47 protein-coding genes and 1 tRNA gene (1 of these 48 running past the window's edge) are annotated in these 57,671 nt (G+C 44.0%); 31 read left to right on the forward strand and 17 right to left on the reverse strand.

From position 1 onward, the window contains the following. Nucleotides 1-290: 290 nt before the first annotated feature. A tRNA-Asp gene (locus AC1DCV_RS29090) sits at nucleotides 291-364 on the reverse strand. Nucleotides 365-536: 172 nt separating this feature from the next. On the opposite strand from AC1DCV_RS29090, the gene AC1DCV_RS29095 reads away from it, so the two are divergent. Then, the gene (locus AC1DCV_RS29095) at nucleotides 537-1,490 is read left to right on the forward strand and encodes an acetyl-CoA carboxylase carboxyltransferase subunit alpha (RefSeq protein ID WP_477026470.1); all 954 of its coding nucleotides are present in this window, start codon (nucleotides 537-539) and stop codon (nucleotides 1,488-1,490) included. Between the two features lie 80 nt (nucleotides 1,491-1,570). Further along, a complete protein-coding gene (dapA, locus tag AC1DCV_RS29100; RefSeq protein ID WP_477026471.1) occupies nucleotides 1,571-2,446 on the forward strand; it encodes a 4-hydroxy-tetrahydrodipicolinate synthase in 876 nt (291 codons plus the stop codon). Nucleotides 2,447-2,516: 70 nt separating this feature from the next. Here dapA and AC1DCV_RS29105 read toward each other — a convergent pair whose 3' ends face one another. Together AC1DCV_RS29105 and AC1DCV_RS29110 are read right to left on the reverse strand one after the other, a co-directional pair. Next, the gene (locus AC1DCV_RS29105) at nucleotides 2,517-3,425 is read right to left on the reverse strand and encodes a ribonuclease Z (protein WP_477026472.1); all 909 of its coding nucleotides are present in this window, start codon (nucleotides 3,423-3,425) and stop codon (nucleotides 2,517-2,519) included. An 84-nt stretch (nucleotides 3,426-3,509) separates the two neighbouring features. Beyond that, nucleotides 3,510-3,884: an STAS domain-containing protein gene (locus tag AC1DCV_RS29110; protein WP_477026473.1), complete on the reverse strand. Its 375-nt coding sequence runs from the start codon at nucleotides 3,882-3,884 to the stop codon at nucleotides 3,510-3,512. Between the two features lie 299 nt (nucleotides 3,885-4,183). Here AC1DCV_RS29110 and AC1DCV_RS29115 point away from each other — a divergent pair, with 299 nt between their 5' ends. The 7 genes from AC1DCV_RS29115 to AC1DCV_RS29145 all read left to right on the forward strand — a co-directional run bounded on the left by AC1DCV_RS29115 (nucleotide 4,184) and on the right by AC1DCV_RS29145 (nucleotide 17,243). Next, the gene (locus tag AC1DCV_RS29115) at nucleotides 4,184-6,718 is read left to right on the forward strand and encodes an ATP-dependent Clp protease ATP-binding subunit (protein WP_331958085.1); all 2,535 of its coding nucleotides are present in this window, start codon (nucleotides 4,184-4,186) and stop codon (nucleotides 6,716-6,718) included. A gap of 483 nt (nucleotides 6,719-7,201) precedes the next feature. After that, nucleotides 7,202-9,001 carry a hypothetical protein gene (locus AC1DCV_RS29120; protein ID WP_477026474.1) on the forward strand — a complete coding sequence of 600 codons (1,800 nt, stop codon included), beginning with the start codon at nucleotides 7,202-7,204 and terminating at the stop codon, nucleotides 8,999-9,001. A gap of 77 nt (nucleotides 9,002-9,078) precedes the next feature. Continuing rightward, a complete protein-coding gene (locus AC1DCV_RS29125) occupies nucleotides 9,079-11,361 on the forward strand; it encodes a hypothetical protein (protein ID WP_477026475.1) in 2,283 nt (760 codons plus the stop codon). A gap of 21 nt (nucleotides 11,362-11,382) precedes the next feature. Beyond that, nucleotides 11,383-12,954: a T9SS type A sorting domain-containing protein gene (locus tag AC1DCV_RS29130; protein WP_477026476.1), complete on the forward strand. Its 1,572-nt coding sequence runs from the start codon at nucleotides 11,383-11,385 to the stop codon at nucleotides 12,952-12,954. Between the two features lie 160 nt (nucleotides 12,955-13,114). Then, a complete protein-coding gene (cmk, locus tag AC1DCV_RS29135; RefSeq protein ID WP_477026477.1) occupies nucleotides 13,115-13,804 on the forward strand; it encodes a (d)CMP kinase in 690 nt (229 codons plus the stop codon). A 638-nt stretch (nucleotides 13,805-14,442) separates the two neighbouring features. Continuing rightward, nucleotides 14,443-16,395 (forward strand): tetratricopeptide repeat protein, encoded by a 1,953-nt coding sequence (locus tag AC1DCV_RS29140; protein ID WP_477026478.1) that lies wholly within the window; start codon nucleotides 14,443-14,445, stop codon nucleotides 16,393-16,395. Nucleotides 16,396-16,478: 83 nt separating this feature from the next. After that, nucleotides 16,479-17,243, forward strand: coding sequence for a LytR/AlgR family response regulator transcription factor (locus AC1DCV_RS29145; RefSeq protein WP_477026479.1), 765 nt, complete (start codon nucleotides 16,479-16,481; stop codon nucleotides 17,241-17,243). A gap of 255 nt (nucleotides 17,244-17,498) precedes the next feature. On the opposite strand, the gene AC1DCV_RS29150 is transcribed toward AC1DCV_RS29145, so the two are convergent. Next, nucleotides 17,499-18,722, reverse strand: a complete 1,224-nt coding sequence (locus AC1DCV_RS29150; RefSeq protein ID WP_477026480.1) for a 4-hydroxy-3-methylbut-2-enyl diphosphate reductase — start codon at nucleotides 18,720-18,722, stop codon at nucleotides 17,499-17,501. A 35-nt stretch (nucleotides 18,723-18,757) separates the two neighbouring features. Next, nucleotides 18,758-19,636, reverse strand: a complete 879-nt coding sequence (locus AC1DCV_RS29155; protein WP_477026481.1) for a rhomboid family intramembrane serine protease — start codon at nucleotides 19,634-19,636, stop codon at nucleotides 18,758-18,760. 356 nt (nucleotides 19,637-19,992) lie between these two features. On the opposite strand from AC1DCV_RS29155, the gene rpsA reads away from it, so the two are divergent. Beyond that, nucleotides 19,993-21,894: a 30S ribosomal protein S1 gene (gene rpsA, locus AC1DCV_RS29160; protein ID WP_477026482.1), complete on the forward strand. Its 1,902-nt coding sequence runs from the start codon at nucleotides 19,993-19,995 to the stop codon at nucleotides 21,892-21,894. A gap of 150 nt (nucleotides 21,895-22,044) precedes the next feature. Here the strand turns inward: rpsA and AC1DCV_RS29165 are convergent, their stop codons facing one another. Further along, complete coding sequence (locus AC1DCV_RS29165) at nucleotides 22,045-22,809, reverse strand: cyclase family protein (RefSeq protein WP_477026483.1); 765 nt, start codon at nucleotides 22,807-22,809, stop codon at nucleotides 22,045-22,047. An 86-nt stretch (nucleotides 22,810-22,895) separates the two neighbouring features. Beyond that, nucleotides 22,896-23,555, reverse strand: coding sequence for a hexitol phosphatase HxpB (hxpB, locus tag AC1DCV_RS29170; RefSeq protein ID WP_477026484.1), 660 nt, complete (start codon nucleotides 23,553-23,555; stop codon nucleotides 22,896-22,898). Nucleotides 23,556-24,164: 609 nt separating this feature from the next. On the opposite strand from hxpB, the gene AC1DCV_RS29175 reads away from it, so the two are divergent. Genes AC1DCV_RS29175 through AC1DCV_RS29185 form a run of 3 tightly spaced genes read left to right on the forward strand, consistent with a single transcriptional unit; the run spans nucleotide 24,165 to nucleotide 27,675 of the window. Further along, entirely contained in the window at nucleotides 24,165-26,276 is a 2,112-nt protein-coding gene (locus tag AC1DCV_RS29175; RefSeq protein ID WP_477026485.1) for a nitrite reductase, read from the forward strand. A gap of 29 nt (nucleotides 26,277-26,305) precedes the next feature. Continuing rightward, nucleotides 26,306-27,082, forward strand: coding sequence for a uroporphyrinogen-III C-methyltransferase (cobA, locus tag AC1DCV_RS29180; protein WP_477026486.1), 777 nt, complete (start codon nucleotides 26,306-26,308; stop codon nucleotides 27,080-27,082). After that, on the forward strand, nucleotides 27,082-27,675 hold the full coding sequence (locus tag AC1DCV_RS29185; protein ID WP_441577438.1) for a precorrin-2 dehydrogenase/sirohydrochlorin ferrochelatase family protein: 594 nt from the start codon (nucleotides 27,082-27,084) through the stop codon (nucleotides 27,673-27,675). The genes cobA and AC1DCV_RS29185 overlap by 1 nt, the downstream gene beginning before the upstream one ends. Here the strand turns inward: AC1DCV_RS29185 and AC1DCV_RS29190 are convergent, their stop codons facing one another. After that, complete coding sequence (locus AC1DCV_RS29190; RefSeq protein WP_477026487.1) at nucleotides 27,676-28,017, reverse strand: DUF488 domain-containing protein; 342 nt, start codon at nucleotides 28,015-28,017, stop codon at nucleotides 27,676-27,678. Between the two features lie 79 nt (nucleotides 28,018-28,096). Here AC1DCV_RS29190 and AC1DCV_RS29195 point away from each other — a divergent pair, with 79 nt between their 5' ends. Then, the gene (locus tag AC1DCV_RS29195; protein ID WP_477026488.1) at nucleotides 28,097-28,753 is read left to right on the forward strand and encodes an HD domain-containing protein; all 657 of its coding nucleotides are present in this window, start codon (nucleotides 28,097-28,099) and stop codon (nucleotides 28,751-28,753) included. A 38-nt stretch (nucleotides 28,754-28,791) separates the two neighbouring features. Here the strand turns inward: AC1DCV_RS29195 and AC1DCV_RS29200 are convergent, their stop codons facing one another. Further along, a complete protein-coding gene (locus tag AC1DCV_RS29200) occupies nucleotides 28,792-29,316 on the reverse strand; it encodes an acyl-CoA thioesterase (protein WP_441577435.1) in 525 nt (174 codons plus the stop codon). 335 nt (nucleotides 29,317-29,651) lie between these two features. Here AC1DCV_RS29200 and AC1DCV_RS29205 point away from each other — a divergent pair, with 335 nt between their 5' ends. From AC1DCV_RS29205 to AC1DCV_RS29215, 3 genes are all read left to right on the forward strand, one after another. Beyond that, a complete protein-coding gene (locus AC1DCV_RS29205) occupies nucleotides 29,652-31,298 on the forward strand; it encodes a CTP synthase (protein ID WP_441577434.1) in 1,647 nt (548 codons plus the stop codon). Between the two features lie 251 nt (nucleotides 31,299-31,549). Next, nucleotides 31,550-33,409, forward strand: a complete 1,860-nt coding sequence (gene yidC, locus AC1DCV_RS29210; protein WP_441577433.1) for a membrane protein insertase YidC — start codon at nucleotides 31,550-31,552, stop codon at nucleotides 33,407-33,409. An 83-nt stretch (nucleotides 33,410-33,492) separates the two neighbouring features. Then, on the forward strand, nucleotides 33,493-34,425 hold the full coding sequence (locus AC1DCV_RS29215) for a M20/M25/M40 family metallo-hydrolase (protein WP_477026489.1): 933 nt from the start codon (nucleotides 33,493-33,495) through the stop codon (nucleotides 34,423-34,425). Here AC1DCV_RS29215 and AC1DCV_RS29220 read toward each other — a convergent pair. From AC1DCV_RS29220 to AC1DCV_RS29240, 5 genes are all read right to left on the reverse strand, one after another. After that, entirely contained in the window at nucleotides 34,422-35,042 is a 621-nt protein-coding gene (locus tag AC1DCV_RS29220; protein WP_477026490.1) for a SprT-like domain-containing protein, read from the reverse strand. The genes AC1DCV_RS29215 and AC1DCV_RS29220 overlap by 4 nt on opposite strands. A 5-nt stretch (nucleotides 35,043-35,047) precedes the next feature. Continuing rightward, nucleotides 35,048-35,434, reverse strand: coding sequence for a hypothetical protein (locus AC1DCV_RS29225; protein WP_477026491.1), 387 nt, complete (start codon nucleotides 35,432-35,434; stop codon nucleotides 35,048-35,050). Further along, on the reverse strand, nucleotides 35,427-35,699 hold the full coding sequence (locus AC1DCV_RS29230; RefSeq protein ID WP_477026492.1) for an AtpZ/AtpI family protein: 273 nt from the start codon (nucleotides 35,697-35,699) through the stop codon (nucleotides 35,427-35,429). Before AC1DCV_RS29230 ends, AC1DCV_RS29225 begins: the two co-directional genes overlap by 8 nt. Further along, nucleotides 35,620-36,042 (reverse strand): bactofilin family protein, encoded by a 423-nt coding sequence (locus tag AC1DCV_RS29235; protein WP_441577428.1) that lies wholly within the window; start codon nucleotides 36,040-36,042, stop codon nucleotides 35,620-35,622. The genes AC1DCV_RS29230 and AC1DCV_RS29235 overlap by 80 nt, the downstream gene beginning before the upstream one ends. A 132-nt stretch (nucleotides 36,043-36,174) precedes the next feature. Next, complete coding sequence (locus AC1DCV_RS29240; RefSeq protein ID WP_441577427.1) at nucleotides 36,175-36,579, reverse strand: hypothetical protein; 405 nt, start codon at nucleotides 36,577-36,579, stop codon at nucleotides 36,175-36,177. A gap of 266 nt (nucleotides 36,580-36,845) precedes the next feature. Here AC1DCV_RS29240 and porW point away from each other — a divergent pair, with 266 nt between their 5' ends. From porW to AC1DCV_RS29260, 4 genes are all read left to right on the forward strand, one after another. Beyond that, a complete protein-coding gene (porW, locus tag AC1DCV_RS29245; protein ID WP_477026493.1) occupies nucleotides 36,846-39,926 on the forward strand; it encodes a type IX secretion system periplasmic lipoprotein PorW/SprE in 3,081 nt (1,026 codons plus the stop codon). A gap of 169 nt (nucleotides 39,927-40,095) precedes the next feature. After that, on the forward strand, nucleotides 40,096-42,468 hold the full coding sequence (locus AC1DCV_RS29250) for a transglycosylase domain-containing protein (protein ID WP_477026494.1): 2,373 nt from the start codon (nucleotides 40,096-40,098) through the stop codon (nucleotides 42,466-42,468). 239 nt (nucleotides 42,469-42,707) lie between these two features. After that, complete coding sequence (locus tag AC1DCV_RS29255) at nucleotides 42,708-43,364, forward strand: thioredoxin family protein (RefSeq protein WP_477026495.1); 657 nt, start codon at nucleotides 42,708-42,710, stop codon at nucleotides 43,362-43,364. 60 nt (nucleotides 43,365-43,424) lie between these two features. Beyond that, nucleotides 43,425-43,874 (forward strand): hypothetical protein, encoded by a 450-nt coding sequence (locus AC1DCV_RS29260; protein WP_477026496.1) that lies wholly within the window; start codon nucleotides 43,425-43,427, stop codon nucleotides 43,872-43,874. Between the two features lie 105 nt (nucleotides 43,875-43,979). Here AC1DCV_RS29260 and sucC read toward each other — a convergent pair whose 3' ends face one another. Continuing rightward, nucleotides 43,980-45,191: an ADP-forming succinate--CoA ligase subunit beta gene (gene sucC / locus AC1DCV_RS29265; RefSeq protein ID WP_441577423.1), complete on the reverse strand. Its 1,212-nt coding sequence runs from the start codon at nucleotides 45,189-45,191 to the stop codon at nucleotides 43,980-43,982. Nucleotides 45,192-45,319: 128 nt separating this feature from the next. Between sucC and AC1DCV_RS29270 the strand changes: the two genes are divergently transcribed. The 7 genes from AC1DCV_RS29270 (at nucleotide 45,320) to AC1DCV_RS29300 (ending at nucleotide 52,667) form a co-directional block, all read left to right on the forward strand. Continuing rightward, entirely contained in the window at nucleotides 45,320-46,141 is an 822-nt protein-coding gene (locus tag AC1DCV_RS29270; protein ID WP_477026497.1) for a purine-nucleoside phosphorylase, read from the forward strand. 19 nt (nucleotides 46,142-46,160) lie between these two features. Next, nucleotides 46,161-48,140, forward strand: a complete 1,980-nt coding sequence (locus AC1DCV_RS29275) for a putative porin (protein WP_477026498.1) — start codon at nucleotides 46,161-46,163, stop codon at nucleotides 48,138-48,140. Between the two features lie 129 nt (nucleotides 48,141-48,269). Next, the gene (locus AC1DCV_RS29280) at nucleotides 48,270-48,659 is read left to right on the forward strand and encodes an HYC_CC_PP family protein (RefSeq protein ID WP_477026499.1); all 390 of its coding nucleotides are present in this window, start codon (nucleotides 48,270-48,272) and stop codon (nucleotides 48,657-48,659) included. Between the two features lie 83 nt (nucleotides 48,660-48,742). After that, nucleotides 48,743-49,288: a heavy-metal-associated domain-containing protein gene (locus AC1DCV_RS29285; protein WP_477026500.1), complete on the forward strand. Its 546-nt coding sequence runs from the start codon at nucleotides 48,743-48,745 to the stop codon at nucleotides 49,286-49,288. Nucleotides 49,289-49,302: 14 nt separating this feature from the next. Next, entirely contained in the window at nucleotides 49,303-50,166 is an 864-nt protein-coding gene (locus AC1DCV_RS29290) for a hypothetical protein (RefSeq protein WP_477026501.1), read from the forward strand. After that, complete coding sequence (locus AC1DCV_RS29295; protein WP_477026502.1) at nucleotides 50,167-50,742, forward strand: helix-turn-helix domain-containing protein; 576 nt, start codon at nucleotides 50,167-50,169, stop codon at nucleotides 50,740-50,742. It begins immediately after the preceding gene. A gap of 254 nt (nucleotides 50,743-50,996) precedes the next feature. Next, entirely contained in the window at nucleotides 50,997-52,667 is a 1,671-nt protein-coding gene (locus tag AC1DCV_RS29300) for a L,D-transpeptidase family protein (RefSeq protein ID WP_477026503.1), read from the forward strand. A 101-nt stretch (nucleotides 52,668-52,768) separates the two neighbouring features. Here the strand turns inward: AC1DCV_RS29300 and AC1DCV_RS29305 are convergent, their stop codons facing one another. Continuing rightward, a complete protein-coding gene (locus AC1DCV_RS29305; protein WP_441577415.1) occupies nucleotides 52,769-53,998 on the reverse strand; it encodes an NADP-dependent isocitrate dehydrogenase in 1,230 nt (409 codons plus the stop codon). A 258-nt stretch (nucleotides 53,999-54,256) separates the two neighbouring features. Beyond that, a complete protein-coding gene (icd, locus tag AC1DCV_RS29310; RefSeq protein ID WP_477026504.1) occupies nucleotides 54,257-55,525 on the reverse strand; it encodes an NADP-dependent isocitrate dehydrogenase in 1,269 nt (422 codons plus the stop codon). A gap of 189 nt (nucleotides 55,526-55,714) precedes the next feature. Here icd and AC1DCV_RS29315 point away from each other — a divergent pair, with 189 nt between their 5' ends. From AC1DCV_RS29315 to AC1DCV_RS29325, 3 genes are all read left to right on the forward strand, one after another. Beyond that, nucleotides 55,715-56,320, forward strand: coding sequence for an SGNH/GDSL hydrolase family protein (locus AC1DCV_RS29315; RefSeq protein ID WP_477026505.1), 606 nt, complete (start codon nucleotides 55,715-55,717; stop codon nucleotides 56,318-56,320). Between the two features lie 43 nt (nucleotides 56,321-56,363). Further along, entirely contained in the window at nucleotides 56,364-57,032 is a 669-nt protein-coding gene (locus tag AC1DCV_RS29320) for a flavodoxin reductase (RefSeq protein WP_477026506.1), read from the forward strand. Nucleotides 57,033-57,208: 176 nt separating this feature from the next. Further along, a protein-coding gene (locus AC1DCV_RS29325) for a LiaF transmembrane domain-containing protein (RefSeq protein ID WP_477026507.1) crosses the window boundary here: on the forward strand, nucleotides 57,209-57,671 show its 5' portion. Its footprint extends 275 nt past the window's final position; only the first 463 of its 738 coding nucleotides appear in the window; its start codon is at nucleotides 57,209-57,211; its stop codon lies beyond the right edge, outside the window.

A 57,671-nucleotide genomic window follows, 5' to 3' on the forward strand; every position in this document is an offset into this window, starting at 1 on the left:
TTCTTTTCTTCCAGGTATATATCAATACCCTCTTTATTCTGACTTGAATCAATTAAGTCAAAATACTCTAAAACCCCTGCTGGCAACAGCATCTCTACTAGTTTGCGAAAGTTCTGATCCACGTGTTTCGTTGGCTAATCTGATGCAAAACAACTATTTTTTACACGATCCCCCAAATTTTCAACTTGATCCGGTAAGATAAAAAACGAGAGAAAATTAATCGGAACTCGACTAAATACTCGACTTAAAATAGAAAACCCGCGACTAGCGCGGGTTTCTTCGAAATTTTGCGGACYGGACGGGACTCGAACCCGCGACCTCCGCCGTGACAGGGCGGCATTCTAACCAACTGAACTACCGATCCATTCCCGAAAAATAGTACTAAAAACTTCCTATCTTTCTGTCTCCCAATTCGTTGTGTTGTTCCGTTTTGGGATTGCAAAGATAGCAACAAAGTTCCCAATTAAGCAAATCTTTTTTAAAAAATATTTTCAGCATTATCTTTACACCCGATCTTTAACCAATTTAATCAAATTATGCAATTCCTGGATTTCGAGAAACCTATCGCTGACTTATATGAGCAGCTGGAGAAGCTGAAGGAAAATGGTGAAAAATCAGGCGTAGATGTATCTGCTACCGTGAGCGAGTATGAACAGAAAATCGTTGATACCCGTCAGAATATCTATGGTCACCTTACCCCCTTTCAGCGTGTACAGCTGAGCCGTCATCCGGATAGGCCCTATACGCTGGCATACATCGAAAAGATGTGTACCAACTTTACGGAACTGCATGGCGACCGGAATGTAAAAGACGATAAGGCCATGGTAGGCGGTTTTGCCGATCTGGATGGTGAAACAGTCATGTTTATTGGCCAGCAAAAAGGCATAAACACCAAAATGCGTCAGCTTAGAAACTTCGGTATGGCTAACCCGGAAGGTTATCGCAAAGCCCTCCGTCTCATGAAACTGGCCGAAAGATTCAATAAGCCGGTGGTAACCCTCATTGATACTCCCGGTGCCTATCCCGGACTGGAAGCAGAAGAAAGAGGTCAGGCAGAAGCTATTGCCCGGAATCTCTTTGAAATGGTCAAACTCCGCGTACCCGTAATCTGCATTATAATAGGCGAAGGTGCATCCGGTGGCGCATTAGGCATTGGCATCGGCGACAGGGTATTTATGCTGGAAAACAGCTGGTATACCGTTATTTCTCCCGAAAACTGTTCTACAATCCTCTGGCGTAGCTGGAACTTTAAGGAAAAAGCAGCGGAAGAACTGAAACTTACCTCCGATTATATGAGCCAGTTTGGCCTGGTAGACGGAATTGTTCGTGAACCACTCGGTGGAGCGCACGTAAACCCCGATGAAATGGCTCATTTATTAAAAGTGCGTATCAAGGAAACACTGGCGGAATTAAAGAAAATTGATCCCGATACCCGCATTGAACAACGTATTGATAAGTTCTCCCGTATGGGCTTCTACGAAGAGAAATAAAAAAATATTTAGAGATCACAATAAAAATTTCGAATTTCGGCCTTCGGAATTCGAAATTTTTATTTTCCCGTAAACGCAATATGGAACAACTAAAAGGCACCGGGGTGGCATTGGTAACACCCTTTAAAGCAGATGAAAGCATCGATTGGAATGCTTTGGAAAAGTTGATCAACTACGTGATCGATGGAGGCGTTAACTATGTTGTGTCATTAGGCACAACTGGTGAAACACCTACTCTTTCTGCAGATGAAAAGCTGGATTTGATAAAATTCACTTTCGAAAAGGTGTCGAAGCGGGTGCCTGTAGTGATTGGTATTGGCGATTATAATACCCGGGATGTAGTGAAACGGCTGGAAAAATGCCCACTGGACGAAGCTGCTGCAGTACTCAGCGTAGCGCCGTATTACAGCAAACCTACCCAGGAAGGAATATTTCAGCATTATAAAACTATTGCTGCCGCCTCTCCTAAGCCCATTATCCTGTATAATGTGCCCGGACGTACCGGTCGTAACATGACGGCTGAAACTACCCTGCGCCTCGCGCATGAAGTAGAAAATATCATTGCTATGAAGGAAGCTTCCGGCGATATGATGCAGTGCATGCAGATTATCCGCGATAAACCAAAGGATTTCCTGGTGATCAGCGGTGATGATGGTCTCGCACTGGCCCAACTGGCTTGCGGTATGGACGGCGTTATTTCTGTAGCGGCCAATTATTTTGCTACCGACTTCTCCAGCATGGTACACGCCGCGCTGGTAAATGATTACCCGGCAGCACGTATCCTCAATAACAAAATGCTCGAAGGATTTGAACTGATGTTCTCAGAAAATAATCCGGCTGGTATTAAAGCTTTCCTGCATCATGCAGGTATATGCGGCAATAATTTCCGTCTCCCTGTATTGCCTGTTACAGATGAACTGTACAGCAAGATGGCAGCATATCTGAAGAACTACTAGTTTTAAAATAATAAAAAGAGGGAAGATGATATCATATTATCTTCCCTCTTTTTATTATTAAAGCCAATGGCTATATCATATAGGTAACGCCTTCTTCTGCAATGGAGGTATGCTCAAAAACCGGCCTGGACTCATCCAGAAAAGGTTGTAATTCGGTGTATTTGGAAGAAAAATGCCCGATAAGCAATTGCTTTACTTCGGCCGCTGCCGCCAGGGAGGCTGCCTGCACAGAGGTGCTGTGATAACGCTCTGCTGCCCGTTCCTGCAAATCATGCAAATAGGTGGTCTCATGATACATCATATCCGCATCTTTCAGCCATGGTAGCAGGTTTACATCGTAAATAGTATCTGCACAATACACATATCTTTTACCTGGTGGCGGTGGAACGGTCACCCAGTCGTTTTTAACAACAGAGCCATCTTTCCGCTGATAATCAGCACCATCCTGTAATTTACTGAAATAAGCAGCCGGAATTTCGTAGGCCCTTGCCTGTTCCGGAATCAACTTCCGCTTTCTTTTCTGTAACTCAAATGAAAATCCGAAGCAGGAAATCCTGTGCTGGGTAGGGAAACAACTTACACGCAAGTCCTTATCCTCCAGTATGATACCGCTATACCCGGGTTGAAGTGGCACAAAAGACAATTCAAATTTTAAAACAGTGCCAGAACAATCCAGTTGCAACTGGATAATCTGCTCCAGCTCCGGTGGCGCATATACGCTGAGCGGATCAGTACGCCCCATCAGACTGAGGGTGTTCAACAAACCTATTAATCCAAAATAATGATCTCCGTGAAGATGACTGATGAAAATATATCTCAGCTTACTGCGCTTAATCCTGTATTTGGCAATCTGTAATTGTGTTCCCTCCCCGCAATCCACCAGCAGCAACTGTTCGTTCCAGGTAACTACCTGGGCTGTGGGGTGCCTGTCCAGGGTAGGGATAGCTGAATTGTTACCTAATATTGTTACTGCAAACATGTATTTATCGTTTAGCCGTTAGCTTTTAACTCTTAGTCCGCTGCAATGCCTCAAGGCCCAAAGCTAACGTCTAAAAGCATTTCTCTATTCCATTCCTTCCAATAATTCTCTTTCCAGCTCTTCCATCATGATCAGATCTACCGCCTCGGCMATCGTAGGTGCTATATTTAACATATCATTACCAGCTTCTTTCAGCGCAGCTGTTAAGGTGTTGTTAAGACCGGTCAATGCACAGGAAAGTTTATTGTCATACATATACTGGTATACTGTTAAAATGGCTTCTATTCCTTTTTCATCGGTTTTTTCTACTAATGTCATATCCAGTATGAGATTACGCCCGTTTAGTTCTGGTAATGTGGTCGCAGTGGTAATGAAGTCATCTGACAAATTAGCATCCAGGGCGACTTCTTCCGGACAAAAAACGACTATTTTTTCTTTGGTATCAATTTTGAATTTCATGCGTTGGACGTTGTTTTATACTTTAGTAAAAATAAATTTTGAACAGAGGGAACCCGCCTATAAAATATAACCGCAAGAGATTGAAACAAAAACCTCCATTTCTTCGTAGATATTTTTAAACGAACGTACCCGCATCACCGCAAAAATAATTCTTATACTATTAAAGTGTAAGTTGTTTAAGTTTAAAAAAGGAATAACTTCATTCCGACAGATAACGTGGTAATCTTAAGTCAGAATTATTCGTTATTATTGTATAAGCAAGCCCCCGTAAGGGTTTTTGATAATTTAATAATCTCACAATGGACCAGAATTTTTCACCGCAAGTTAAGGAGATCATTTCGTTCAGCAGAGAGGAAGCTTTACGCCTGGGAAATGACTTCATAGGTACTGAACACCTGCTGTTAGGTATTATTCGAGAAGGCGAGGGCACGGCCGTAAAGATTCTGCAGGCTTTGAACGTAGATCTGTATGAGTTACGCAAGGAAGTAGAGCTGGCTGTAAAAGATAAGACCGGAAAGAATATCGCTAATATCAATAGCCTCCCGCTTACCAGACAGGCAGAGAAAGTAATACGTGTTACTGTATTAGAAGCTAAAGCACTGAAAAGCGCTACGGTGGAAACGGAACACCTCATGCTTTCTATACTTAAGAATAAGGAAAACGTTTGTACACAAATCTTACAACAATTTGACGTGGACTACGATACTTTTAAAAACGAACTGGGCTTTGTAAAATCTGCGGACCCTAAATCAGAATTTGATGATCCGGGCGAAGAAGAGTTTGAGGACGAGAGAAAGAGTTACGCATCCAAAGCCAAACAGACAAATACCAAATCCAAGACGCCCGTACTGGATAACTTTGGTAGAGATATTACCAAGCTGGCCGAAAGTGGCAGCTTAGACCCGATTGTTGGCCGCGAGCAGGAAATTGAAAGGGTATCCCAGATACTTTCCCGCCGTAAAAAGAACAATCCGATTCTTATTGGTGAACCCGGTGTGGGTAAAACCGCCATCGTGGAAGGTTTGGCGCTGCGTATTGTGCAGCGTAAAGTTTCCCGCGTGCTTTTCGATAAGCGCGTGGTAAGCCTCGACCTCGCCGCACTGGTGGCCGGTACCAAATACCGTGGCCAGTTCGAAGAAAGAATGAAGGCCATCATGAATGAACTCGAGAAAAACAGAGATGTGATCCTGTTTATCGATGAAATTCATACAATCGTGGGTGCCGGTGGCGCTTCAGGATCTCTTGACGCTTCCAACATCTTTAAACCTGCACTCGCCAGGGGCGAACTCCAATGCATCGGAGCCTCTACCCTCGATGAGTATCGCATGTACATCGAAAAAGATGGCGCACTCGACCGTCGTTTCCAAAAGGTAATGGTAGAACCACCTAGCGTGGATGAAACCATCCTGATCCTCAACAATATCAAGCAACGTTATGAAGAATACCATAATGTAAGCTATACTGATGCAGCCATTGATGCCTGCGTGAAACTGAGCGACCGCTACATGACCGACCGTCTCCTGCCAGACAAGGCGATTGACGTACTCGATGAGGTAGGCGCACGCGTTCACCTGAAAAACATCAATGTTCCGCAAAATATCCTCGATCTCGAAAAACAGATCGAAGACATTAAACAGGAAAAAAATAAAGTAGTTAAAAGCCAACGCTTCGAAGAAGCCGCTGCTTTACGCGATACAGAAAAGAAACTCGGTGAAGATCTGGAACGCGCCAAAGCCATGTGGGAAGAAGAAGTGAAACATAAACGCTACCCGATTGATGAAGAAGCTATCGCGGAAGTTGTCAGCATGATGACCGGTATCCCTGTTAAAAGGATGGTACAGGCCGAAACTGAGAAGTTACGCCGCATGGGTGAAGATCTTAAGGGCGCCGTGGTTGGACAGGACGAAGCTATCAGCAAAGTCACCAAAGCCATACAGCGTAACCGCGTAGGTCTGAAAGATCCTAAAAAACCAATCGGTACTTTCATATTCCTTGGTCCTACCGGGGTAGGTAAAACAGAGCTCGCCAAATCACTGGCCCGCTACATGTTCGACTCTGACGAAGCGCTGATCCGCATCGATATGAGTGAATACATGGAGAAATTCTCTGTAAGCCGCCTCATTGGTGCTCCTCCGGGATATGTAGGCTACGAAGAAGGTGGACAGCTGACCGAAAAGGTTCGCCGTAAGCCATACTCGGTAATCCTCCTGGATGAAATCGAAAAAGCACATCCGGATATTTATAACCTCCTGTTGCAGGTACTGGATGATGGTATCCTCACCGATGGCCTTGGCCGTAAAGTGGATTTCAAAAATACCCTCATCATCATGACCTCCAACATCGGAGCCCGTCAGTTGAAAGATTTCGGCGCAGGTGTTGGTTTCACTACCAGCGCAAGAGCTGTAAATGAAGAAGAGAATACCAAGTCAGTAATCGAAAAAGCACTGAAACGTACCTTCTCTCCTGAATTCCTGAACAGGATCGATGATGTCATCATCTTCAACTCCCTCGCGAAGGAACATATCTACACCATCATTGACATTACAATGAAGAGTGTACTGAAACGCCTGAACAACCTCGGATTCAGCCTGGAGCTGACAGACGAAGCCAAAGGCTTCCTGGCAGACAAAGGCTACGACCAGCAGTTCGGCGCCAGACCACTGCACAGAGCCATCCAGAAATACCTGGAAGATCCTTTGGCAGAGGAAATCCTCAACATGAATATTCATGATGGTGATATACTCGTAGCAGACCTGGATAAGGAAAATCAGAAGCTGATCTTCACTTTAAAGAACAACTCTTCCAAGAGTAAGTCAGAAAAATCAGAAGCGTAAATAGTACGCCGGAAAATAAAACCAGCCCGTCAAGGTAACTTTACCTCTGACGGGCTTTTTGTTTTTTATAACATGAACATGTTAATACCCCCTACAATCTGTAACCATTTGTTCTATACCTCACGTCACCTTATATATCCACTCCTTTAAGTGTCTTTTATGCTATCAGTACTCACCTGGTAATTGGTTAACTCCCTTTTGATTATCACCCAATAATCAATATTAAAAATGGCACTATCATGTCATTTTTTAAAAAGATATAATATGTCACATTTGCAGTATGTATTTTATATAATCTATATAATTTAATATTTTCTAAAAAGAAACAATTTAGTTTTTTTAATATTAATTGAAATAGACTTAGGCAGACTTGACTGGAATCCTAATACCTCGAAATTTTTAGCAATTTATCCTTATATCCTTCACACCGGCTAATGACAGTGCCGGAGGTGTATTTTGAACAAACTATTTATCCTTATATCTATGAGAAAATCTCTACGTAATGTAGCTCGCGTTATGCTAATAGGTGGTGTAGGCCTTGTCGCCACACAGGCAAACGCACAGTTGAAAGTAGGTAAGAATCCTACCTCTATTCAAAAATCCGCTATACTCGAACTGGAATCAGATAAACAAGGTTTACTGTTACCCCGCGTAGCAGATACTACCTTGATGACCTCACTGAATCCTCCGGACGGGATGATCATCTACTGGACAGCTTCCGGAAATGAAGGCTTCTATGTAAGACACAACTACAAATGGGAAAGAATGGCTACCAAGGCCTCTTCCTGGGATTTACTGGGTAACTTCCTGACAAATGCTGCTACACAATTTATAGGAAGTACCAACAATATCCCATTTGTAATGAAGGCTAATAACAAAGAAGGGGTAAGGATTGACGATGGTAATGTGATGCTCAGCAACAAAGTTACATTGAGTGGTGTTACTACTGATGCTACCAACACATTAGTAGAAGCGGTAATCGTTGACCCAACAGGTGTTGTTTACAAGCGTCAACTCACTAAGGCTGCTTTCTCCAACTTCATGATCAATGCTTCTGCTGAACTGAATCATGTTATCAACACCGATAACGGTACAGATTATAAATTCACTGATGTTAACGTAGCTGGTACGAGCAGCACACATACCCTGAGTATTGCTACCCAGGATGGTACCAAGGGAGTGGGTTTACTCACCAAAGCTGACTGGAAAACATTCAGTGATGCCGCTGCCAAGTCACTTCAGGTAGCAGCCTTCAGCAGTACTTCAAATGCCAATGGTTTAACAATAGATAATACCGGTGCCAATCCTACGATTGCCTTAAACGCAGCTGATGCTACACATCCAGGTGGTGTTTCCACAGGACTGCAAACTTTCGGTGGCGATAAAACATTTGCCGGAAAAATTACAGGCAGCAACGGTCTGGTTATTACAACAGGTGGTGCGAATATTACCGGCGTGACAAATATTACCGGCAATACTAACGTTACAGGTGATGCGGACGTAACCGGTACATTCCATGTACTGAACACTACTAAACTGGATAACACTTTAACTATTACAACAGGTGGTGCAAACATCACTGGTGCTACTAAAGTTACAGGTCCTCTGGAAGTAACTGGTATTCCTAAACTGGGTGGCGTAGTTCCAGGCGGTGCCTTAGACAGTACTTTATTGTTACTGAATAGTTCCAATGAGGTAGTAAGCAGAAAACTTCCTGCATCCTTATTCACTGAGATGACCTTTACGCAAAATCACGCTGGTACGGATCTGAAAGTGGATAAGAATAGTACCACGAATGTAGTAACCGTAAGCGTTCCACAGGCAGATCCATCCGTAATAGGTGGTCTTGTAAGCAATGCTTCCCAATCATTCGCCGGCAATAAAAGATTTGCCAATGATGTAGCTGTGAAATCAACCGTAATAATTGGTGACACTACAAATGCAGCCAATTCCACTTTACAGGTAGCTGGTTCTGTATCTATGTCGATTAAAGAAGTAACAGGAACCGCCTACACAATAGATGCAAGTGATTACACCCTGATCGTAAAAAATACCGCTGCAGTAACCCTTACTTTACCGAGTGCTGCTGGCGCAAAAGGACGTATATACACCATCAAGAAAGTAGCCGCTGATGCTACCAATAATCTTAATAACGCTGTAACTGTAAAAGCAACAGCAGGGCAGTTCATTGAAGACGGTAACTCCGTTGACATCTACAATGACTGGACCTTCATCACCGTACAATCGAACGGTGTTGATACCTGGTACATTATTAAGAAATAAGGTTGAACAGTATTTGAAACGGCTACGTATAACCGTAGCCGTTTCACCTCTTTTTGTGCTTACTTAAATGATGATGTATGAAGCTGCAAGGGCTTGTAAAAGTATGTGCTGCCATGTTGTTCTGTTTAAGCAATCAGCAATTGTTGGCACAACAATTAAAGCTGGGCACTAATCCCACCCTGCTCGATAAAAATGCGTTGCTGGAATTAAAAAGTGATAAACAAGGATTTTTGCTCCCCCGTATTATAAAGGCGCAGATCCTTGCCGGCGGTGCTTTGTATAACGCTGCCGAAGGAATGCTGGTATATATAACAGATGATAAAGCGCTCTACCTCAAGAAAACAACCGGTTGGGAAAAAATAGACTTTTCTATTCTTACAGCTGGCACCGGTATTGGCCTTACAGGTAATACCATCAGCAACACCGGCGTAACAAGCTTCAATACACGCACGGGCAATGTGACGCCGGCAACTGGAGATTATGCCATTACCCAGCTTTCTGACGTAGCCATTACTGCACCGGCAGATAAACAACTACTCCAATACCAGTCCGCTACCAGTAAATGGACTAACATAGCGTTATCATATGTGGATCCCAGCAGAACCTTATCCCTCGCGGCCGGAACCGGTATCGCTTCCGTTACGGCAGTTCCCGCTGGAAATGATCTTTCGCAGAACAGAACCTGGACCATTACAGCCAACACTGGCGCTGCACTCTGGAATGCCAATCAGATCCAGGGGAAAAGTATATTAACCACCGCTCCTAATGAAGGCGATCTGCTGACCTTCACTGCTGGTAACTGGACACCAAAGCCAGCTTCAGCTGCCGGAGTTACTTCTGTAGGATTATCCCTGCCATCTATATTCAATGTTACTACACCAACCGTTACTTCTTCAGGAACGTTAACGGCTTCACTGAATACGCAAAATGCGAATCTTGTTTTTGCCGGCCCGGCTACTGGGGCTGCAGCGGTGCCAACTTTTCGCGCTTTAACAGCCGCAGATATACCAACGCTGAGCAACTATATTCAGAATACAACTACTACACAGGCCACTTCAAACTTTAATATATCCGGTAACGGCGTAATTGGTGGAACGCTTACTGTAAAAGGGTTAACACCTGGTTCCATTCCTTATCTGGGAACAGGTGATGTATTTTCCGAAAATAATGCGCAGTTATTTTGGGATGGCACAAAATCATTACTGGGAATCGGTACCAATACACCCGTGAATAAAGTGGAAATTTCAGGACCTCCGTCTACATCAGCACCATTTTCCACTAGTACTTCCGGACTTCGTTTAACAAATTTGGCAACAGCTACGCCAACTGCAGCCACCTCCAAAGTACTTTCCATCAATAGCACCGGTGATGTGATCTTAACAGATAACCCCGCTACCACCAATTGGTTAACAGGTGGTAACGCCGCCACTGCCACACAGTTCCTGGGTACAACGAATGCGGTTGATATGGTAGTGAAATATAATAATAAAGAACTTTTCAGAGGGTCAAGAGGACAAACGGCCGCAGAAAGTGGCGGAACAGATTTTTCCGGGTACACTTTAACTCTATTGAATGGTGCGACTAAATTTAATGGTCACCCATTGATTATACGTGCAAATGGGAATGATGTACTGGCATTCGAAGATGCTGCAGGTACACCTAAATGGCACTGGAATATATTAGGTGGTGGATTGAATTTTGTGGAAACCAATGTAGCGGACTACCGCTTATTTCTCCAGAATGGAGGAAATGTGGGAGTGGGAACGAGTACGCCCGCCAGATTATTACACGTTGCCGGAAGTATGCGCGTAACAGGGAGTGCTGGCACCCCTACCTCGATCCTGGGCCGTGATGGAAACGGCGATATCAATAATGTAGCAGCAGATGCTACCACCCTCACGATGAATTCAGGTTCACTGTCAGCCAACAGCGACGCCAACATCTGGAACGCTGGTGAAATTCAGGGAGTTAATGTGAGTACAGCAACACCAACAGCCAACCAGGTATTGCAATACAATGCTACCACTACTGCCTGGACGCCTGGCATGATAACTTATCCGATAAAAGTATTGAACAGCGGTACTACGTATACCGTGGCTGCAACTGATTATACTGTAGTTATGACGAGGACGGGCGCAGGTACTTTCACCGTAACACTCCCAGCTGCCTCTACTTTGCCCGGAAGAATATTTATTGTGAGAAAAATATCAGGTTACCTGGTGAACATAACATCTTCTGGTGGTTATATTGATGCGGCAGGTACTACTACCATTCCTTTAGCGGCGGCTAATGCAAAAGCTTCGGCAGTTTTACAATCTGATGGTACCAACTGGTACACATTGTCAATCACTAACCTCTAATACGATAAGAACATATTTATTGTGCTGAGATTCTATTTCATATTACTATTGTTATTCACCGGAGTTCAACTCTCCGCCCAGCAGGGTGTCTACATCCCTTCCGGAGCCACGGTATGGCTCTCCGGCAATACCAACGTAGGCATCTTCGCTGATATGACCAACAATGGTATCCTCGGTTCAAATCCTAATACCACGTTTTATTTCCTCAGTAAATTATGGACTAACGGAAACGGATCTACGCTACCGGACGAAAGTGCAGATGGTGTTTCCGGTACCGGTGGCACCTTCAGTTTTTCCGGTACTACTTCAGGTCAACAAAAAGTATTCGGCGGTTACAGCTTCATCACTAAAACAGGTACCAGCTTTCCCAACCTGCAACTGAGCAACACTGCCGGGCTGTTACTGGACGACCTCAGCGATCTTAAAATCAGGAATAACCTGCATTTTAATAGTGGTCGCCTTTATCTCAATGGCTGGAACCTGCAGGTAGGAGAAAAAACACCAGGCACCATTACTGGTTATTCTGATTACCGCTACGTGGTAACAGGCAAAGGAATCGCCGGTGGATTGCTGTACCGCGCAGGCATCAATAATGCCGCCGGTAAAGTGGTATTTCCCATAGGAACAGATGATAATAGTTATGCGCCTGCCGCTGTATTGATGACAGGTGGTATTGATATGATTGGTGCAAGAGTATACGACAGTGTATTTACAGTGGCGGCTGGCGGTCAGTCTTATCCCGACAGCGTGGTGAATAAAACCTGGAATATCCGCCGGGAAGATAATAGTGGGGGAGAAGTAGATGTTATCCTGCAACATATGGATGTAGACGAGTTACCGGCTTATGCCACCTATCGCGATAGCAGCTTCATTACGCGCTTCGTGGCAGGAGTATGGGACAACGTACCGTTTATTCCTAACAAACCATTGGCAGGTACGCTAACGACCAATCCCATGACCAGCCCTGCTACTATGCACCTCCGACATTTTGCCGCGTTGGGCAGCAATGAATTTTTTGCGAAAACAACCCTGTTTGGATCGGCCAAACCAGTCATGTTCCTGAGCTTTGAAGCATACAGGATAGCACCGGCAATGGTGCAGCTGGACTGGACCACCAGCAAGGAAATATATAATGCAGTGTTTGAAGTGGAACGCCGTTATGAAAGGGAAGAATCATTCAGTAAGATCACGACCGTTCCTACAAAAGCACTCAATGGGAATAGCAGTGTACCACTTAGCTATACCTATCAGGATCCGAATGACTATGACGACTGGACCTATTATCGCATTAAGGCAGTAGGACGGAACGGCAAAGTCACCTATTCTGAAGTACGCGCGGTACCTCCATTTGTACAGATAAACGTATTCCCGAACCCGAACAACGGCCACTTCACTGTAAAGATCCGTGGTATTCGCGGGGACATGCAGATGGAATTGCATGACGTATGGAGCCAGGTACTGCGGAAGTATGATGTGAAAGGAGATAAAGATATTAATATCTCTGACCTGCCTTCCGGCGCTTATTTCCTGGTTATCTATCATAAAGACACAATGAAAGTACTCTATACCTGTAAGGTGATCGTCACCCAATAGCATTACGAATGAATTATTAGGAATGACGGGATTTGAGAGGGTTACTACCTTTTAGATCCCGTCATTCGTAATTGATAATTCGTAATTCTTGTTTTTCTCACCGATTTGCCTCAATTTTGTAGGGTTCTTCCCTATAGACGATTCATTTAAACAGATAGTTTTGAAAAAAATAATCATCACGATAGATGGCTACTCTTCATGTGGCAAAAGCACTTTAGCCAAGCAATTGGCTAAAAGACTGGACTATACCTATATAGACAGTGGTGCTATGTATCGTGCTGTAACCCTTTATTTTATTCAAAACCGTATCGACTGGCTTTCTCATGGAGCCGTAGCCACTGCATTGAAAGATGTACACCTGGATTTTGTACCTAATTCCCTGACAGGTTTATGCGAAATGTACCTGAATAATGAGAACGTGGAACACCTGATCCGGGAAATGGTGGTGGCAGAAAAAGTGAGTGAAGTAGCCGCTGTAAAAGAAGTCCGCGACTTTGCAGTAGCACAGCAAAAGAAAATGGGTACCCGCAAAGGTATTGTAATGGATGGCCGTGATATCGGAACTGTAGTATTCCCACACGCAGAACTCAAGATCTTTATGACCGCTGAAATAGCCATTCGCGTACAGCGCCGTTTTAAAGAATTGTACGAAAAAAACAAGAATATTACCGTTGAAGAAGTAAAACAGAACCTAGAATTAAGAGATTATATAGATGCCAACCGCGAAATAAGTCCACTGCGAAAAGCAGAAGATGCTATAATTCTGGATAACAGTCACTTAAACCTGGAAGATCAGTTGCAACTGGTGATGCAATGGGTGGAAGATGCAATAATGGCGCACTCCTCATAAAATATTATTTTCTTTTATTAAAACTCTTTTATACATTTGTTGTGTAGCAGTATGCTACCAACCCAATAATTTTTCCCACATCCTCCCGAATTTCCAGTAGAATTTATTTGCATGCCAATTGATGTCTCTTTGTTGACACTTTTTGCATACCCAACCTTATCCTCCCTGAGAAATGCTGCTTAGGTAATTTTTGTATAGTAAGTCATTCTGTGCCAACGACATTCGTGTTATTGACCCGACTGAATAAGACAATAGAAAATGTGCGTAAGACGCGTTATTATATATCGTGCTTCCGGAAAGGTCTTATCCTAGCTATATCCACAAGGACCCTTTGCTATTAACCGATTATAAATTGCTATTATATAAAATTCAGCCTGTTGTAGTGTCACCACTGCTTTCAGGCATTAAAGGTAATGTGGGATGGCGTGGCACGCCATTGCTGTCCCATATTTTCAGTAGGTGTATTCGGTTAATAGGAAGAAGGGGCGAATTCTTTCGCCCTTTCGCTTTTTTAAAACTTTTGATTGTCAGATGATTAATATCGATGCCCCAATGTGGACAAGTTGTACGGATATCTTTAAATCGCTACACGTTATTCGTAATTCTTTTTTAAATTGTGTTGTCACACAGACCAGCCAATGTCTATAAAAGGTGTATGTTTTTTGTTCCTCTTCCTCCTGGGAGCCAGCGTAGGAACGGTGGCGCAGGATTCTCTGCGGATTTCCAAGTTGCTGGACTCTGTTCGTATGCTCCCTAATGATACCGCTAAAGTATCCTTGTTGCTCAAAAAAGGAGTGGTCAACAACCGCTATTTTGACTCGCATAAGTTGGAAAACGCCTTCCTGCAGGAAGCGCTTAGCTTGTCGCAGCGCCTCAAATACGCAAAAGGAATGTCTTCGGCATATAACGAAATCGGCACCGCTAAAAGGAATAAGTCCCTGTATATCATTGCGGAAGATTTTCATGAAAAAGCCCTTAAAGCAGCAGAAGAAGCAAAAGATACTTTACTCATCGTTTTCTCCCTGAATAATGCCGGGGTAGACTGCCGGCKACAGGACAAGCTGCAGAAGGCTTTTGATTATCACGTCCGGGCGCTGGTATTGGCCGAAAAAATCAATGATATCCGCAATATTTGCGTAGCTACTAACAGCATCGGTAATATTCAGCTCTCTACCGAAAAGTATAATGATGCCATTACCCATTTTAACCACGCATTAGAGCTGGAAGAAAAAAGTCATAATGAACTGGGAATAGCCATTAACCTCGGTAACCTGGGTTTTGCATACCAGGGCTTGAATAAAGTGGACCTGGCCATTCAATACCATAAACGTTCCCTGGCTATTAACCTGAAAATGAACCGGCCAATAGGTATGGCCATCTGTTACAATGCACTTGGCGCTGCCTATAAAGAAAAGAAAGATTATCCCGCGGCTATGGAATACCTGGAAAAGGCGTTGGAGGTAAATGATAAAGTAGATGATAAAGTCCACGTGGCAGAAAGCTACCTCAGTATAGGGAAACTGCTCGGAGCACAGGGAAGACATGACGAGGCCAGGAAATACATGCAACAATCTATTGACATCAGCACGTTCTGGGGTTTCAAATCTATGTTGATGGATGCTTATAAAGCCCTGGCAGTAGATTATAAAGAAAGTGGGGAGTTTGAGAAGTCACTGGCCGCCACCGATAAATCACTGTTGTACAAAGACAGTATCCTCGATGAGAAATCAGCAATGGCACTCACACAAATGCAAACGATCTATGAGGTAGACAGGAAGGATAATCACATCCGTACCCTGGAACATGATAAAATGATAGGAGAGCTGCGTACCAAACGAAATGTAGTCATCACCTTTTTCCTGGCTGCTTTCTTGCTGATGGCTATTGTAGGCGGGTTTTTCTATATCCGTCACCGTAATCTGAAGGCTAACAAGCAAACCTTACAGCTGGAACTAAGGTCACTCCGCTCCCAGATGAATCCCCATTTTATTTTTAACTCCCTCAGCTCTATTCACCGTTATATCTGGAGTAATAATCAGGAAGAAGCATCAGACTACCTTACCAAGTTTTCCCGGCTCATGCGCCTCATCCTCGATAATACACAACATACCTTTGTTACATTAAATAAAGAACTGGAATCATTAAGGTTGTACCTTGACCTGGAATCGCTACGATGTAATGGCATTTTTGAGTACCACTTTAATATCGATCCGGAGATCAATGACGAGGAAGTACTCATTCCTCCCATGATCTTACAACCATATGTGGAAAACGCTATCTGGCATGGACTCGTTCATAAGCTACCGGAAGAAAAGGGATTACTGGATATCGACATCGTTTTAAAGAAACGAAGCCTGGTATGCACCATTACCGATAATGGAATAGGTCGCAAAAGGGCCATGGAAATAAAAGACAGGAAGGGACGTATGCATACTTCTGTAGGTATGAAAGTAACAGAAGGCAGAATAGATCTGATCCGCAAAATCAATAATAAAGAAGCAAAAGTAACAGTGACGGATCTGGAAGATGAAGCAGGGCAGGGGATAGGAACTAAAGTGACGATTGTGTTGCCTGCCGAATTTATATTTTAATGATTGGCCTTTAGCCAGATTCCACTTCACGATTACATTTAATCCTTAAACCATAAACCAGCTATTAGCTAAAAGCTACTTGTATGAGCGAAATCAAAGCTATCATTGTTGATGATGAGCAACATTGCATTGATGCCCTGCAAACGATGTTACAAAAAAAATGTCCTGGTGTAAATGTGATAGGTTCAGCGAAAAGTGTGCGCGAGGCGAAAGAACAGATAGATGAACTGCAGCCGGACCTGGTATTTCTGGATGTGGAAATGCCCTATCAGAATGGTTTTGAGCTGTTGAAATTATTTGAGAAGGTTTTCTTTGATGTCATCTTTACTACAGCATATGAACAGTATGCATTGAAGGCCATTAAATTCAATGCGTTGGACTATCTGCTGAAACCCTTCAGTGTAAAGGAATTGCAGGATGCCTTGGATAAATGCCGGGAGAAAAAAGTGAATCGCGTAAAAGATCCTGGTGTATCTCCGATGGAAGTGTTTTTGCAAAACATGAAAACACTGCAGCAAACACATAAAAAAATTGCGTTGCCCACCATCAATGGGCTCGTCTTCATGCCGGTGCAAAATATTGTCCGTTGCGAATCTACCGGTAACTATACCCGCATTTTTTTTACCGATAAAAAGAATCTCATGGTATCCCGGCCGCTGAAAGAATTCGAAGAACTGTTGTCGGATGTAGACTTCTTCCGGGTGCATAATTCTCACCTGATAAATATGCAACAGATGCAGTCTTATATACAGGGAGAAGGCGGTTTTGCCCTGATGAGCGATGGCACACAGGTGGAAGTTTCCAGGAGACGTAAAGCTGACTTTTTAAAGAAGGCCATGCAGTTCTGAGTAATATTTTAGAAAGTCAATTCCGATTTTATTCGTTTTTATGCCAGTTATAGTTAATAACCTACCATATAATAAATGGCTATTGCAGGCATATTGTAGATAAACTACTTTTGAATTACGATTTCAATATTAACGCGATATAAAGATTTTATACTCTGCATTACTAGCGTGATTAGCCCCAAAGAAAAAAGACACCTTCGTGGTGTCTTTTTTGTTATATCTTAATCTTGGATAAATATTTACATATAATCTATATTACGCTACTGTAGCCAATTCATCTGCTTTATGTTCCAGCTGATAAAAAGACAGCAACCGGCGGATGACTCCTTCAACGAGGGCGTCCGGACAGGAAGCACCACTGGTCAGCAGAATGGTCACCTGTTCTTTTTGTGGTAAAAAGCTATCACTGTTAATTTCCTTTTTATGATGAAAATCCCAGTGATTAATGGCATTCTCAGAAAGCATATGTTCGGGAGATGAGATAAAATAGGTAGGCAGCTTTTCTTCACATAATTCCACCAGGTGCGAAGTATTGGAGCTGTTGTAACCACCCACTACAATAGCCAGATCAGCGGGTTGCAGCAGCATACCGGTAACGGCAGTCTGGTTATCATTGGTCGCATAACAAAGCGTATCCCGGGTATCAGCAAACCTTTCGCCCACAGTTGCATCCGTAAGCTGAAAAGTAGTGATCATCACCTGCCGTATATAATCAGCGATGGCCTGCGTTTCTGTAGCCAGCATGGTAGTTTGGTTAACTACGCCTACCCGCTGAAGGTCAGTAGCGGCATCAAATCCAGGAGAATACTGGCCTTTAAACAGGTCATAAAACTCATTCGGACGTTTTTGCCCGGTAATGAATTCCGCCAGCAGGGCAGCTTCTTTTATATCTTTTACAACTACGGTAGGGGTGCCTGCCTGGCTATGAGAAAAGGTAGCCCTGGTTTCTTCATGCTTAGGTTTGCCATGCACGATTACCGTATAGTTTTTCTTCCCGATCTGTTCTGCCTTGTTCCACACACGTTCCACAAAAGGGCAGGTAGTATTGTATTTCAGTGGTTCAATACCCAGTGATGCCAGTTGCCGTTCTGTTTCCAGGGTAGTGCCAAATGCAGGAATGATCACAATATCATCGGGCTCCAGGCTTTCCCAGGGTACCAGTTGATGGCCGGAAGTATCCATGATAAATTGTACACCCCGGTCCAGTAAATCATTGTTTACATGCGGGTTATGGATCATTTCACTGAGCAGGAAAATACGTTTGCCTGGATTCTCATCTACTGTTTTAAAGGCAATTTCAATAGCATTTTCCACACCATAACAAAATCCGAAATGGCGGGCCAGTAAAATACGGAGCGGACCGAAATTAAGTTCAGTGGGAGTGAAATCCTTCTTCATGCGGTCCTCCTGCTTGCGCTGGTTTTTTATGGCGCTGATCAGCGGACTGCGATATATGACGGGAACGTTAAATGTTTTCATGTGTTAAATGGCGGAAAATTGAAGGACAAAGTTAATCAGTTTTCTTTGCTCACTTTGTCTAACCAGGCTTTTTCTTCTGCACTGAGGCTTTGATAGCCTTTTTCGTTGATTTTATCCAATAGCTGATCCAGCCTGGACTGGCTGTTGTCGTCCGTTTTCTTCACTACTTTCAGCGGTGATTTTTTGGGTTTGAATTTACGGGTCAGCTGCCGGCTTTCCCGTCTGGTATTGGCATCAAACAGCCATATCAGCGGTCGGCAGATATCAGTACCGGCCTGTAAGATGCGGACATAGAAGAAACCCAGCAGGGAGCCGCCCATATGTGAAATCAGTCCTCCTATGTTACCATTAGGGATAGAAATCAAGCCCAGTACCACCAGTGCCAGTGCCAGCCACTTCAGTTTTACGCTGCCGAGGAACATCAGCCCTATTTCATAGTTGGGCATCAGCGTGGCTGCGGCCACCAGGATACACATGATCGCTGCTGAAGCACCCACCATCGTACTACCCATATAAGCGGGAAACAAAGCGCTGCTCAACAGGTACAGCAGGCCGCCGGCAATACCGCCGAGCAGATATAAGGGGAGCACTCGCTTATTACCCAGGAAATCACGGAAAAGGTTACCGAACCAGTAAAGATTGATCATATTAAACAACACGTGAAATATTTCCTCGTGTGTAAACATATAGGTGATCAGCCCCCATGGCTTTAATATAAAGGCACTCAGCGGCACATGCATGGCCAGCTGATCAAATGTCCATATATAAGGAGCGGGTTGTTTGGTCAGAAAAGCAATAAGACGTAGAATATTGATCCCCAGAAAAACAACAATGTTCCAGAATAACAAATAGTTCACTGTATTACCTTGCCTGAGCCAATAGCGAATGTCCGATTGAAAAGAGGTCCCGTTCATATACACAAATTAAAATAAAATCCGGGATTAAATAATAGTAATTAACATTTTGAATGAAGGAAAAATAAGCCTGTTTACTGCAAATAAATGACAGCTCGCTCTTCCTGGTATATCAACAATAAATCTGTCTTCTGGTTGCTTTTACGTCAAAAAAAATGCCTGATTACACAGTTTAATTTTTTATTGTAGTATAAATATTAATAATACATTTAAAAAATATCTGAAAACTGCGCCCAATACGACAGCGGATAGCGTTTTTCTTCAATAAAAATGTGGATAAACAGGTATTTTTTCGTATTTTTGCCGTCCCATAAAACAGGGAGTCCGGGTATTCCGGATTAAATTTTAAATTTTTTATGAGCGAAAACATCATTCCTAACGAACAAAACGCTGAACAACAGGCTCCGCAAGCAGTTGCGGTTGAAACAGCGACACCAAAGGCTCCTGTAGCTGTAGTTGAAACCGCACATGACGATTTCGACTGGAGCGTTGACAAACGTAACGTTTCTTCTTACAGCAAAGAAGAAAAAGAAAAGTACGACCTGACTTATGACAGCACTTTCAAAGTGTTTGAAGAAAACAGCCTGTTGACAGGTACTGTTGTAGGTTTAACCAACACAGACGTAGTTATCAACATCGGTTTCAAATCTGATGGTTTGATTTCTCTGAATGAATTCCGTGATTTACAAGGTCTGAAGATCGGTGATGAAGTGGAAGTGCTGGTAGTAGAAAAAGAAGACCGCGATGGTAACCTGCACCTGAGCCGTAAACAGGCTCGCCAGAAACGTGCATGGGAAAAAATCGTGGAAGTTTACAAAACAGGCGAAGTGGTTACTGGTACCGTTACCAGCAAAACCAAAGGCGGCTTGATCGTAGACGTGTATGGTATGGAAACATTCTTACCAGGTTCACAGATCGATGTGAAACCAGTTACAGATTACGACCAGTTTGTAGGCAAAACTATGGAGTTCAAGGTGGTGAAAGTAAACGAAACCATCCGCAACGCCGTTGTTTCCCACAAAGCGCTCATCGAAAGCGATATCGAACAACAGAGAGTGGATATCATCAGCAAACTGGAGAAAGGCCAGGTGCTGGAAGGTACTATCAAAAATATCACCGACTTCGGTGCATTCATCGACCTGGGTGGTCTGGACGGCTTACTGTATATCACAGATATCAGCTGGGGCCGTATCTCCCATCCGAGCGAAGTACTGCAGATGGATCAGAAAATCAACGTTGTTGTGCTTGACTTCGATGACGAAAAACGTCGCATAAGCCTGGGCTACAAACAACTGACTCCGCATCCATGGGATACTTTACCAGCTACTATCACCGAAGGTGCTAAAGTAAAAGGTAAAGTTGTAAACATCGAAGATTACGGTGCATTCCTGGAAATCATGCCAGGTGTTGAAGGTCTGGTTCACGTTTCTGAAATCTCCTGGGCTTCTACCCCTATCAACGCTAAAGAATTCTTCAAATTAGGAGAAGAATACGAAGCAGTGGTAGTTACCCTGAGCAAAGACGAGCGCAAAATGAGCCTGTCTATCAAACAACTGACAGAAGATCCTTGGTCTACTATCGAAACTAAATTCCCAGTTGAAAGCCGTCACAAAGGAATCGTGAAAAACATCACTCCTTATGGCGTATTCGTTGAACTGGAAACCGGTATCGGTGGTATGATTCACATCTCTGACCTGAGCTGGATCAAACGTTTCAATCACCCATCCGAATACACTAAAGTAGGTAGCGAAATAGATGTAGTAATCCTGGGTATTGATAAAGACAACCGCAAACTGAGCCTCGGTCACAAACAGATCGAAGAAGATCCATGGAACACCTTCGAAACTATCTTCCCAATCAACTCTGTACACGAAGGTACTGTTGTGAAGAAAGATGACAAGGGTGCTACTGTTCAACTGCAGTACGGTCTGGAAGCTTACGCTCCTGCTCGCCACCTGAGAACTGAAGATGAAAAACCAATCAACGTTGAAGACGTGAAAGAATTCATGATTATCGAATTCGATCGCAGCGAAAAACGTATCCTGGTTTCTCATACCAGAGTTTGGGAAAAAGCACAGGCTGAAGAAAAACAGGCTGTAGTGAAAGAGAAGAGAGACGAAGCGGACAAAACCCGTAAAGCAGTGAAAAACATCCAGGGTAAAGTAGAAAAAGCTACTTTAGGTGATCTGGGTGMTTTAGCTGAACTGAGAGAAAAACTGAAACAATCTGAAGGCGGCGAAGAAAAAAGCGCGCAATAAGATCCGGTTTCATTAAATAATAAATCCCGCTCTGAGTAACATCAGAGCGGGATTTTTTTTTGAGCAAAAAGCAGAAAGCTATTGAAGCGAATKATCAAGACGAATATTATTCCGCTTTTTCATTCGCTTCAATAGCTTTTTGCTTTCTGCTTATTCAAATATCGCGACCACCCGTGCCGGTGCGGCACTGGCGCCTTTTATCTTCAATGGAAACACACTCACCTTAAATCCGGAAGCAGGCAACGCCCCCAGGTTTACCAACTGCTCCATATGACAATATTCCTTTTGCTGACCCACCAGGTGTGCCTGCCAGAAGTAATCATCCTTTTTCTGCGCCTTCGCCTGCTCCGCCATGTATTTCAGCGGCAGATCAAAGCCCCATTGATCAATTCCCATCACTTTTACGCCCTGGTCAATCAGCCAGTGTGTGGCGGCGGCACTCATACCCGTGCCACGCATCGGGTACTCCCGGGTGCCAATATATTTATCACGACCAGTATAAATCAAAACAATCGTACCTGGTGAAATCACCGCACCGCTTTTTTCAAGATCCGCACGTATATCCGCTACCGTTATTTCCTCTAAATCGGCTTTATGAGTCATGTTCAGCACAACGCCAGAACCATAACACCATTCAAGTGGTATCTCATCAATTGTTTTTGCCGGTTCGCCATTAACGGTTGGTCCGTAGTGCCAGGGAGCATCTATGTGAGTGGCTGCATGTACGCCCATGCTGAGAATTTTATCATCGGCCCAGCCTTCAAATCCTTTGGGGAAGAGTTTTGCAGGCAGTCCAATAAAAAAGCGGATCAACCCCCTACTTTGTTTATGCGTTTTGTGCTTTATTTTGATCCGCATAAACCAGGGATCCTGTTTGTTGTAGGAGATGGTTTTAGATAGGTCTACTATTTTCATGATGTTAATTGGAAGATGGTATGTGGTGGTTTTTATCTCATAAAGATGACCAACAAAATACCATCTTCCAAAAACTTTTTTATTGTCTATTTCATCAATAATGCTAACCGTGCATCATTAAATTCAAGAAGACTGTTGAGCTGCAAGTTAGCCAGCGCATAGCGCGGATCTTTTCTGTTATGAGCTTCGGGCACCACCACCGTAGCCATACGTGCTGCCTTGGCCGCTGTCATACCAGTCACCGAATCTTCAAAAGCAATACAGTCCAGTGGATCACTGCTCAACGCTTTGGCACAGGCCAGGTACACTGCCGGATGCGGTTTGCCATAGTCTTCAAATTCTGCGGAATACACTGCCTGGAAAGCGTCTTTGATCTGCAAATGTTCCAGTACCGCATTGATCAGGCGCAGGGGCGAAGAGGAAGCCAGCCCTATTTTGAATTCCTTCTCCTTAAAATACTGAAGGATATAGTGCAAACCTTCCATAGCCGCACCTTCGGCGATGATCTTCGCAATCACACTGTCAATAATTTCATTCACTACCTGTTCTGCACCTTTTCCTTCCCACTTATAATAGTTATGCCAGTAACTCACCACTTCCTTGGTCCGCAGCCCGGTGGTTAAATGCGTCAGCTCAGGAGAAAGCTGAACACCTACCGTGGCAAATACTTCCCGTAAAGCAATACCCCACAAAGGTTCTGAGTCTATCAGCAGGCCATCCATATCAAATATTACCGTATCTATCATATACATCCATCTTTTATGCGCGGCAAAGATAAGAAGTTATGCGGGGAGATGGCAGTAAGTAAGGCGCTTCAATTTGCATTTATCCCCTGGCTGGCCAATGCCGGAAAGGGGAGAAGTCAGGCTCTGCCCACCCGAAATGGGGCTCATCATCCTGATCTCCTATAACAAAAAGTTATACCGGATAAAATTTGGTTATCACCCCACTGCATCTTTTTGCAGTCCCGCACCTGCTAATCTCTTTGCAGTAGCCTGTTTCCATCAATTTTTCCATGCGGCACCGCACCACCCGCCAATTTCCCCCTTTTGGGGGCCTTATTATATTCCTAAAAAAGTTTTGGAAAGACGGGCTGCATTTCTATCTTTGTATTACTCTACTAAAATTATAGGGAATATGGGTAATGAATTGAAAATGTGTCGCAGTAATAGTTGTTGTAATACAACACCTGCGAGGCGCGTGTAATAAAGAATACCAGTGATCAGTTTACTGTAAATCATCATTATACGAGGCCTCCGCAAATATCCGGGGGCTTTTGATTTTAAGGGAAAACGACCAACATCCCCAACCAGAAGAACAAAAATTGCTTTTACCACCACCTGAAAATACATTTTATGCAAAGCTTCAGAACAGAACTAGAAAATCCGATAGTAGAACAAGATATTATAGACCTGGAGAAGAAGATTCGCCTGTTCCGCGAAGGCGCCATTTCGGATGAAAAATTCCGTAGCCTCCGTTTGGCAAGAGGGGTGTATGGTCAGCGTCAGCCTGGTGTACAAATGGTGCGCATCAAATTACCATACGGTAAAATGACCCTGCAACAATGGAACCGCATCACTGAAATTTCTGATGAATATGCTACCAGTAATCTGCACCTGACTACCCGCCAGGATGTTCAGATTCACTACGTAAGCCTGGAAAGAACACCCGAAATGTGGTCTAAACTGGAGCTGGATGATATCACCATCCGCGAAGCCTGTGGTAATACCGTACGTAACGTAACCGCTTCAGACCGCGCCGGTATTGATCCGGAAGAACCATTTGATGTAACGCCTTACGCAGATGCTACTTTCCGCTACTTTCTCCGCAACCCGGTAAGTCAGGAAATGGGACGTAAAATAAAGATCTCTTTTTCTTCCTCTGAAAAAGATACTGCCTGGTCGTTTATGCACGATTTCGGCATGATCCCTAAAATAAAAATTATAGACGGCAAAGAAGTGCGTGGCTTCAAAGTACTGGTAGGCGGCGGTTTGGGCGCACAACCCTTCCTCGCTAAAACCGTATACGAGTTCCTCGAAACAGATCTGCTCATTCCTTATATCGAAAATGTACTGCGCGTATTTGACCGCTACGGGGAAAGAACCAGCAGGAATAAAGCCCGCATGAAATTCCTCATCCAGAAGATAGGAATGGAAGAATTTGAACGTCTCATTAAAGAAGAATATAAAGCAGTGAAGGTAAAAAGTGTACCGGTAGATGCCGATGCATGGGTAGCTACTACTCCTCCGGCACCCGTTCCTGTACCTGCTTACAGCATAAAAGATCCTAAAAAATATGAAGCCTGGAAAGCCACTAACACCTTTGAACAAAAACAAAAAGGTTACTATGGTGCGTATGTGAAAATTACACTGGGTAATATCGGATCCGCTATCAGCCGCAAGCTGATTGAAGCACTCCGTCCGGTAATTGCAGACGATGTAAGGGTAACTGCTAACCAGGGACTGTTGCTGAAATTTATTCAGCCGGCAAATCTGCCTTACGTTTTCAGCGTACTGGAAGATGCAGGTTTTGCAGAACCAGGGTTCGACAGTATCGCAGACATTACTGCCTGCCCCGGCACCGATACCTGCAACCTGGGTATTTCCAGCAGCACCGGTATTGCCAAAGTATTGGAAAACGTAATTACTGATGAATTCCCTGACCTGGTATATAATAAAGACATCAAAATAAAGATCAGCGGATGTATGAACTCCTGCGGTCAGCACGGTATTGCCAGCATCGGTTTCCATGGCAGTTCCATGAAAGCCGCCGGTAAAGTATTACCAGCCCTGCAGGTACTCCTGGGTGGTGGTATCGTAGGTGATGGCGTTGGCCGTGTGGCAGATAAAGTGATTAAAGTGCCCAGCCGCCGTGGTCCGGACGTATTACGCAGCCTGCTGCACGACTACGAAATCAATGGACTGGAAAATGAATTGTTTAATGAATATTACGATCGTCAGGGAGAAAAATATTTCTATGAACTGTTGAAACCATTGGCAGACCTCAGTTCTGTCACTGCCGGCGATTTCGTGGATTGGGGTCAGGCACAGGATTATGCTACAGCCATTGGTGTAGGAGAGTGTGCAGGTGTGATCATTGACCTGGTAGCTACCCTGCTGCTGGAAGCCGAAGAAAAACTGGAACTGAGCAGCGTTGCTATCATCAAAGGTGCTTACTCAGATGGTATCTACCACGCTTACTCTTCTTTCGTGCAGGGAGCAAAAGCCCTGCTGCTGGGTGAAGCGGTAAGTGGTAATACACAAATTGGTATCATCAACGATTTCGATAAACACTTTGTAGCTACTGGTAAATTCAGCTTTGAACCTGATTTCAAAACTACGGTGCTGCAAATCAACAGCAACGAGGCTACAGAAAGTTTTGCGAAAACCTATTTCGATCAGGCGCAATCTTTTTACAACGCAGCACAGGTGTACCGTCAAAAAGCCAGCGAACTGGTACAGGCGTAATTATTCATTCATCAAAACACGACCAACTCATGCAAAATATACAACCCAAACTCACATTGATAGGTGCAGGCCCAGGAGATCCGGAATTGATCACTGTTAAGGGGTTAAAGGCCATCCAGAACGCCAGGGTAATCCTTTATGACGCATTGTCCAGCAACGAATTGCTGGACCATGCGCCGGCTAACTGCCTTCGTCGCTTTGTAGGTAAACGCGCAGGTATGCACGTTTACTCACAGGATGAAATAAACAGGATGATTGTAAAATATGCACTAACTTATGGTAGCGTGGTACGCCTGAAAGGAGGGGACTCCTTTGTATTCGGCCGCGGCCAGGAAGAAATTGCCTTTGCTCAGCAGTTTGGGATTACTGCAGAAGTAATACCCGGTATTTCCAGCGCGATCTCTGTACCTGGTGTTAACAAAATTCCGGTAACAGCGCGCAATGTAAGTGAAGGTTTCTGGGTAATTACCGGTAACACGCAAAACGGAAATTTATCCCGTGACCTGGATCACGCTATCAGGGCCAATACTACCGTAATTGTCCTGATGGGTATGAGCAAACTGACGGAAATTGCACAGATCTACAGCGCAGCAGGAAAGGGGCATACTCCCGCTGCTATTATCCAGAATGGTACTTTACCTACCCAGAAAATGGGTGTGGGAAATGTGGAAGATCTCCTGGAAATAGCCGCTACGCATGATCTGCATAACCCTGCGGTACTGGTAATCGGTGAAGTGGTAAGTTTCCACGAAGCCTTCCAGGCCTTAAAGAGCAAGGTTTCAGAGGAACTTAAAATTGCCGTATAATGGAAGAAAATCAGTTATTCCCGGTGTTTTTCAAATTGCACCGTCTGCATGTACTTGTTGTAGGCGGTGGTAATATCGGACTGGAAAAAGCCAATGCCATGCTGGAAAATTGCCCCCAGGCAACCATTACAGTTGTGTCATTGGATTTTTTGCCTGAACTGGAAGCAATTACGCACCAGTATCCCAATATTACCCTGATTCAAAAATCGTTTTCCTGTGGTGACCTGCTGGGGAAAGACCTGGTAATAGCTGCTACTAACGACAAAGCCTTTAATTATCATGTATGGGAAAAAGCTAAAGGCAGCAAAGTGCTGATCAATGTGGCGGATACCCCTGAACTCTGTGATTTTTACCTGGGTTCTATCGTAAAAAAAGGAAATCTCAAGATTGCCATTTCTACCAATGGTAAATCACCCACCATCGCCAAACGCCTCAAACAGGTATTACAGGAAGCGATTCCGGATACACTGGATGAAGTGCTGAACAAATTATCACAGATCCGTGATAAACTAAGCGGCGATTTTGCCAGTAAAGTGAGAAAGCTGAACAGTATTACAGATGTACTGGTAAAGCCCGAAAGTGAAGGTGTATAATTATTTTTTAAGTAATTCCAGCAGCACCTGCGCCTGGTTGTTTGTTTCGTCTTTAGCCCCATATAACAGTGTTACCCGCTGATGTTGCGCTCTCTTTTTAATAGCGGCCAACAATTCTTTTTTCTCCTGTAATTCATGTCGATATCTTGTTTTAAATTCAGCAAACTCCGCTGGGTCATGGTGAAACCATTTGCGTAGTTCGTTGCTGGGCGCTATTTCTTTTGCCCATTCATCTACATGCGCCCGCTCCTTAGATATACCCCTGGGCCATAACCGGTCTACCAGGATGCGGTAGCCGTCTGTATCTGCATAATCTTCATAAATGCGCTTGATCTGTAGCATACTTCCTTTAACAAGTCAGGTAATGATATTGTTTTTTTTCGCTTTTATGAAATCGCGGAAATTGGATATCATTGTAGTTATGAGTAATCAACAGGAAATAATTACAGCAACCGTAGATTTTGTGAAGAAGGAATTAGCAGGGGCAGAAGGAGGTCACGACTGGTGGCATATTTACCGGGTATGGCAACAGGCCAGGCATATTGCAGCAAAAGAAATTGTAGATCCGCTGGTAGTGGAACTGGGTGCGCTGCTGCATGATATTGCCGATTCAAAATTTCACAACGGAGACGAAAACATAGGACCAGCAAAAGCGGTGGCATTCCTTCAAACATTGGCGGTGCCGGCGGATATTATAACGCATGTAGAAAATATTATCCGCCACATTTCCTTCAAAGGCGGCAACCAGGAGGTGAAATTTTATTCAACAGAATTAGGGGTGGTGCAGGATGCCGACAGACTGGATGCGATTGGCGCTATGGGTATTGCCAGGGCATTTAATTATGGTGGATTTAAAAACAGGCTGATCTATGATCCGGCGGTACAGCCTAATCTGCAGATGACGAAAGAAGAATATAAAAATAGTACGGCGCCCACCATTACACATTTTTATGAAAAGTTATTACTGTTGAAAGACAGGATGAACACAGCTACCGGTAAAGAGCTGGCAGCAGAAAGACATGCTTTTATGGAATTATTCCTGGAGCGGTTTTATAAAGAGTGGGAGGGAGAGATGTAATGTAAGAAGGGGATCGCCGAAGGCGATCCCCAACAAAACTAGATCTTCTCGAAGAACAGTGCTTTTAATTCATCTGCATCTTCCGGTTTCATTTTGCCACCAAGGATCAGTCTGAGCTGACGGCGACGCAATGCACCTTCATATAATTTTTTTTCTTCTTCTGTATCTGTAATAATGCCAGGAACCGGTCTGGAGTTGCCATTAGGATCCAGGGCTACAAATGTCATGAAAGCTTCGTTGGATTTATAGCGGTATTGCTGCACAGGGTCTTCTCCCCATACTCTCATATGTACTTCCATAGAAGTTTTAAAGGCGCGGCTTACTTTAGATTCAATATGTACCACATTACCCAGTTTAATGGGATTTTCGAAGGAAATATTATCTACAGAAGCAGTTACTACGGGCGCACTGCAGTGTTTCATGCAGGCCAGTGCGGCTGCAATGTCCATCCAGTACATCAAACGACCCCCCATCAGGTTACCGAAGGTGTTGGTATCATTCGGTAAAACCAGTTCGGTCATCTGTATCAGCGAGTCTTGAGCTCTCTTTGGCGTTAAAGTCATCTTTTATGTATTTCGGACGCAAATTTACTGTTTATATATTTATAGTTGTGTAGACATTTCCGGGAGTAAGTGTTCCGGATAAAGGTTTTTAACAAATAATTTCCCGTACTTGAAAATTCTTTAAAACGCCCTGTAGATAAGTGATGAGAGCTGAACATATTCTCCCAAAAATTAACAAACAAATAAAGCGATTGGTTAAAAAACTTGGGAGCGAAGCAAATTTGTGTAACTTTGCATGACCTTCGGAAGTTGTTTACTTGATCGGTTTTACACCAAATGCAGTCCGGCACTTCCCCGTTTATAGGTMAAGTATTCTAAGCTGAATTTTAGTTTTTATGGCAAAATATATCTTCGTTACAGGAGGTGTTACATCTTCTTTGGGTAAAGGAATTATAGCTGCTTCACTTGCAAAATTATTGCAGGCACGCGGCTTTAGAGTGACTATTCAGAAATTTGATCCATATATCAATGTGGATCCGGGTACGTTAAACCCTTATGAACATGGTGAATGTTATGTAACGGAGGATGGCGCAGAAACCGATCTGGATCTCGGACACTACGAGCGTTTTCTGAATACGCCTACGTCCCAGGCCAATAATGTTACTACAGGCCGTATTTATCAGACTGTTATCAACAAGGAAAGAGAAGGTGCCTACCTCGGTAAAACCGTACAGGTAATCCCTCATATCACGGACGAAATCAAACGCCGTATCCTCTTGTTGGGCAAGGATGGTAAATTCGATATCGTGATAACTGAACTCGGTGGTACCGTGGGTGATATCGAATCACTCCCTTACATTGAGGCAGTTCGTCAGTTACAATGGGAACTGGGAGAAGAAGATTGCCTGGTAGTACATCTCACGCTCATTCCGTACCTGCGTGCGGCTAAAGAGCTGAAAACCAAACCTACGCAACACTCTGTGCGCCTGTTGAGCGAATACGGCGTACATCCGGATATCATCGTTTGTCGTACAGAAGAACCGCTGTACCGCGATCTGAAAAAGAAAATTGCCCTCTTCTGTAATGTACAGGTAGATGCGGTGATTGAAGCCAACGATGTACCTACTATTTACGAAGTACCCCTGGAAATGATGCGCGAGAAACTGGACGTTTCTGTGCTGAAAAGACTGGGATTACCTGTAGAAAAAGAGCCTGAACTCGTTAAGTGGCGCGAATTCCTGGATAAATTGAAATATCCTAAATCCAAAGTGACCATCGGTCTGATCGGTAAATATGTGGAATTACAGGATGCCTACAAATCCATCCTGGAATCCTTTATTCATGCTGGTTCCCTGAACGAATGCAAGGTAATTGTACAAAACATCCACTCTGAGCACCTGACACCTGAAAATGTATGCGAAAAACTGAAAAACCTTGATGGGCTCCTGGTAGCTCCGGGCTTCGGTCACCGTGGTATTGAAGGTAAAATAGTAGCTATTCAGTATGCCCGCGAAAATCAGCTGCCTTTCTTCGGTATCTGTTTGGGTATGCAGATGAGTGTGGTGGAATACGCACGTAATGTACTTGGCTGGAAAGATGCACATTCCGTAGAAATGAACCCTGATACCGCTCACCCGGTAATCAACCTCATGGAGGAACAGAAGAAAGTAACTGCTAAAGGTGGTACCATGCGTTTGGGCGCTTATAGCTGCGAACTTACTCCTGGCACCAAAGCGGAAGAAATCTACGGCAAAACCACCATCAGCGAAAGACACCGTCACCGCTATGAGTTTAATAACGACTTCCTCAAAGATTTTGAAGAAGCGGGTCTGGTACTCTCCGGTAAAAACCCGGAAAGTGGCCTCGTTGAAATTATAGAGCTGCCATCACATCCGTTCTTTGTAGGTGTTCAATTCCATCCGGAACTGAAAAGTACCGTGGAAAGCCCTGCGCCGGTATTCGTATCCTTTATCAAAGCTGCCAAGCAATACGCTGAAAGCAAGAATGGTAAAGCGAAACTGGAAGAATCGATAGTGAAATAGCAGTTAGCTTTTAGCAGTTAGCTTTTAGTAAAAATGCAGCGAAGAACATATTATCTATGATCTTCGCTGCATTTTTACTAAAAGCTAACTGCTAAAAGCTAAAAGCTAAACTCGCTCTGATCCTCAATTATATACGCATTTCCTTTACTTATTTATTATTTTAACCGCAATTAACAGGGGTTTCACCTAAAAAGCATGGTCAATTCATAAAATCATGCTTACCTTTGCTGCCTAAATTTTAATTGCATTTCATGGATAGAAATTCGGTCATTGGGTTTTTACTGTTGGGCGTTTTGTTGGTAGGATATATATTCTTCAACCAGAAACAACAGGCAGGAGCCGCAAGGGAAAAAGCCAGGCAAGATTCCATAGCAGAACTTAACAAGCCTAAAACTACTCCGGTTGCAGATACAGCAAGTCTTGCTGCTGTTGCGAATGGTGGTCAGCTGGACTCAGCTCATCAGGCACTGTTGAGTGGAGAGTTTGGTACTTTTGCCGCTGCCGCCACCGGCAATGTGCAAAACACCGTATTGGAAAACGATGTGGTGAAAATCACCTTTTCCAATAAAGGAGGACAACCAGCAAGTGTACAACTGAAACAATACAAAACGTATGATGGTGCTCCATTAATGCTGCTGCAAAGCTCATTCGATCGTTTATCTGTTGAAGTGCCGGCCAGTTTAACCAAAGTACTGAACAGTGCTGATCTGTTCTTTACCGCCGGACAACCTCAGGAACTGGCAGGTGGCGTAAAGTCTATCGCTTACCGCCTCAATACCAGCAACCCCGCCGCATACCTGGAATTTATTTATGCCCTCAAACCTGGCAGCTACGTGGTAGACTATACCATTCATGCAGTAGGTATGCAGGGACTGCTCCCGGGCAATCAGAACTACCTGACCCTGCAATGGAACAGCCAGGACGAAAAACAGGAACATGATATGCAGAACGAGCGCCTGAACAACCAGGTGCACTATATGCTGGAAAATGACAAGCATGATTACTTCACCCTGAACCGTACCAGCCACGAAAAACTGGATCACAAAATCAAATGGGTGAGCGTAAAACAACAGTTCTTTAATACTACCCTGATCGCTAAAGGAGCGCTTTTCAATAACGCGGATGTAAATACCAAAGTACCTGAAAGCCCTAATATCGTAGGTCAGACATTCAGCACCATACAGATTCCGTATAACCGTGCAAATGACTTCTCTTTCCCAATAGAAATTTATTATGGTCCCAACCATTATAAAACACTGAAATCATTTGATATTGGATTACAGAAAATCATCCCGCTGGGCACTGGTATCTTCGCATTCGTGAAGTATGTGAACATCTTTATCATTATTCCGGTGTTTAACTTCCTCAGTGGATTTATAGGTAACTATGGTATCATCATTATCCTGCTTACCCTCTTCATCCGCTTGCTGATAGCGCCTTTCACTTACCAGAGTTATGTATCTCAGGCTAAAATGAAAGTGCTGAAACCAGAAATTGATGAACTGAAAGCTAAATTTGGTGATGATCAGCAAGGCTTTGGCGTAGAGCAGATGAAACTGTTTAAGAGCGCCGGTGTAAACCCATTAGGCGGATGTTTACCAGCGTTACTGCAGCTACCTATCCTGGTGGCGATGTACAGCTTCTTCCCATCTTCCATTGAGCTGCGTCAGGAAAGCTTCCTGTGGGCGAAGGATTTGTCTACTTACGACTCTATCCTGAACCTGCCATTCGACATTCCTTTCTATGGTGGGCACGTGAGTTTGTTCACCATCCTCATGACCATTACCAGCTTGATCCTGGCGTTCTACAACCGTGGAATGACTGATCAAAGTAACCCGGTAATGAAGTACATGCCATATGTAATGCCTATCATGTTATTGGGTATCTTCAACCGCCTGGCTGCGGCGTTGACCTTCTACTACTTTCTGTCCAACGTGATCAGTATCCTGTTGCAGTTTGTTATTCAGAAGTTTATCATTAACCATGATAAAATCCACGCACAGATCCAGGAAAACAAGAAGAAACCGAAGAGCAAATCCAAATGGCAGGAGAAGCTGGAAGAAGTGCAGAAGCGCCAGCAGGGAATGCAACAACAGCCAAAGAAAAAGTAGGATTAATACAATCTGAACAATTCAAACATAATTTTTAGCAGAAGGCTTCCCATTAAGGAAGCCTTCTCTATTTTTGAACGGATATGAAGAAGAGTTGGTTATTATTCATGTGCGCCGCAGGCATCTACACGGGCGCACTCGCACAGGATACCATTCCTGATGCTGCCCGGATTCAGGGTATCGTTAATTATCTGGCTTCCGATAAGCTGAAAGGCAGGGGGACCGCAGAAAAAGGCGGCCTGAAGGCCAGCCGCTATGTGGCTAAACAGTTTAAGAAGCTGGGCCTGCAAACCGTAAATGGCAGTAGCTATTTCCAGGATTTTACCTTCGATAAAAAAGCGCATAAGGATATTCCGAGCCGCAATGTCATTGGTTTCCTGGATAATGGTGCTGCACGCACGATTATCATCGGTGCGCACTACGATCATCTGGGCACTGCTGCTTTATTTGACGGAAAGTACCCGATAGGAGTCATCCATAACGGGGCAGACGATAATGCTTCCGGTGTAGCTGGTTTGCTGGAACTTGCGCGTCATTATGTGAAAAATAAAGGGAAGGAGCCATTTAATTTTCTTTTTATAGCATTTGGGGGAGAAGAACTGGGCTTACAGGGCTCTAAGCATTATACTGCCCATCCGTTGATGCCACTGGATAAGATGCATTTCATGCTCAATATGGATATGATCGGCCGCTATAATCCGGAAAGAGGTATTGGTATAGGGGGCTATGGCAGCGCAGAAGAATGGCCGGCTATTTTCAAAGATGTACAGCAACCAGGAATTAAATTCTTTACAGATGCCGCTGGAAAAGGCGCATCTGATCATCATAACTTTTATGTAAATGGTGTTCCGGTAATGTTTTTCCATACCGGCGGACATGACGATTATCACAAGCCTACAGACGATGCGCCTAAGTTACAGGCTGCCTCAGAAGCCAGTATTGTGCAACTGGAAATACAACTGATTGATCGTGCAATGGCTTTCCCGGTATTACATTATGTAGGGGAGAAGGGCTAGGCAACGAGTTCCACCTCATATACGGGACTAAAAAGATACCATCGGTGAGACGCTACCTCTTCACAGCGGTAGCGTTTTCTTATTTTTTCTCCCCGTCGGAATATACGCCCGTCTTTGGTTTTAAACATACCATTTAAAGGAACCTGCTCTATAAAAAAGTGATTTTCTTTCTGCTGATCATACTTCTTCAGCACGCGCATCAGATGTTCATCTGCGCAGGAGCTGGCAGCAGGATTGGTCATGCTTTGACGCACGGCCAGTTCCACATCCGGTGGTAGTAGACTTTTACCTACAAATCCATGCAATATAAAAGTGAATTCCTGTTTCCATTCCTTTCCATGTGATGCCACGCGGTTGGCATATTTGTTAAAGGTGGTCAGGTGTGCAATTTCATGCAGCAGTGTAAGCAGAAAGGCATATTTATTCAGGGAACCATTAATGCTGATCCTGTGCCCTTTACCCTGTCCATCAGGATGACGGTAGTCGCCAAGTATACTGGACCGTTCACGGGTAACGGTCAGATGTACCTTGTAGGTGGTTAGAAAATCCATTACCTGGCCGAAGGTGCCTTCGGGTAAGTAGGACGCTAAAGCATTCAGGGGCGCCTCTTTTTTCAAATAGATTATTTTTTTAGCCTCGTCAGCCGGAAAAGACTGAGTGTTTCAAATACAGTATACACCAGGTACAGGAACAACAGCATGAAAATAGTCAACTTGCTGACATTGGGCTTATAAATAAGCACATAGACAACAATACCTATTACACAAAGGAAGAGTTTTGCAAGGGTGGAGCCGTAAACAGCCCGGATAAATGCATGATGATTGGAGGAAGCGAGTCCCTGGCGGCCCATCAGATAAGACACCAGGGATATAATTGCCATGATCACGTTGCCGGTCATCAGCACATTTGTATGTGTACCAAGGCCCAGTAACTGTGCTTTGAATATAATAATGAGTCCGTTAAGAATTCCAAAAACTGCGAATAACCGTATAAAAAATCTATCACTCATGCCGTCGGGTGTCTTTTATAATTTGCCACAAAAGTATGGCTAATGCAATTAAAGAAAAAATGATAAGGAATACAGGGAACCGCCAGCCGATCCGCTGGTCAAGTTTATAACCTGCAAACACACCCAAACCTAAGGTGGCCATCATTTGAAAGGCCAACCCGGCGTAGCGTAATAAAGGATTACGATTATTCGGCTTCCTGGAGGACGGATTTTCCATGTTTCTGATTATCTGCCGGCTGCTGATCGTCCATGTAGCAACGGCCATTGAACTTAGCAGAAGGCTCCATTTCAAAATGAGCAGTGTAAACATCGCCCTTTACCAACGCATTGCCTTTCAGGAACAACAGTTCTTCTACCTTGATAATACCGGTTACTTTCCCCAGGATATCTGCGCTCTGGCATACCAGGTCGCCAACAATATCCCCCTCAGGACCTACCACTATCTTCGCCTTGGTAGATACCAGTCCATTTACCTGGCCATCAATTCTGATGTCGCCTTCACACACAATATCACCCTGGATAGTCGTGCCATTGCCAATAATGTTAACAGTGGATGTAGGTAACATGGATTTGTTGTCACCTTTCGATTTCTGATTGTTATTAAACATAGGGAGTCAGGTTTTTCAAGTTTAGTGATGTAATATAAATAAAATATGTAAATATTTTGGTCTTTATGTATTTAGATATTTCACGCCGCATTCACGTCAAATTGCTCACTTTAATATTTAAATAATAAAAAATTAGTAAGTACTGTTATCTACAGCTGGCACTTTTAACATGGTGGTATCGAGTTTTCCGGTAAATTCTCCGTTGATCACCTGTTTAATATTCTTTAGATACTGGTCCCGGGCATTAATGGCTGTTTCTAATGAGTCCGCCCGCATTTTGAGATGGATAAATTCCTTACGTTGTTTCAGATCTCCATAACCGGGTATATAATAACGCAAAGGCGTAAATACCACAGTGGCTACCGTAATAGCTACCAGTAATACAAACAGGGTGCTGAAAGCAATATATACGCTCATCCGGGAGAGTTTGAACGATGTTACTTCTTCATAGGTATCGTCATTCATAATCACCAAACGGTACTTATGACTTAGTTTTTCCAGGCTTCTTCTGTTGTTTTTATTCCCCTTCTTGGCCATGTTTGTAGTACTACTTAAAGAAATTTATTCCTTTTAAGGCGGGCTAAAGTTAATCATTATTGTAAAATAGGGAAGGGTGTTTTGAGGATTCTATGAAGAAATGACATTTTTTATTTGAAAACCAGCGGATTAAAAGATATCTGCCGCCAGAAAAAAGTAGCAGACACTTCTGCGGGAGGAGCAGTGAATCAACTATTTTATCCTATCTTTAAAATATTTTTTCAAACTGTAAGTTATATATATTTAGCCTATACACCCTGGCATCCATGAATTGCATCAAACTGCTACTTAAATATCTGGGATTTTTTATATTGTCGTTTTGCCTGGGTTTACCGGCGGTCTGGGCACAGAACAAGCCTCAAAAGCAGCCGCAGCAAACAAATTCCCAAAGCCAGGCCCCCGATAATCAGCAACACAGACCTGTTGCCAAGCCCCTTTTTAAACCGAAGGAGCCTCGTGTACAGGACCGGCGCCCCCCCTCCGAAGTAATGCTGGAAAAAAAGAAATGGAACTGGAAACGAAAGTTCTTCCAGAACATGGCCACGCGCTTCAACTATTATTTTCACGCCAAACAGAAACTCGACAGGGTAGTAAGAACTGCTAACCGCGATGGCCAGGATAACTATAATATGCTGCTGCCTTTCTATCCTTATAGTTTGCAAAGCCAGGGATTCAGCAAAGGAGAACTCGACTCCGTAATAGACAAAACCTCTATGGGTATTCAGCTCCATGACCCCCGCGGCAAATGGATCGATGACTGCTTCCTGCTTATGGGGCGCGCCTACTTCTATGAAGGCGACCTCGAAAACGCCAATAAAACATTCCAGTATATCAATATCACTTTCGCCCCCAAACAGAAATCGGAATATAAAACAGTAGTGGGTGCCCGCGAAAATGACCAGATCTCTATTGCCACCAACGAAAAGAGGAAGGGCTTCTTCGGTCGCTTTAAACATGTGAAAGCCCGTAATGATGCTTTCCTTTGGAGAGCCAGAACCCTCCTCGAACAAAAAGAATATGATGAGGTACAGGCCCTCCTCAACTTACTCAATAACGACCCGCATTTTCCGCACCGCCTCGATGGCGGCCTGGCGGAAGTACGCGCCTACAGCAATTATATACAGAAAAGATATCCTGAAACCATAGAGCCCCTGCAACTGGCCATAGATAAAAGCCACGACCGGGTAGCCAGGGCCAGGATGTCCTATATCCTCGGTCAGCTCTATGTACAGCAGCACCGCCCGGATTCCGCCCTGGAACAGTTTCGCAATGTGATTGGCATGAAACCCGATCCGATGATGGACTTCCAGGCCAGGTTACAAATCGCTAAAACAAATGCTGAAACGACCGGTGATATCGCTAAAAGCATTGCCGGCCTTCATCACATGCTGAGAAAGCAACGCTTCTCCAGGTTCCGTGATGGCATTTACTATACTATGGGTACCCTGGTATATCCCAAAGATCCGGATGCAGCCATCGGCTATATGAAGCAATCACTGAAAGTACCCAGCGATAACCTCATGCAGCGTACCATCACCTATAAAGGGATGGCGGATATTTACTATGATCTGCGTAATTATCCGGACGCTAAAAAATATTACGACAGCACCGCCGGCATCATGAACAAAGACTTCATGGACGCGGCCACCGTAAATGTCCGCAAAGAAGTACTGTCAGATGTAGTGGCTAAACTGGATATCATTCACCGGGAAGACAGTCTGCAGAAAATTGCAGCCATGTCGCCTTCCGATCGTAACATACTCCTCTCGAAAATGGCGGCTACACTCAAAAATGAGGCAGCCGACAAGAAAAAGAAAGATGCACTTTCTGCTGCTAATCCACTCGATGTGAACGCGATGGGTATGACAGGTGGTGGGGCTTATGGACCTAAGGAAGAAAAAGGCGATTGGTATTTTTACAATGCCAGCAGTAAATCTGCGGGCTACTCAGAATTTAAACGCAGATGGGGTAGCCGTCAACCCGGCGATAACTGGCGCCGTAGCCAGAACGGTGTAGTGAATGCAGCTAACAGCAACGCACCTATTGAAATAGCAGAAGAAAGTAAAAAAGCTGCCACCAAGGGCGTGCCTCCGGATAGTGTAAGCGTGGACTTACTGGCTGCCGGCCTGCCACTGACACCGGAAAAACTCGCGGTTTCGGAAAAAGCGGTAAAAGATGCCTGGTTTGATTTAGGTAAATTATATCACGATAAACTCGAGAACTATCCGCTGGCCATAGAAACCTATGACTCGCTGCTGCTCCTTTTCCCGGATCATCCGCGCAAACCGGAAGTATTGTATTCGCTCTATATATGGAATAGTAAACTGAATCATACTGCGCAGGCTAACCAGTATAAAACGATGGTATTGAACCAGTATGGTAATACCAACTTCGCAGACATTATCCGTTCCGGTGGATTGAATAACGATGTAGACGTGGCCAAAAAGAAACAGATCAGCGCAGCTTACGATTCTGCCTATACAGCTTTCCGGAATGGTGACTATGCAGGAGCCATGGCCATGAAACAACGGGCCGACAGCTCTTTCGGCTTCAGTTTCCTGAAACCTAAGTTCGATTTGCTGGAAGCCATGCTGATTGTTAAAACAGATACCTCGTTTGCAACAGACTCGCTGCAGCTGTCACGTAAGGCCGTACAGGCCGTATTAACCAAATACGCTGCCGATGAGCCTATCCGCTTGCAGGCCCAGGCCCTGATGGATGCGCTGGATCACCGCGCAGAACTTACAGATTATCTGGCCAAACTGGAGGTAAGAAAGAAAGATGCGAACGGAGAATTGCTGGATGAAAATATCACCATGCGCTATCCTTGGCAAAATCCACAGCCGGTACTGGCCGATAAACTGAATGTAGCCAAAACGCGGGCAGATTCGTCCAAAATAGCTGCAGGCATGGTAACGCCATTGCCCGCGCCTATTGTGCCTATTGCCCCCGTAAAACCGGTAACACCTTATAAAATAAACGCTGATAACCCATTCTTTGTAGTACTGTCCTTTGACCGGGTGTCAAAAGAACTCATGGATGAAGGGCTGAATCAGTTTACCCGCTATAATTCGGCTAAACATGCCTCGGATAAAATTGAAGTCGGCAGCTTTGTGCTGACTCCCAATGATGTGATGCTCATTTTCAGGATTTTCCCCAATGAGGATAAGGCACTGGAGTACTTTGACGAAATCAGGGATGCGGCACCTGCCAACATCATTCCCCGGATCCGGCCTACAGAATACCATTTCTTCGTTATTTCGAGAGATAACTTTATCCTGCTGAATAGTACCAAAGACCTGGCCGGGTATCGTAAGTTTTTTACAGAAACTTATGTGACCCAGTAAGTATTTTTGGAAATTTAAATAGCTTTGCCGGTCAAACGCTTATAAACAGGCTTGTTTATTGCAGTTGAACTTTATTGAAAAATTTACATATATAGCCAACAGATAGTAATAAATTGCCATTCATTTAAAGGATCAGGCAATTTGGCCATAAAACAAATTATATAAGCGCATGAAAAAATCGGTGAAAATATTGTGGCGGGTGGCTTTTGGTATCTTAGCATTACTTGTTCTCTTTGTTTTACTCATTAATTTCCGTGTAATCGGCAGTATGCCGTCCATGGAAGAACTGGAAAATCCCCGTGCAGCGCTGGCAGCAGAAGTGATTGCGGACGATGGTACCATTTTGGGTAAATACTACCAGGTAGATCGTTCCAGCAGCGATTATAATGAGATTTCCAAAAATGTGATCAACGCGCTGATAGCAACTGAAGAAACCAGGTTTTACGATAACTCCGGTATTGATCCTAAAGGCACACTGGCCATTCCTTTTTACCTCCTGATCGGTAAAAAGCGTGGCTCGAGCACCATCACGCAGCAGCTGGCCCTGAACCTGCAAACAGACAACCTGGGCAAACAACGCTCCGGCAACCCTGTAGGACGTGCCTTTCAGAAAATACAGGAATGGATTATTGCGGTAAAACTGGAAAGAAACTTCACCAAACAGGAAATCCTGACACTGTATTTAAATACAGTGGCTTTCGGAGATAACGTATATGGAATAGAAAACGGCGCCAGAACCTTCTTCAGTAAAGATGCCGGTCATTTATCCATAGAAGAAGCGGCCATCCTGATAGGGATGCTGAAGGGAAACACCATCTATAACCCCCGCCGTAATCCGCAGTATGCACTAGAACGCCGTAACACGGTGATAGACAATATGCAGAAAGCCGGATTCATTACACCCGGAGAAGCCGCATCTGCCAAAAGCAAACCGATTGTACTGCACTATAATAAAATTGACCACAACAAAGGACTAGCCCCTTATTTCAGGGAAGTATTGCGTGATGAACTCAAAGGCTGGTGTAAAAACCATAAAAAAGCCGATGGCTCAGAATATAACCTTTACCGTGATGGTCTGAAAATATATACAACCATCAACCCAAGAATGCAGTTGTATGCAGAAGAAGCAGTAGCCAAGCACCTGGCAGTGTTGCAAAAATCACTCTCTGCACAAAATGATGTTAAAACCGGCAGCGTTTGGAAGAAATGGCCTAAATACCTGGATCAGTACATGAAAGAATCTGACAGGTATAAATTCATGAAGGATGATGAAGCCGATGATTCTACGATTGCCAGGGTATTCAACACACCCACCCGCATGAAGGTATTTGGCTGGAAAAGTTCTACGGAACCAGACCTGAACGAAATAGATACCATCATGACGCCAATGGATTCCATCAAATATACACGCGCCATTTTACAGGCAGGCTTTATGGCGATGGATCCCGAAAGTGGTGAGGTAAAGGCATGGGTAGGCGGACCGGATTTTCGTTATTTCAAAAATGACCACGTGGCTAAAACCCGTCGTCAGGTTGGTTCTACCTTTAAACCCTTCCTGTATTGCTTTGCGATCATGAATGGTTTTTCGGCCAACACTATATTGCCAAATGAGCCTATAACGATTAATGGCTGGAGCCCGCATAACTCTGAAGGCAGCACAGGTGGTTCAATTACCATGGCCGGCGCGCTGGCCAAATCACTCAACCTGGTGGCAGCTTATCTGATTAAACAGATTGGCGCCAAACCATTTGCGGATTTCGCCAAAAATAAAGTGGGTTTCAGCAGCGATATCCCTGCATATCCGGCTATTGCCCTGGGTGCAGTGGAAATTTCCCTGTATGAACTATTACAGGGGTATACCATGTTCCCCGGAAGAGGTATTAATACCAAACCTATTTATATTACCCGCATAGAAGACAGAAACGGTAATATCCTCGAAACATTTGCACCGGTAAAACGTGAAGTAATCAACGAAAAACAATCCTACACCATGGTGAAAATGATGGAAGGGGTAGTGGCTCCCGGTGGTACCGGTGCGCGTATCCGTTCACGTTATAACATCCAGGGTGAAATAGCCGGTAAAACCGGTACCACCAACGATAACACCGATGGTTGGTTCATGGGCTATACTCCTAAAATACTGGCGGGCGCCTGGGTGGGTTGTGAAAACAACTTTATCCACTTCAGCACTACCGCTATCGGACAGGGGGCCAATACCGGCTTACCTATCTGGGCTTATTTCATGCAAAAGGTATATGCGGATCCAACACTGAAAATCAGCACGAATGACCATTTCCCGATTCCGCAGAATATGAGTGAGGATGATATCTACATGAATTATGAGTCTAATGTGAAGCCAGGTGCAGAATCAGAAAATGTAGGTAACGGTTCTGCCGATGACTATGGCTCTGGTGATGCCAATGACTTTGCTGCACCAGGTGCAGATAAACCAGAACCAGCGCCTGCTCCCGCACCGAAAAAGGAAGAGCAGAAAGACAAGCCAAAGGCTACTATGCCTGCACCACCTAAAAAGAACGATTAGTACCGCGAAAGCGGAAAGCATAAAACACAAAGCCAAAAGCCATTGAGACGAATGATCTAAGCGAATATTAATTATTAGCCGCTTAGATCATTCGTCTCAATGGCTTTTGGCTTTGTACCTTCAGTTTTATGCTTTCCGCTTCCGCTTATATATTTTATCCACCAATAAACAAACTGCTGCGGGCATTATAATCCTATTTATTAGCTTCACGTTACCAAACCATTAAAAAAAACAGTACAATGAAGTATGCATTTAAAGCACTGCTATTGGCAGGTCTATTGCCCGTTGCTGCCCTGGCGCAGGATAGCACCCAGTTTATCAAAGGCTCCTGGAAGGAGCTCACCGTCAAAGCCAGGAAAGAACACAAACCCATTTTTATTGACACGTATTTTGAAGGCTGCCATGCCTGCAAAGACATGGAAGTCAAAGTATTTCCACGCGCGGACGTAAAAAAGTACATGGAAGACAACTTTGTATGCACTGGTTATGACGTATTCAAGGAAGAATTCGGGAAAGAGCTGTGCGCCAAGTATTTCATGACAGGATTTCCCACTTACCTGATTATTTCCGGCGAGGGAAAACTGATTAATACCGGTATGGGCTACAAGGAGGTACCCGATTTCCTGAAATTCCTGCAAACCAATATCGAAAAGTATAAAGCAGGGGAGTCGCTGACCGGCTTTGGTAATAGCCTGAAAAGAGATGATCCGGACTTTTATACGACCTTCTTTTTCGCAAAAGACCGGAAGTATCCGGCTGCGGAAGTGGTAAAGGAATACCTGTTAAAGCAGTCGCCGAAAGACTATTTTAAAGAGTCTGTGTTTAAAGCCATGCAGGTGGCTGGCAAGCTGCCTGACAATTACAGGGAGTTCTTTCTCAAAAACAAAGAAACTTAAGAAGCTCGTTTTGGCAGCGCCCTTACCCAGAATATCTTTAAAGGGTTGCTGAAACAGGATATGGCGGCTTTGCCTAAACAATACGATGAAAAGGCATTCGCTGCCTTTTTAGCGAAGCAGCAAACTGTATATGGTGCTGCCGACTGGCAGGAAGCACAGATGTATTATGCAGAAAATTATTTATATAGGACCTGCGAAAACGGAAAGGCTTTCGTGGAATTCGCCATTGCTCATAACGACCGTAGCGAAAACCGGATCCGCTATATGGCCTTCTACCTGGGAGCTGCATTAGAAAAAGACCATTCCCTGCAAGAGTTATATATCAAATGGGCAGAACCTGTGCTGAATGAAAAATCCAGCCTGGAAGCACTAAGAGCCCTGGCTTTAATGTGCCGGGAAGGACATAAGGATCTCGCGAAGAAATATTTTACCTGGTTGGTGGCTAAAGCTGAATCAATGGGCGAACGTGTTGATGGTTACAAGAATCAACTGGTCAAGTTGAATAGTTAGCATAAGGCATAAAGCAAAAAGCTATTAAAGTGAATGACCTGAGCGGATATTACTCCTTTACTCAGGTCATTCACTTTAATAGCTTTTTGCTTTATGCTTTCAGCCTTATGCTACTGCTTTATTTACCAAAGCAGCCGCTTCGCTTAATAAAATTGCTGACTGTACTTTCAGACCGCTTTCTTCGATCAGTACTTTTGCTTCTGCAGCATTAGTACCCTGTAAACGTACAATGATAGGAACTTCGATGTTACCAATAGATTTGTAAGCATCAATTACGCCCTGTGCAACGCGGTCGCAACGAACGATACCACCAAAGATATTGATCAGGATAGCTTTCACCTTTGGATCTTTCAGGATAATACGGAACCCTGCTTCTACTGTTTGTGCGTTGGCAGTACCACCTACGTCCAGGAAGTTAGCTGGTTCACCACCGCTCAGTTTGATCATATCCATGGTAGCCATGGCCAAGCCGGCGCCGTTCACCATACAACCTACGTTACCATCCAGTTTCACGAAGTTCAGGTTAAATTTGCTGGCTTCTACTTCAGTAGGATCTTCTTCTGAAATATCACGCAGTGCTTCCAGGTCAGGATGACGCATCAGGGAGTTATCATCCAGGTTTACTTTCGCATCTACTGCAATAATTTTCTCGTCACTGGTTTTGAACAGCGGGTTGATTTCCAGCATGCTGCAATCCAGTCCTACATATGCGTTATACAGGTTAGTTACAAATTTCACCATGTTTTTGAACGCTTCACCGCTTAAACCGAAGTTGAAAGCAATGTTACGTGCCTGGAAAGGCTGCAGGGTCATATTTGGTTTAACCCACTCTTTAAATATTTTCTCAGGAGTGCTGTGTGCTACCTCTTCGATATCCATACCACCTTCTGTGGAGTACATGATAACATTTTGGCTTTTAGCACGATCCAGCAGGATAGACAGGTAAAATTCCTTTACCGGGTTAGCACCTGGATAGTAAACATCCTGGGCTACCAGTACTTTATTTACCAGTTTACCAGCATCGCCGGTTTGAATGGTTACCAGGGTACCTCCCAGTATATTGCCTGCTATGGTTTTAATATCTTCTGCATTTTTTCCTACTGCCACACCTCTCTGTTCCGTACCACGGATCTTACCTTTTCCGCGTCCACCCGCATGAATCTGGGCCTTTACAACGGCAAATTCATTACCAAATTGCACTTTCAGCTGCTTGTATGCTTCCGCAGCCGCTTCAGGGGTATCCACCGGGATGCCTTCCTGTACCGGTACATTATATTTTTTCAACAGTTCTTTAGCCTGGTACTCGTGTAAGTTCATCGGAATAAAATTTGGCGCTAAATTAGGTCATTATGATTTAAATATAAAACTGCAGTCATTTGTGAATTAAAAAATAACTTTGCGCGGGTTTGTTTTTTAAATCCGACTTTTAATTAATGTATAAACAGATGAGTGAACTAACAGCAAAGATCACAGCAGCGGGGGAATATATCAGCAAATTCTGGCAAGATAAGCCGGTAGCGGGCATCATATTGGGCAGCGGACTGGGTAACCTGACCGGTGAAATAGAAGGTAGCGTGGAAATTCCATACAGCGACATCCCACATTTTCCTGAATCTACTGTAGAAGGACATTCCGGTAAATTAATCCTGGGATACATGCAGGGCAAGCCTGTAGTGGCCATGGCAGGACGTTTTCACTTTTATGAAGGATTTTCCATGCAACAGGTAACTTTTCCTGTTCGGGTCATGAAGGCACTGGGAATCCATACATTATTTATTTCCAACGCGGCCGGAGGCATGAATCCAGCCTTTAACGTGGGGGATCTGATGATCATCCGCGATCATATTAACCTGCAGCCGGAGCATCCGCTGCGTGGTAAAAATGAAGATACCCTGGGCCCCCGGTTCCCGGATATGAGCGAACCTTACGCCAAAACCCTGATAGATGCTGCCAATAAAATTGCGGCAGCCAACAATATATCATTACATAGCGGCGTATATGTAGGCGTGCAAGGGCCTACCTTTGAAACCAGGGCAGAATACAAATACATGCATATCATCGGTGGTGATGCTGTAGGTATGAGTACCGTGCCTGAAGTAATTGTAGCGGCACATGCCGGCCTGAAAGTATTTGCCATGAGTGTGATTACCGATATCGGTATCCGGGAGGAGGAAAATGTGATTACCCATGAAGAAGTACTGGCGGCTGCAAAAGCAGCAGAACCTGGGCTTACGCTTATCTTTAGTGAATTAATCCGGCAACTATAAACGCTTTTGTTACTTTCGGATGAGGCAAATTTTCATTTTCATAGCCCTGCTGTTTTTTTGCGGGAATCAATTAAAGGCCCAGTTTAACTCGGGACGCCTGAATAATATGGGTGGCGGCGGAGGCGGCGGTAGTAGTAAAATGCAACGGGACACCGGAAAGCATGAACACGAGCTGGATACGCTGACTATTAGCTACCAGGCCCTGGGCGACCCTTCTTATTATAAGATAGATTCTTCTGTAGCTGATTTTCAAACCAACTACCTGAAGGTGCCTTCCAGTTACGCTACCACCGGTAATACCGGCGGTGCTGCGTATAATATGATATACTCACCGCTGATGAAACCCGGATTTGATGCCGGTTTTCACTCGTACGATATCTATTCCAATTCCCACAAGGATGCCCGCTTTTACTATACTACCCGCCCCTACACAGAGCTGCAGTACCTGATAGGGAGCAAACAGGAACAGGTAATCGGACTATCGCATACACAGAATCGTACGGAACGTTTCAACTTTGCTTTCGACTATCGCAAAATAAATGCACCGGGATATTATCGTACCCAGAATACCAATCACGATATTTACCGGCTTACAGCCCGTTATCAGAGCAAAAACAAGCGTGCGCATACCTACATGAGCTTCTACTATAATAAGATCAATGGAGGGGAGAATGGAGGGCTTAAGTACGATTCTCTGATGCTGGATAACAACTACAAGCAACGTAAAAGTCTGCCGGTAAATCTGGGTAATAATACGTCACAGGCCTACGCTTTCTTTGGCGGCGGTACACTGCCGGTGAAATCCAGCTACCGGGAAACAGGTTTCCTCATACAGCAACAGTACGACTGGGGCAGGGGCGACAGCATTCATGTGAACGATACCACCGATTATTACAGGTATGAGCCGGTATTCCGTGTGCAGTACACCTTTAATTACCAAAATGATGACTACGGGTTTATAGACAGCAGTCCGGATACGGCCTTTTATACCAAACACTATAATTTTATTCCCAGCGATACGGTTAATGCGCAGCATAAGTGGAAGCTGATTTCCAACGATATCTCCCTGATACAGTTTCCGGTACGTGGTAACCAGGGGCATTTCATTAACCTGGGTGCGCGGTTTGAAAGTATTACCGGTACCTTCCTCGATGCTGATATTAATTTCACTAACCTCGCAGTACACGGGGAATACCGTAACAAAACCCGTAACCAGAAATGGGACTTCTCCGCAAAGGGCGAATTTTATGTAGTAGGCCAGAATATTGGCGACTACGGCGTATATGGTACCTTACGCAGGCATATTAATGACCTTTTGGGAGATGTGCGCCTGTCGATGAATAACGTAAACCGCGAGCCTTCTTACGTGTACAAGTACTTTAACAGTAACCGGGATGCCTGGTATAATACCAGCCTGGCTAAAGAAAATGTTACCCAGCTGCAGTTTGCCACCGATAATGCAAAACTGAAATATACCCTGGCCGTGAATTATTTCCTGTTCACGAACTATACTTATTTCAAGGATTACTACCACAGCGACCAATATGGCTCCCTGTTTAACCTGTTGCAGATAACATTCAGCAAGAAATTTGTAATCGCGCCATTTGCCTGGTATGTGGATGTGGCCTTCCAGCAATTGCATGGCAACGGACCATTAAACGTACCCACTTTCTGGACACGCAACCGTTTCGCATTTGAGAAAAGGTTATATACTAACCTGAACCTGATCACTGGTATTGAAGCACGGTACAATACCGGCTACTATGCAGATGATTATTCCCCGCTGACAGGTCAGTTTATTTATCAGCATTCACAGAAAATCAGTAATCCTTTACCGGATATTGCGGCATTCGCCAACTTCCGTATTAAATCCTTCTCCGCATATGTACGCGCAGAAAATTTGAATACGTTTATCACCAATAATAACTACGCAGCTCCTTTATACCCCTATAACAACTTCGCCTTCAGAGTGGGGTTGAGATGGTGGTTTATTAACTAGCGCAAAGCGTAAGGCAAAAAGCTATTGTGTAGAAGATAACAGCGAAATATCGGCTTATTCTTTCTACACAATAGCTTTTTGCTTTATGCCTTTCGCTTTCTGCTTTTTTAGCTATATTTGTGTTTCATCATGAAACGATTTTTTGCCATATTATTTGCAGTCTTGTACACCACGCTTACCAGCGGGTTTGCGGTAAATGTGCATTACTGCATGGGCAAACTGGCATGCATTGAGTGGCAGGATGCTTCAGCGGATCTGTGCCAGATATGCAAAAAGCCGTCAAAAGGCATGGATTGTTGCAAAGATGAATTTAAGTTTTGTAAAGTCACTGAATCGCATCAGGCTGCCAAAGCCCTGCAGCAGGACTTTAGCATGACCACCCATATGCAGCTGCCGGTAAGGATATTAACCGTACCTGCATTACCCGTATCAAAAATACTGGCTGGCGACTATCACCATGATCCGCCAGATCTCGCCTCCACCCCCATTTTTCTTCGAAACTGCACTTTCCTGATCTGATTCAGCTGTTTTTGTAATACCCGCTTTTCGCGGAACGACAAAGCAACGGCTGTAATTTCTCATTTATTTAATTTAATCAGATCATGAAAACGATAGCTATTATATTGCTCTCACTGGGCTTAACTTTTGGCGCAAATGCACAATTCAAAAAAGCCAGCGTACATGCTACCGGCCTTACCTGCGCCATGTGTTCCAAAGCAACTTATGAAGCACTGGAATCACTGCCTTTTGTAGATAAAATAGACACAGACCTGGATAACACCACCTTTGTACTGACCTTCAAAACCGGTGTACCGGTGGATATTGACGCCATTAAGGCAAAAGTGGAAGATGCCGGTTTTTCAATAGGTAAACTGGTGATGACCGCCAATTTTGATGCAGTAAATGTGCAAAACGATGCACATATTAGCTTCGCCGGCAGTACCCTCCACTTTATGGATGTGAAGAACCAGGTGCTGAGCGGTGATAAAAACATTACGGTGATCGACAAGGATTTTGTTTCTACCAAACAGTTTAAAAAATTCAGTACCGAAACAACTATGCCCTGCTATAAAACAGGCATGATGGGCGACTGCTGTAAAACCAATACCGGGGCAGCATCCGGCAGGATTTATCACGTTACCATTTAATATTTGTTTGGTATATGAAGAAATTTATAATGATAGCAGTGGCGATCATTGCCGGTACCGGCATTGCAGCAGCCCAGGAATTATACGTTAATACGGAACCGGCGAGTAATATGCCCGCTAATTCCCTTGGAATAAGACTCACCAATAAGTTCTTTAACATGGAGCATTCCGGCGATGTGGGAATGCGTTTTGAACCGGAAGTGATGTGGGGTGTAAATAAAAGACTCATGGTGCACGTACTGGGGTATGCCTCTAATATGATGCAGTCTTCCATCCGGGCAGAAGGTGGTAGCATTTATGCGAAATACCGTTTCCTGTCGTTGGATCAGCAGCATGCACATTTCAGGATGGCGGCTTATGTAAGAGGTTCCGTGATCGACAATCCATATTATCCTGTTATGCCGACGGGCACACATGCGATGCGTCCTTATGATAATGAGGAACTGGACCTGGAGGGCGCTACTTCCGGCGTAAATGGTGGTATTATTGCTACGCAGCTGTTGCATAAACTGGCGTTGTCTACAACGTTGGGGTATTCACGTTATATGAATAATGTGAAGGATAATATTCCGGAAAACTTTTCTAAGAATTCAGTAAATTATAGTCTTTCCGCCGGGTACCTGGTACTGCCTGTAAAGTATAAAAGCTTTCAGCAAACCAATTTAAACCTGTATGTGGAATTACTGGGAAAAACCAATACAGACTTAATGGGTCGTGGTTCTTACCTGGACATTGCCCCCGCCATACAGTTTATATTCAACAGTACCACACGACTGGATTTGTCTTACCGCTCTCAGTTGGCAGGAGACATGACGCGTAACACGTTCAACTCCTTTTTAATCAGGTTTGAACATAACATTTTTAATATTAAAAAATAAATGATGGCCACAACAGATCTGTTTATAAAAAATATGGTTTGTCCGCGTTGCATCAAGGTGGTAACAGCAGCCATCGCCGCGGAGCAGCTGGACATCCGGGATATACAGCTGGGCAAGGTGACAGTGGCAGGAAAGGTGTCTGAAAAGCAATTGCAACAGCTATCTGCCACCCTGGAAAAAGAAGGTTTTTTATTGATAGATGATAAAAAACAGCAACTGATCGCCGGCATAAAAAGCATTGTAGTGCAGGCGGTACATCATTCTGAGCTGGATGAAATGAAAGAAAACTTTTCCACTTTACTGGCAGGGAAGTTGCAGAAAGATTATCACTATCTCAGTAATCTTTTTTCAGAAACAGAAGGCACTACCATTGAGCAATATATTATTCAGCAGAAAATTGAAAGAGTAAAAGAGTTGCTGGTGTACAACGAATTAAGTTTAAGTGAAATTAGTTACAAGCTGGGATACAGTAGTGTAGCGCATCTTTCCGCTCAGTTCAAAAAAGTTACCGGTTTAACACCAAGTAAATTTAAACAATTGAAAGCCCCTGAGCGTATACCATTAGATAAGATATAGTATACCCATAGGCGTGAGATATTAGAAGTTAGTTGTTTTAGTTTTAGTTTAAAAAGAGGCTGCTGCACACCGTGGCCTCTTTTTTAAAAATCTTCACATGAAAAAGATCTTAACAGGTATATTAAAGGTATTACAGTCATTGTTTATGAAAAAAGACTGTTGTAAATAATACGTATTTGTACGCAAACTTTCCGGGTAAAATTTCCTGCACAGTATTTGTAAATCCCTATCTTTACTATAGCGATTAACTGCAAATGAAGTACAAAATTTATATTATCGGTTTGTTATGCGGATCTGGAGCGTGCTTGTTGTTAGCCTGTGTCAATAAAAAAAAGCATACCGCCCCCAAACAAAAACAGATTGTAGCAAACATCAGACAACTGGATGAAGTGATAACAGATAATATCACGGAACGTTTGTCTGCACTCAAAGACAATGAAGGTGAATTGGAAGACAGCCTTTTGGCGTTCCGTCCCTCCGCTATTCAGGAATTTTATGGCGCCGATAAACCGTCCGGGCACTGGTCCAGGGATGGTGTGGTCAATCCCGCTGCAGATTCGATGTTGTATATGATACAGCATGCGGAAGATGTAGGGTTATTGCCTGCCCAGTATCATGCACCTGCGCTCACCACCGCCCTGGAGCAGATCAGCAGTGATGCTACTGCCAAAAAGGACGCGGCTTTGTGGGCAAAAGTGGATATACTGATGACAGATGCCTTTATGAAAATGGCCTCTGACCTGCGTTTTGGCGTAGCGCCTCGTGACAGTGTTACCCTCAAAAGAGATTCGGTGTTTACAGACGCTCAGCTGATTACAGCCCTGCAACAGGCTTTGGCGGAGAAAAATGTGTCCACCATTCTTCATGCGCAGGAACCTGTACACCCGGGGTACGTAGCACTGAAAGAAGGTATACAAACCTTCAAATCAAAATATGCTAATTATCACTGGGATACCTTACCGCTGAACTATACGGATACTGTGGCTTTCAGGCAATTGGTGATCAATCGCCTGGTACAAAGCGGACATCTGGATACCACCGGTCGTGCAACGGATACGACTATATTAAAAACTGGTATTAAAGCTTTTCAGAAAGAGTTTAATATTTATGTTGATGGCGTAGCAGGTAAAAGAACCGTAATTGCATTGAATCGTTCTATCCACGACTGGATTATGCAGGCAGCTGTAAACCTGGACAGGTGGCGTAAACTGCCGGATACTTTGCCGTCACAGTATATTATGGTGAATCTTCCCGGTTATACATTGCGGGTAGTAGATAGTGGAGAAGTAAAGCTGGAGTCGCGCGTGATTGTGGGTACACCACGTACACGTACACCGCTGCTGAACTCCTATATGACTAACTTTATGATGTATCCTTACTGGAGAGTACCCTACAGTATTGTGTTCAAGGAAATGCTGCCAGCTATTAAAAAGAATGTGGGCTATCTCGCTTCTAAAAACCTGGAAGTAATTGATAAGGATGGTAACACCGTAGATCCTGCCACCATTGACTGGACGAAAATGGGCAAAGGTCATTTCCCCTACGTGTTACGGCAGATGGACGGTATTGATAATTCCCTGGGAATCATGAAATTTAATTTCCGCAACAAATACAGCGTATACCTGCATGACACCAATAACCGTGGTTTATTCAAAAATTCCATGCGTGCTATGAGTCATGGTTGTGTGCGGGTACAGCAATGGGATAGCCTGGCGCAGTACCTGGTACGTGCGGACAGTCTGAGACATAGCGGTGATAGTATTCGTGTATGGCTGGCGCGGGAAGAAAAGAAACAGGTAGATCTGCCTAAACATATTCCTATTTACCTGCGTTACTTTACCGCAGAAGGACAGAATGGTAACCTTGTTTTCTTTGATGATATTTATGGAGAAGATAAAGTACTACGCAAGAAGATGAAAATGTAAACAGCTATTAGCTTTTAGCCTTTAGCAAAAATGCAGCGGAGATCATATGATCTTCGCTGCATTTTTGCTAAAGGCTAAAAGCTAACTGCTAATAGCTATTTCTATGCTAGTTTCGCTTTCAGCGCTGTGTCCAGGGCATCCAGGAATTCCTCGGTGTAGAGGTAATGTTTACCATGTTCTACTTTGTTACCGTGGATACAAACTGCCAGATCTTTTGTCATTTTACCACTTTCTACGGTTTCAATACAAACCTGTTCCAGTGCAGTACAGAAGTTGATCAGCGCCTGGTTGTTATCCAGTTTACCACGGAATTCCAGGCCGCGTGTCCATGCAAAGATGGAAGCGATTGGGTTGGTAGAAGTTGGTTTGCCAGCCTGATGCTCGCGGTAGTGGCGGGTTACAGTACCATGTGCGGCTTCTGCTTCCATTGTTTTACCATCCGGAGTGATGAGGGTAGAGGTCATCAGACCGAGGGAACCAAAACCTTGTGCAACAGTATCTGATTGTACGTCGCCATCGTAGTTTTTACAAGCCCATACAAAGTTACCATGCCATTTCAGTGCGCTGGCTACCATGTCATCAATCAAACGGTGCTCATAAGTTAAGCCGTGTGATTCGAAGGTAGTTTTGAATTCCTGTTGATAGATTTCTTCAAAGATATCTTTAAAGCGGCCATCATATTTTTTCAGGATGGTATTTTTGGTACTCAGGTACAAAGGCCATTTTTTCATCAGTGCCTGGTTGAAACATGCACGTGCAAAGCCTTTGATAGACTCATCGGTGTTGTACATTGCCAATGCAACGCCATCACCTTTGAAGTTGTATACTTCGTGTTCAATTACTTCACCGTTTTCACCTTCAAATTTGATGGTGAGTTTACCTTTTCCTTTAGTAACGAAATCGGTAGCGCGGTACTGATCACCGAAAGCATGACGACCAATACAGATAGGAGCTGTCCAGTTAGGCACCAGGCGTGGAACATTGCTCATAACGATTGGCTCACGGAAAACGGTACCATCCAGGATATTACGGATAGTGCCATTCGGTGATTTCCACATTTGCTTCAGTTTGAATTCCTTTACGCGGTCTTCATCCGGAGTAATGGTAGCGCATTTGATACCTACGCCTACTTCCCTGATCGCATTGGCTGCATCAATGGTTACCTGGTCGTTGGTAGCATCACGATGCTCCATGCCCAGATCATAATATTTAATTTCAACATCCAGGTATGGAAGTATCAGTTTGTCCTTGATGAATTTCCAGATGATTCGTGTCATCTCATCACCGTCCAGTTCGACTACCGGATTAGCAACTTTAATTTTTTCTGCCATTTCGGGTTTTTTAAAAAATTAGATTAAAAGCAATTCGCAACAATTATTCAGCGGGTCCCTTTCGGGATAATCACGAAAAATACGAATAGCTATGTTAAAAACAAAATAAGAAAGAAAGGTTTTTTTGGGAGCTGAAAGCATAAAGCAGAAGGCAAAAAGCTATTGTAGCGAATCATCAGGGCGTATAGATATAATATCCGCTTAGATGATTCGCTACAATAGCTTTTTGCCTTCTGCTTTATGCTTTCAGCTTTATGATTAATGCATTTGCTTGATTACTTCATCCGCAAATTCGCTGGTTTTTACCAGGGTGGCATCATCCATCAGGTTGTAGAAGTCGATGGTAACGCGTTTGCGCATGATGGCTGTGCTGAGGCCATGAACAATGATCTCTGCTGCTTCTTTCCAGCCCATATATTCCAGCATCATTACGCCGCTCAGGATCACTGAGGATGGATTCATGGTGTTGGTGTTGGCAAAGCGTGGAGCTGTACCATGTGTAGCTTCAAATACGGCATAACCGGTAATGTAGTTGATGTTGGCGCCGGGAGCAATACCAATACCACCTACAGCAGCAGCGAGTGCATCAGAAATATAGTCACCGTTCAGGTTCAGCGTAGCTACCACAGAATAATCCTGTGGTGCCAGCAGGATCTGTTGGAGGAAGTTATCTGCGATCACATCTTTGATTAGCAGTTTTCCTTTTGCCAGTTCTACTTTCAGTTCTTTGTTAGCTTCTTCTTCACCCAGTTCTTTCTTGGTTTTTTCCCAATGTTCCCAGGTGTATACATAATCGCCAAATTCTCTCTCCGCCAGTGCATAGCCCCAGTTTTTGAAACCACCTTCGGTGAATTTCATGATGTTGCCTTTATGTACAATGGTAACAGAAGAACGTTTGTGTTCCAGTGCGTAGCTGATAGCAGCACGTACCAGTCTTTCCGTTCCTTCTATTGACACGGGTTTAATACCCAGTGAAGAAGTTTCCGGGAACCTGATCTTTTTAACACCCATTTCATTTTGCAGGAAATCGAGCAGTTTTTTAGCTTCAGGTGTACCAGTCATGTATTCAATGCCGGCATAGATGTCTTCCGTGTTTTCGCGGAAAATCACCATGTCAACTTTCTCCGGATGTTTCACTGGAGAAGGTACTTTGTTGAACCAGCGTACGGGCCTTACACAGGCGTAGAGATCCAGTTCCTGGCGCATAGCAACGTTCAGGGAGCGGATACCACCACCCACAGGAGTAGACAGGGGGCCTTTAATAGACACCAGGTATTCCTTCAGCGCATCCAGTGTAGCCTTTGGCAGCCATTCACCTGTCTGCTGGAAGGCTTTCTCACCTGCCAGTACTTCTTTCCATTCAATTTTCCGATCACCACCATAGGCTTTTTCAACAGCCGCGTCGAATACACGAACACTGGCTCTCCAGATGTCCGGACCTATTCCGTCGCCTTCTATGAATGGTATGATTGGTTGTGCAGGGACCTGTAACAGGCCATTGTTCATCGATATTTTTTCTGCCGGCATAAAACGGTTTCTTATGCGTTACGTAATTGTTGTAATCGGGTGCAAAGGTAACGCTTTTCCCTTTAAAGACGGGGTAGTTTCTTGTCTTATTGTGCAAATTCTCCACCTGCATATAACTTTTTGCTTATGTTAGGATTAATGTTATTTTGCTGCACATTTTTCGGCAGCAACAAAATCTCAGATACCACCATGACTCCCATTACATATCTCGCCCTGGGTGATAGTTATACTATCGGTGAACAGGTAACGGAACCCGAACGTTTCCCGGTGCAAACGGTCGCTCTACTGCGCCAGCAAGGCTTTTCCGTAGAAGATCCCCGGATAATAGCCACTACCGGCTGGACCACAGATGAACTGGAAGCAGGTATTACTGCTGCACATATTACACAAACATATGATATAGTAACATTGCTCATAGGTGTCAACAACCAATACCGTGGCTGGTCTTTATCACAATATGAAACTGAATTTACAGACCTGTTGAAAAAAGCAATTGCTTTTGCCGGTAATGAGCCTTCCCATGTGGTGGTATTGTCTATTCCTGATTGGGGTGTTACTCCTTTCGCGGCAGACCGTGACCGGCGGCAGATTGCCGTGGAAATAGATGCTTATAATGCTGCCAACAAAGCCATTGCAGCACAAATGAAGGTTCCCTATCTTGATATCACTGCTTTTACCCGTGAAGCTTTACATGATAAAGACCTGGTAGCAGCAGATGGTTTACATCCTTCCGGAAAAGATTACAGCCGCTGGGCGGCTGCGCTGGCGCCGTTGTTACAGCGGGCTTTGCACTAAGTCAAAAAATACGCTACATTCATACATAAGAAAACCTAAACCGATGGAAAGCCATATCGTCAAAATTCTTGCAGTTACCCCAGTAACGCATAATGTGCACCAATTTACAGTCGAAAAGCCCCAGGGATATACCTTTGTCCCCGGTCAGGCCACAGAAGTTTCTATCAACAAACCGGGATGGGAAGAAGAAAGACGCCCCTTTACCTTTACCAGTCTCACTGAATGGGAGCAACTGGAGTTTACCATTAAAATATATGATGAGCACAACAGCGTTACCCACGAACTGGGACAGCTGAAAGCCGGAGATGAACTGATTCTTCATGACGTATGGGGTACCATACATTATAAAGGAGAGGGCGTGTTTATTGCCGGAGGCGCCGGTGTAACCCCATTTATTGCCATCTTCCGTGATTTACAAAACAAAGGGCAACTGGGCACTAACCAGTTGATCTGTTCCAATAAAACCCTGGGTGATATTATTTTGAAAGATGAATTTGAAGGGATGCTGGGCAAACGTTTCATTAATACACTGACAGCGCAGGAAGTTCCGGGTTATGACCATCATACTATTGATGAAAGCTATTTAAAAGAGAAAATTACCAACTTTGATCAGCATTTCTATATCTGCGGCCCTGACCCTATGGTACAGCAATTAAAAGCCATCCTGACCAAACTGGCAGGAAGTGAGGCGCTGGTAACGGTGGAAATATAGGCTGGGAAACATTGCATGGGTTCGGTATTTTTAACTAATTGTTAACCGGTTAAAAGACACCGGCGGTTTTTACCGGTAATTTCCTGCTTTTTACCGGTAAGTGTACCTGCTTAGCCTAAACCCTGTTTTGAAAGAGAACAACCCGTTCTACATTTGTATCATAAATAACAAGACAAATGAAAAACGAAGATATAGAGGAATCAAGAAAAAAGAGCAGAGCCGTTGGAGGCGCTATCCTGGTAATTATAGGCACCGGCCTGTTGTTACAGCGTTTAGATCTTGATCTTCCCAACTGGTTGTTTTCCTGGCAAATGATCCTCATTGCCATTGGTATCGTTTTAGGTTTCCGGCATAATTTCCGGATGGGTGGATGGATGGTGATGGTAGCAATTGGCGGTATTTTCCTGGCCGGGGAAATCCAGGCCTGGCCTTATGATACGGCACGCTTTATCTGGCCGGTAGTGATGATTGGAGTGGGTGTTATCGTGATCTTTAAAAGAAATTACTCCACGAAGGAATGGTCAGACCGGAAGAAGCAGTTTGGCGCCAGTATCGCATCCGCCAGTGGCGATGATGTTATCGATGCAACCGCAATTTTCGGTAGTGTAGATAAAGTGATTATGTCTAAAAACTTCAAAG

This window comes from Chitinophaga sp. 10T418 (assembly GCF_056394125.1).

Excerpts from the sequence above, each read along its gene's own strand:
- AC1DCV_RS29095 (WP_477026470.1), top strand. The coding sequence starts at position 537 with ATGCAATTCCTGGATTTCGAGAAACCTATCGCTGACTTATATGAGCAG.
- dapA (WP_477026471.1), top strand. The coding sequence starts at position 1,571 with ATGGAACAACTAAAAGGCACCGGGGTGGCATTGGTAACACCCTTTAAA.
- AC1DCV_RS29105 (WP_477026472.1), bottom strand. The coding sequence starts at position 3,425 with ATGTTTGCAGTAACAATATTAGGTAACAATTCAGCTATCCCTACCCTG.
- AC1DCV_RS29115 (WP_331958085.1), top strand. The coding sequence starts at position 4,184 with ATGGACCAGAATTTTTCACCGCAAGTTAAGGAGATCATTTCGTTCAGC.
- AC1DCV_RS29120 (WP_477026474.1), top strand. The coding sequence starts at position 7,202 with ATGAGAAAATCTCTACGTAATGTAGCTCGCGTTATGCTAATAGGTGGT.
- AC1DCV_RS29125 (WP_477026475.1), top strand. The coding sequence starts at position 9,079 with ATGAAGCTGCAAGGGCTTGTAAAAGTATGTGCTGCCATGTTGTTCTGT.
- AC1DCV_RS29145 (WP_477026479.1), top strand. The coding sequence starts at position 16,479 with ATGAGCGAAATCAAAGCTATCATTGTTGATGATGAGCAACATTGCATT.
- AC1DCV_RS29150 (WP_477026480.1), bottom strand. The coding sequence starts at position 18,722 with ATGAAAACATTTAACGTTCCCGTCATATATCGCAGTCCGCTGATCAGC.
- AC1DCV_RS29155 (WP_477026481.1), bottom strand. The coding sequence starts at position 19,636 with ATGAACGGGACCTCTTTTCAATCGGACATTCGCTATTGGCTCAGGCAA.
- AC1DCV_RS29165 (WP_477026483.1), bottom strand. The coding sequence starts at position 22,809 with ATGAAAATAGTAGACCTATCTAAAACCATCTCCTACAACAAACAGGAT.
- hxpB (WP_477026484.1), bottom strand. The coding sequence starts at position 23,555 with ATGATAGATACGGTAATATTTGATATGGATGGCCTGCTGATAGACTCA.
- AC1DCV_RS29175 (WP_477026485.1), top strand. The coding sequence starts at position 24,165 with ATGCAAAGCTTCAGAACAGAACTAGAAAATCCGATAGTAGAACAAGAT.
- cobA (WP_477026486.1), top strand. The coding sequence starts at position 26,306 with ATGCAAAATATACAACCCAAACTCACATTGATAGGTGCAGGCCCAGGA.
- AC1DCV_RS29185 (WP_441577438.1), top strand. The coding sequence starts at position 27,082 with ATGGAAGAAAATCAGTTATTCCCGGTGTTTTTCAAATTGCACCGTCTG.
- AC1DCV_RS29190 (WP_477026487.1), bottom strand. The coding sequence starts at position 28,017 with ATGCTACAGATCAAGCGCATTTATGAAGATTATGCAGATACAGACGGC.
- AC1DCV_RS29195 (WP_477026488.1), top strand. The coding sequence starts at position 28,097 with ATGAGTAATCAACAGGAAATAATTACAGCAACCGTAGATTTTGTGAAG.
- AC1DCV_RS29200 (WP_441577435.1), bottom strand. The coding sequence starts at position 29,316 with ATGACTTTAACGCCAAAGAGAGCTCAAGACTCGCTGATACAGATGACC.
- AC1DCV_RS29205 (WP_441577434.1), top strand. The coding sequence starts at position 29,652 with ATGGCAAAATATATCTTCGTTACAGGAGGTGTTACATCTTCTTTGGGT.
- yidC (WP_441577433.1), top strand. The coding sequence starts at position 31,550 with ATGGATAGAAATTCGGTCATTGGGTTTTTACTGTTGGGCGTTTTGTTG.
- AC1DCV_RS29215 (WP_477026489.1), top strand. The coding sequence starts at position 33,493 with ATGAAGAAGAGTTGGTTATTATTCATGTGCGCCGCAGGCATCTACACG.
- AC1DCV_RS29225 (WP_477026491.1), bottom strand. The coding sequence starts at position 35,434 with ATGAGTGATAGATTTTTTATACGGTTATTCGCAGTTTTTGGAATTCTT.
- AC1DCV_RS29230 (WP_477026492.1), bottom strand. The coding sequence starts at position 35,699 with ATGGCCGTTGCTACATGGACGATCAGCAGCCGGCAGATAATCAGAAAC.
- AC1DCV_RS29235 (WP_441577428.1), bottom strand. The coding sequence starts at position 36,042 with ATGTTTAATAACAATCAGAAATCGAAAGGTGACAACAAATCCATGTTA.
- AC1DCV_RS29240 (WP_441577427.1), bottom strand. The coding sequence starts at position 36,579 with ATGGCCAAGAAGGGGAATAAAAACAACAGAAGAAGCCTGGAAAAACTA.
- porW (WP_477026493.1), top strand. The coding sequence starts at position 36,846 with ATGAATTGCATCAAACTGCTACTTAAATATCTGGGATTTTTTATATTG.
- AC1DCV_RS29250 (WP_477026494.1), top strand. The coding sequence starts at position 40,096 with ATGAAAAAATCGGTGAAAATATTGTGGCGGGTGGCTTTTGGTATCTTA.
- AC1DCV_RS29255 (WP_477026495.1), top strand. The coding sequence starts at position 42,708 with ATGAAGTATGCATTTAAAGCACTGCTATTGGCAGGTCTATTGCCCGTT.
- AC1DCV_RS29260 (WP_477026496.1), top strand. The coding sequence starts at position 43,425 with ATGGCGGCTTTGCCTAAACAATACGATGAAAAGGCATTCGCTGCCTTT.
- sucC (WP_441577423.1), bottom strand. The coding sequence starts at position 45,191 with ATGAACTTACACGAGTACCAGGCTAAAGAACTGTTGAAAAAATATAAT.
- AC1DCV_RS29270 (WP_477026497.1), top strand. The coding sequence starts at position 45,320 with ATGAGTGAACTAACAGCAAAGATCACAGCAGCGGGGGAATATATCAGC.
- AC1DCV_RS29275 (WP_477026498.1), top strand. The coding sequence starts at position 46,161 with ATGAGGCAAATTTTCATTTTCATAGCCCTGCTGTTTTTTTGCGGGAAT.
- AC1DCV_RS29280 (WP_477026499.1), top strand. The coding sequence starts at position 48,270 with ATGAAACGATTTTTTGCCATATTATTTGCAGTCTTGTACACCACGCTT.
- AC1DCV_RS29285 (WP_477026500.1), top strand. The coding sequence starts at position 48,743 with ATGAAAACGATAGCTATTATATTGCTCTCACTGGGCTTAACTTTTGGC.
- AC1DCV_RS29290 (WP_477026501.1), top strand. The coding sequence starts at position 49,303 with ATGAAGAAATTTATAATGATAGCAGTGGCGATCATTGCCGGTACCGGC.
- AC1DCV_RS29295 (WP_477026502.1), top strand. The coding sequence starts at position 50,167 with ATGATGGCCACAACAGATCTGTTTATAAAAAATATGGTTTGTCCGCGT.
- AC1DCV_RS29300 (WP_477026503.1), top strand. The coding sequence starts at position 50,997 with ATGAAGTACAAAATTTATATTATCGGTTTGTTATGCGGATCTGGAGCG.
- AC1DCV_RS29305 (WP_441577415.1), bottom strand. The coding sequence starts at position 53,998 with ATGGCAGAAAAAATTAAAGTTGCTAATCCGGTAGTCGAACTGGACGGT.
- icd (WP_477026504.1), bottom strand. The coding sequence starts at position 55,525 with ATGCCGGCAGAAAAAATATCGATGAACAATGGCCTGTTACAGGTCCCT.
- AC1DCV_RS29315 (WP_477026505.1), top strand. The coding sequence starts at position 55,715 with ATGACTCCCATTACATATCTCGCCCTGGGTGATAGTTATACTATCGGT.
- AC1DCV_RS29320 (WP_477026506.1), top strand. The coding sequence starts at position 56,364 with ATGGAAAGCCATATCGTCAAAATTCTTGCAGTTACCCCAGTAACGCAT.